This window comes from Variovorax gracilis (genome assembly GCF_030317115.1).
GTDB classification, from domain to species: Bacteria; Pseudomonadota; Gammaproteobacteria; order Burkholderiales; family Burkholderiaceae_C; genus Variovorax; species Variovorax gracilis.
On sequence record NZ_JASZYF010000001.1, the window covers coordinates 506,074 to 563,061 of the forward strand.

Sequence of the window (56,988 nt, forward strand, 5' to 3'; positions counted from 1 at the left end):
GCATGGACAACGCCGGACGCGCCGCCATCTACGACGAGATGAACCGCGTCATCGCGGCGCTGCACACGGTGAAGTTCGCCGAGCGCGGCCTCGCCGACTACGGCAAGCCCGGCAACTACTTCGAGCGTCAGATCGGCCGCTGGAGCAAGCAGTACGTCGCATCGATCACGCAGCCCATCCCCGAAATGGATCGCCTGATGGAGTGGCTGCCGGCCCACATCCCGGCCAGCGCACGCGACGAGAAGATGAGCTCGATCGTGCACGGCGACTTCCGCCTCGACAACCTGATGTTCCACGCCACGGAGCCGCGCGCGATCGCCGTGCTCGACTGGGAGCTGTCGACGCTGGGCCACCCGCTGGCGGACTTCAGCTATCACTGCATGGCCTGGCATATCCCGCACGCGATGTCGCGCGGCGTCGGCGGTCTTGACCTGAAGAGCCTCTCCATCCCGACGGAGAGCGAATACATCCAGCGCTACTGCGATCGCACCGGCCTCACGACGCCCGAGGCGCTGGCGCCGGACTGGAACTTCTACCTGGCCTACAACATGTTCCGCATCGCGGCGATCCTGCAAGGCATTGCCAAGCGGGTCGAGGCCGGCACCGCATCGAGCGAGCAAGCCGTGGCCTCTGGCCGCGGCGCGCGACCGATGGCCGAAATGGCCTGGCAATTCGCCAAGAAAGCATGAACGGCGCGGCAACGGCCGCCTGACATCCCACCCACCTGGAGACGACATGGACTTCGAATACTCGGCCAAAACCAAAGAGCTTCAAAAGCGCGTCAGCGCCTTCATGGAAGACCACATCTATCCCGCGGAGGCCGCGTACTCGGCCGAGCTGGCAGCGAACACTGCCGCCGGCAAGCGCTGGACAGCGCTCGATACGGTCGAGAAGCTCAAGGCCAAGGCCAAGGCCCAGGGTCTGTGGAACCTGTTCCTGCCGGTCGACAGCGCTGCCGCATCGGGCTACGAAGGCGCCGGCCTCACCAACCAGGAATACGCGCCGTTGGCCGAGATCATGGGGCGGGTGCCATGGGCCAGCGAGGCCTTCAACTGCTCGGCGCCCGACACCGGCAACATGGAAACCATCGCACGCTACGGCTCCGACGAGATCAAGGCGCGCTGGCTCAAGCCGCTCCTCGAAGGGGAAATCCGATCGGCCTTCGCGATGACCGAACCCGACGTGGCTTCCAGCGATGCGACCAACATCTCGACCCGCATCGAACGTCAGGGTGACGAGTACGTGATCAACGGCCGCAAGTGGTGGATCTCCGGCGCGGCCGACCCGCGCTGCAAGGTCTTCATCACCATGGGCAAGTCGGAACCCGACGCGCCCCGCCACTCCCAGCAGAGCATGGTCATCGTGCCGGCCGACGCCAAGGGCATCCGCATCGTGCGGCCGCTCAACGTGATGGGGTATGACGATGCGCCGCATGGCCACGTCGAGATGTACTTCGAGAACGTCCGCGTGCCGGTCGGCAACATCCTCCTGGGCGAAGGCCGCGGCTTCGAGATCGCCCAGGGCCGCCTCGGCCCGGGACGCATCCACCACTGCATGCGCCTGATCGGCCTGGCGGAACGCGCGCTCGAACTGATGTGCAAGCGCGCCTCCTCGCGCGTGGCCTTCGGGAAGACCGTCGCATCGCAGACCGTGACGCAGGAACGCATCGCCGAAGCGCGCTGCAAGATCGACATGGCGCGCCTGCTGACGCTCAAGGCCGCATGGCTGATGGACGTGGCCGGAAACAAGGTCGCCAAGACCGAGATCGCGATGATCAAGGTTGTCGCACCGAGCATGGCTTGCCAGGTGATCGACTGGGCCATGCAGGTGCACGGCGGCGGCGGCATGTGCGATGACTTCCCGCTGGCCTATGCCTACGCCGGCGCTCGCACGCTGCGTTTTGCGGATGGCCCGGACGAAGTGCATCGCAATGCGATCGCGAAGTGGGAGCTGGGCAAGTACGCGCCGAGCAAGGGCGACGAGCCGATGCCTGTCACCCGGTTCTGAAGCTCGCCCCCAGGTTGCCCGCACTTCGTGCCGGGCGCCCGCCCCCGGGGGCAACTCCGGCGGATCGGCCGAGACGGATTCGCGGTGTTTCGCCAACGGGCCAGCCTTCGCCGACCAATGGCACCGCGTCAGAGCTTCTTTTGCAGGAACATGGCTGAACCGAAGGCCGGGTCGAGCTGGTAGTTGGCGAAGCCTTCGCGCTCGTAAGCCCGCAGCGCACTCCGGTTGCCTGACAGCACTTCGAGCGTGAGCTTGCAAGCGCCTCTGGCGCGCGCCTCGGACTCCACGCGGGACAGCATGCGCTGCGTCAGCCGCTGGCCGCGATGACTGGCCAGGACGACGACGTCGTGGACGTTGACGAGCGGCTTGCAGGCGAAGGTCGAGAAGCCCTCGATGCAATTGACCAGCCCGACGGGCTGCTCGCCGTCGTACGCAAGGACGCTGAAGGCTTGCGGCCGCACGGCGAGCGCCTCGGGCAATCCCGCCATCGCCTCGGCTGAAAGCGGAGAGCCTCCGCCCGCGGGATCGCGCGCGTAGGCGTCCAGCAAGCCAACCAACGCGCGTGCATGTGCGGGATTGCGATAGTCCGCCATCACGATATCGACCATCGCGCTCAACCCTCCTGGACGGCCGCCACCAGACGCTGCGCGCAAGCTTCGGCTTGCGCCGCGTCGCGCGCCTCGACCATGACGCGCAGCAATGGCTCGGTGCCGCTTGCGCGAATCAACACGCGCCCACCATCACCCAGCTCAGCCTCTGCGCGCTGCGTCTCGGCAGCCAGCGAGGCGTTGGATTTCCAGTCCTGTCCGTCGGCGAGACGCACGTTAATGAGCGTTTGAGGAAACAGCGTCACCCCGTCCAGCAGTTCAGCCACGCTTCTGCCGCTTCGCACGCAAGCTTGCAGCACCTGCAACGCGCTCACGATGCCGTCCCCCGTCGTGTGGCGATCGAGAGCGAGCAGGTGGCCCGAGCCCTCTCCGCCCAGCAGCCAACGGCGCTTCTCGAGCTCTTCCAGCACGTAGCGATCGCCGACCTTGGCGCGCACGAAATCGATGCCCTGACCCTTCAGTGCCATCTCGACGGCCTTGTTGGTCATCAGAGTGCCGACGACACCCGCAGGCTTCTCGCCGCGAGCGATGCGCTCCATCGCCATCAGGTACAGAAGCTCGTCGCCATTGAACAGGCGCCCGCTGGCATCGACGAGTTGCAGCCGATCGGCGTCGCCGTCGAGTGCAATGCCGTACTCGGCACCCTGTGCCTTGACGGCATCGATCAGCGCCTGCGGATGGGTGGCGCCGAAACCCTTGTTGATGTTGAGGCCGTCGGGCGCACAACCGATGCTCGTTACCTCCGCGCCCAATTCATGGAACACGGACGGCGCCACCTGGTAGGCCGCACCGTGCGCCGCATCGATGACGAGCTTGTGCCCGCGCAGGGTCAGGTCGTTGGCGAAGGTACTCTTGCAGAACTCAATATAGCGTCCCGGTGCATCGTTGAGGCGCCGCGCCTTGCCCAGGGTCTTGGAGTCGACCCACACGGGCGGCTCCTTAAGGACGGCTTCGACGGCCAGCTCCCACTCATCGCTGAGCTTGGTGCCCTGGGCGCTGAAGAACTTGATCCCGTTGTCCGGATACGCGTTGTGGCTCGCACTGATCACGACGCCCAGGCTCGCACGCTGTGCGCGCGTGAGATAGGCCACGCCGGGTGTCGGCAACGGCCCGAGCAGCACGACGTCCACGCCAGCGGAGTTGAAGCCCGATTCCAGCGCCGATTCGAGCATGTAGCCGGAAATGCGTGTGTCCTTGCCGATCAGCACGGTCGGGCGCGACTCGGTCTTCTTGAGCACACGGCCCACGGCATGCGCGAGGCGCAGCACGAAATCGGGTGTGATCGGCGGCTGCCCGACCGTTCCGCGAATGCCGTCGGTGCCGAAATATTCTCTTGTCATTGAATTGATACCTTTCCCTGTTGTTGTCGTTTCATCGCGCGCCATACCGCCAACGCGGCAACGGTTTCGCGCACATCATGCACGCGCAGGATCGTCGCGCCCTGCTCGACGGCGAGTACAGCCGCAGCCACGCTCGGCACCATCCGTTGGCCAGCCGCCTCGATGCCGGTGACCGCGCCCAGCGAAGACTTGCGTGACCACCCGGCGAGCACAGGCCAGCCCGAGGCCAGCAACTCGCGCTGGCGCGCGAGCAAGTCGAAATTCTGTTCCACGGTCTTGCCGAAGCCAATGCCTGGGTCGAGCACGATGCGGGAAGCATCGACGCCAAGCGCCAGCAGCGCCCTTGCGTGCGCTTCGAGGAATGCGCGCACCGCCGGGACTACATCCCCCTGCATGGGGGCCGTCTGCATGGTCTGGGGATCGCGGTGCATGTGCATCAGGCAGACGCCGCACGCCGGATGGGCAGCGACCGCCTCCAAGGCACCCGGCTGGCGCAACGCCCAGACGTCGTTGACGATGTCCGCGCCGAGGTCCAGCACCGCGCGCATCACTTCGGGCTTGTAGGTGTCGACGGAGACGGGCACCTGAAGCTTCACCGCCTCGCGCACCACCGGCAGCACCCGCGCCAGCTCGGCTTCGAGCGGTACGGCCGGGCTGCCCGGTCGCGTCGACTCCCCGCCGATGTCCAGGATGTCCGCGCCCTCGTCGATCAACTGGGCGCAATGACGCACGGCGGCTTCGGTCGATGCGTGTTCTCCTCCATCAGAGAACGAATCGGGCGTGACGTTGACGATGCCCATCACCCGCGGCTCTGCCAGGTCGATGGCAAAGCGCGCGGTGCGCCAGACCGCCGTCATGGCTCACCCCCACGAAAAAACGGGGCCAGAGGCCCCGTTGATTGCCAAAGCGCCATGCTCAGGCCGCGGTCGGCGCCGGATCGGGATTCACCGCCGGCGTACCGCCACTGCCACCGCCGCTGCCCGATGGCGGAATGCGCGGCGTCCAATCCTTGGGCGGACGCGGTGCGCGACCGGCCATGATGTCGTCGAGCTGCTCGGTGTCGATGGTTTCCCATTCGAGCAAGGCCTTGGCCATCGCATGCATCTTGTCGCTGTTCTCCTCGATCAGGCGGCGCGCCAGGGCGTACTGCTCGTCGATGATGCGGCGCACCTCGGCATCGACCTTCTGCATGGTCGACTCGCTCATGTTGGTGGTCTTGGTGACCGAACGGCCCAGGAACACCTCGCCTTCGTTCTCGGCATACACCATCGGCCCCAGTGATTCGGTCATGCCGTAGCGCATCACCATGTCGCGGGCGATCTGCGTGGCACGTTCGAAGTCATTGCTGGCGCCGGTGGTCATCTGGTGCATGAACACCTCTTCGGCGATGCGGCCGCCGAACAGCATGCTGATCTGGTTCAGCATGTACTCGCGGTCGTAGCTGTAGCGGTCCTGCGCGGGGAGGCTCATGGTCACGCCAAGGGCGCGGCCGCGCGGAATGATCGTCACCTTGTGAACCGGATCGCACTTGGGCAGCAACTTGCCGATGAGCGCGTGGCCAGACTCGTGGTAGGCCGTGTTGCGGCGCTCTTCCTCGGGCATCACCATGCTCTTGCGCTCGGGGCCCATGAAGATCTTGTCCTTGGCCTTCTCGAAGTCCTGCATCTCGACGACGCGCGCATTGCGGCGCGCCGCCATCAGCGCAGCTTCGTTGCACAGGTTGGCCAGGTCGGCGCCCGACATGCCCGGCGTGCCGCGCGCGATGATGCTCGGATTCACGTCCTGGCCCAGCGGCACCTTGCGCATGTGGACGTTGAGGATCTGCTCGCGGCCGCGGATGTCCGGCAGCGTCACGTACACCTGGCGGTCGAAACGTCCCGGGCGCAGCAGTGCGGCGTCGAGGATGTCCGGACGGTTGGTCGCGGCCACCACGATCACGCCGAGGTTGGTTTCGAAACCGTCCATCTCGACCAGCATCTGGTTCAAGGTCTGCTCGCGCTCATCATTGCCGCCGCCGAGGCCAGCGCCACGCTGACGGCCGACCGCATCGATTTCATCGATGAAGATGATGCAGGGAGCGTTCTTCTTGGCGTTCTCGAACATGTCGCGCACACGGGCAGCACCCACGCCGACGAACATTTCGACGAAGTCGGAGCCGGAGATCGAGAAGAAAGGAACCTTGGCCTCGCCGGCGATGCTCTTGGCGAGCAAGGTCTTGCCGGTGCCGGGAGGGCCGACCAGCAGCAGGCCGCGCGGAATGCGGCCGCCGAGCTTCTGGAACTTGGCCGGGTCCTTCAGGAAGTCGACGACTTCCTTGACTTCTTCCTTGGCCTCGTCGCAGCCCGCGACGTCGGCGAACGTGACCTGGTTGTTGTTCTCGTCGAGCATGCGGGCCTTGCTCTTGCCGAAGCTGAAGGCGCCGCCCTTGCCGCCGCCCTGCATCTGCCGCATGAAGTAGACCCAGACTCCAATCAGGAGCAGCATCGGTCCCCAGCTCACGAGCAGCGTCATGAGGAGCGAGCCCTCTTCGCGCGGCTTGACATCGAACTTGACGTTGTTGGCGATCAGGTCGCCGACCAGGCCGCGGTCGAGGTAGGTGGCCGTCGTCCGGATCTTGCGGTCGTCATTGGTGATGGCGACGATCTCGCTGCCGCCCTGGCCTTCCTGGATCGTGGCGCTCTTGATGCGGTTGTTGCGAACTTCCTCGAGGAAGTCGGAATAGCCGATGTTGCCTGCGCCGGCGACGCCGCGGGTGTCGAACTGCTTGAACACAGTGAACAACACCATCGCAATGACGAGCCAGACGGCAACTTTGGAAAACCACTGATTGTTCAAACGAAGCTCCAGTCGAAAGCGCGTGGTACGAAAAACAAAAACGCGCTGTGGGCACGCAATTGGCGGCTATTTTAGGCTTTTCAACCCGCGAAACACCCTGATTTCCCTATAGCAGCCACAGGGTGCAAGCGGTTTTAGGCGCAATCGTGAGGGATGCATCCGGGTATCAATTCGTATCCGCTGCCTTGAGGCCGATGCCCACCATGAAGGTTTCGGACGATTTGTCGCGGGAAGCCTTGGGTTTGATTGGCTTCACGATGCGGAAATTGTCCTTGAAGAGCTTCGTCAGTTCGCTGTAGCCGCTGCCGTGGAACAGCTTGGCGACCAGCGCGCCTTCGGGCTTCATGTGGTGGTGCGCGAAGTCGATCGCAAGCTCGATCAGGTGCGAGACGCGGGCGGCATCCGCGGATGCGATGCCGGACAGGTTCGGCGCCATGTCCGACACGACCACATCGGCCAGACGGCCATCCATCACCTGGGTCAACCGCTCCAGCACGTCGGCTTCGCGGAAGTCGCCCTGGAGGAAGGTCACGCCTTCGATCGGCTCCATGGGCAGGATGTCGAGCGCGATGATGGTTCCGGCCAACTCTCCCGCGGCCGCACCGTCGGGCGACATGCGGCGACGGACGTACTGGCTCCAGGCACCGGGCGTGGAGCCGAGGTCGACGACCAGGTGGCCGGGCTTGATCAGCCCCAGCGTCTCGTCGATTTCCTTCAGTTTGTAGGCGGCCCGCGCCCGATAACCCTCCCGCGTGGCGAGTTTGACGTACGGGTCATTGATGTGATCGTGCAGCCACGCCTTGTTGACCTTCTTGCTTTTCGGTTTGGGATTCATTGACGCTCGATAATACGGGGATGCCCGCCATTCAACTTACCCCTGCGCAGCGCAAGGTGCACCGCTCCGAAGCGCACCATCTGGACCCGATCGTCATGATCGGCGGCGACGGGCTGACGCCGGCCGTCAAGAAGGAAGCCGACGCCGCGCTCAAGGCCCATGGCCTGATCAAGGTGCGCGTGTTTTCCGACGACCGGACTGCCCGCGAAGCCATGCTTCAGACACTGGCCGACGAACTGGACGCAGCGCCGATCCAGCACATCGGCAAGTTGCTCGTACTCTGGCGGCCCATTCCCGAAAAGGAACGGGAAATCGACGAAGACCGCATGCCCGGTCCACGTGATGTCAAGGTCATCAAGTACAGCAAGCGTGCCGGTCAACGCCCCGAAATCAAGACCTTGCGCGTTCTCGGCAACCAGCGCCTCACGCCTGGCGGCACGATCAAGCGCGCCAAGGCCCGCAAGCCGCTGTCGGTGAAGAAGCGGCGTCAGGCGGACTGAGGATGCCGAGCGAGACAGCGGCCCGACCGCAGCAGCGGCACATCCTGTGCATGAAGTGGGGCACGAAATACGGGCCCGACTATGTCAATCGCCTTTACGCCATGGTCCGCCGCCATCTGAGCGGCGACTTCAAGTTCGTGTGCCTGACCGATGACAGCAAGGGCATCCGCAGCGAAGTGGAATGCTTTCCGATCCCCCCGCTGAACCTGGAACTCGCTCCGGGACAGGTCGACCGGGCATGGAAGAAGCTGACCACCTTCGAGCAGGATCTTCATGGACTGCGAGGCACGGCGCTCTTCGTCGACCTCGATGTGGTGGTGGTCGGCAATCTGGACGAATTCTTCGAGTACCCGGGCGAATTCCTGATCATTCACGACTACGAGCGCCCCTGGCGTCGTCGGCGCATCACCGGCAACTCGTCGGTGTACCGTTTTGAACTGGGTGCACATCCTGACGTGCTTGCGCATTTCCGCCAGAACATGGACGCCGTTCAAGCCGAGTTCCGCAACGAGCAGACCTACCTCTCGGATTTCATGTTCCGCAAAGGCACGCTCGCCTACTGGCCCGAGGCATGGTGTCCAAGCTTCAAGTACCACGGGATTCCGACCTGGCCGACCAACTACTGGCGCGAGCCCTTTGTGCCGGAAGGCGCGAAGATCATGGTGTTCCACGGGGAATGCAACCCGCCCGACGCGCTGGCGGGGCGGCGCAACCGGCGCTTCCGGTTCATCCGCCCGGCGCGCTGGATCACGCAGTTCTGGAAGGCCTGATCAGGCCTGGCGGCGTCCCATTCGCCAGAGCAGGACACCGGCGCACACCCACTGGCCGAGGTACATCGCGCTCCCGAGCGAGTGCCATAGCCTGAGGTTCTCGCGCGCCAGGATGCGCGGCGAGACGGCATATTGCTGCAGCAGCGCCAGCAACAGCGCCGTGATGATCAGGAAGATCGCCGTCCGAGCCGGCCCTTCGACCCGGTCTCCTCCTTGTGCGCGGAAGTGAACCAGAAGCACCAGACCGCACCCAAGCGCCACCCAGGTCTGCGCCGCGAACAGTTGCCCGGCGAAGTTGCCGGCGACCGCCGGATTGCCCAGCCGGGCGAAAAGCATCGGCACCACGAGGAATCCGATCGTCGTCAGGCTGCCCCACCAGAGGGCAGCGAGAAGCAGAGCGATGCGGTTCTTCAATGCGCCTGCCGGATCAGAGATAGCTCACAGCGACGATCTCGAAGCGCTTGATGCCGCCCGGCGCCTGCACTTCGGCGGTATCGCCCTCTTCCTTGCCGATCAGCGCGCGCGCGATCGGGCTGGAGACGTTGATCAGCCCCAGCTTCAAGTCGGCTTCATCTTCGCCGACGATCTGGTATTTGACGGCTTCGCCCGTCTTCTCGTCCTCGAGTTCGACCGTGGATCCGAACACGACCTTGCCGCCCGCATCGAGCGCGGCCGGATCGATGATCTGCGCCGCCGAGAGCTTGCCCTCGATGTCCTGGATACGCCCTTCGATGAAGCCCTGGCGATCCTTGGCTGCTTCGTACTCTGCGTTTTCGCTCAAATCGCCCTGCGCGCGGGCTTCGGCGATCGAGTTGATGACCCACGGGCGGTCGACCGTCTTGAGTCGTTGAAGTTCTTCGCGCAGCTTTTCTGCGCCACGCTTGGTGATGGGAATGGTGGCCACGTTGTTGCTCCAGAAAGCGAAACCGCCGAACGCTGCCGTTCGGCGGTCGATGGGAGAGAAAGGATCAGACGAGATTGCGTCCGGTCAGCCGGCTCAGGATGGCGAGCGGGCTCGAATCGGGATTGTATTGCCTCGCAGCGGGCAGGTGCAGGGTCTGCTCGAGCATGTACTGGCCGGACATGACGGCGTGCGAAGTCTGGTCGGAAAAGCAGACCCACACCGACCCGGCCGGGAACGCCACGGTTTGCTGGTCCGCGTTCTTCTGGTAGTCCAGGTCCGATTTCATGCCATCGTGCAACTGCAGCATGAGATGGTCGTACTCGCTGCGCAGCGACTTGGTAACGCGGAGCGCCCGCAGCATGCGCGCCTGCCAGCGCGAATACGGCTTGGCGCGGGGCAAAAAGCGCCGCGCGACGGTCTCGAATGGCTCGCCGACGCGCCACACGCGCGGCGCCCCTTCGGGGTTGGCATTGGTGAAGACGCGCAGGATCCGCTCGCCGTAGTTGGGCCGCGAAGGAAAGGCGTCGACATGCAGGCGCCGGTCGTCGGCCCGCCAGGACTGGACGCGGGTCTCGACCTGCGCCGGCCGGTAGCTGGTCGGCGCCAGCCTCAGTGCCGGCGTGTAGTGCGGTAGCAGGCCATGGATCAACTCCTGAGCCTGCGCGCGGAAGCGCCCGACCATCGCCGCGACGGCGCGCTGCCGGTCGTCGTCCCCTGCCACACCCTTGATGCGCCCATTCGCGTCCAGGCTGATATTGCGGACGTCGGGCGACAACACCGCCGGTGTCAGCAAGGCCCTCTCCTCCGGCAGCAGTTCGAAGGCGAGGCGCGGAAAGTACAGCACCTTGCCGGCCTCCAGCGCGGCGATCCATGCCTCGTTCGGCACGGCGCCGCCCCAGTCGGCCAGGTCGAGTTCGACGAGCTGCGATTCCATGGGACCCTCGTGCCGTCAGGCCAGCGCGAGTTGCGCGTGCATTTCCTGGATCGAGATCACGTCGAGCTCGTTCATGTGACGCATGCCCTCGACGGCCGCTTCGGCGCCGAAGATCGTCGTGAAGGTCGTCACGCGGGCCAGCAGTGCCGAGGTTCGGATCTGGCGCGAATCGGCGATGGCGTTGCGACGTTCTTCCACCGTGTTGATGACCAGCGCAATCTCGTTGTTCTTGATCATGTCGACGATGTGCGGACGGCCTTCGGTGACCTTGTTGACCACGGCGCAGGCAATCCCGGCAGCCTGGATCGACGCCGCGGTGCCTTTGGTCGCGATCAACTCGAAGCCCAGGGCTGCCAGACCGCGCGCCACTTCTACCGCGCGCGGCTTGTCGTTGTTCTTCACCGAGATGAAGACGCGGCCGGACTTCGGCAAGTGCGTGCCCGCGCCCAACTGCGACTTCACGAAGGCTTCGCCGAAGGTCTTGCCCACACCCATCACTTCGCCGGTCGACTTCATTTCCGGGCCGAGGATGGTGTCCACGCCCGGGAACTTGACGAACGGGAACACCGCTTCCTTGACGCTGAAGTACGGTGGCGTGACTTCCTTCGTGACGCCCTGCGAGGTCAGCGACTGGCCGGCCATGCAGCGCGCAGCCACCTTGGCGAGCTGGATGCCCGTCGCCTTGCTCACGTAGGGCACCGTGCGCGATGCACGCGGGTTCACTTCGAGCACATAGATCACGTCCTGGCCGTCTTTCTCCTGGATCGCGAACTGGACGTTCATGAGACCGACCACGTTCAGCGCCTTGGCCATCGCGGCACTCTGGCGCTTGAGTTCGGCGATCGTCTCGGCCTTGAGGCTGTACGGCGGCAGCGAGCAGGCGGAGTCGCCCGAGTGCACGCCGGCCTGTTCGATGTGCTCCATCACGCCACCGATGAGCGTGTTGCCCTCGGCGTCGCGCAGGCAGTCGACATCGCACTCGACGGCGTCGTTCAGGAAGCGGTCCAACAGCACCGGGGAATCGTTGCTGACCTTGACCGCTTCGCGCATGTAGCGTTCCAGATCGCGCTGCTCGTGCACGATCTCCATCGCGCGACCGCCCAGCACGTAGCTCGGGCGCACCACCAGCGGATAGCCCAGCTCCGCCGCCTTTTCGAGCGCCTCGGACTCGGTGCGCGCGGTCGCGTTCGGCGGCTGGCGCAGCTTCAGTTCATGCAGCAGCTTCTGGAAGCGTTCGCGGTCCTCGGCGGCGTCGATCATGTCGGGGCTGGTGCCGATGATCGGCACGCCATTCGCCTCCAGATCGAGTGCGAGCTTGAGCGGCGTCTGGCCGCCGTACTGCACGATCACGCCGGTCGGCTTTTCCTTGTCGACGATCTCGAGCACGTCTTCGAGCGTGAGCGGCTCGAAATACAGGCGATCGCTGGTGTCGTAGTCGGTCGAGACCGTTTCGGGATTGCAGTTGACCATGATGGTCTCGTAGCCGTCCTCGCGCATCGCGAGCGCGGCATGCACGCAGCAATAGTCGAACTCGATGCCCTGCCCGATGCGGTTCGGACCGCCGCCGAGCACCATGATCTTCTTCTTGTTGGTCGGCTCGGCTTCGCACTCGTCTTCGTAGGTCGAGTACATGTAGGCGGTGTTCGTGGCGAACTCGGCCGCACAGGTGTCGACGCGCTTGTAGACCGGGCGCACGCCCAGCGCACGGCGCTTCTCGCGGATCGCGGTATCGGTGGTCTTCAACTGGCGCGCGAGGCGGCGGTCGGAGAAGCCCTTCTTCTTGAGCGCCAGCAGCGTGTCGCGGTCGATGTCGTCGAGGGACTTGGTCTCGAGTTCGAGTTCGATCTTCACGATCTCCTCGATCTGCACCAGGAACCACGGGTCGATCTTGGTCAGCGCGAAGACTTCTTCGACGCTCAGGCCCATGGCGAAGGCGTCGCCGACATACCAGATGCGGTCCGGGCCGGGCTCGCCGAGTTCCTTTTCGAGGACTTCGCGGTCCTGCGTCTTCTCGTTGAGGCCGTCCACGCCGACTTCCAGGCCGCGCAGCGCTTTCTGGAACGACTCCTGGAAGGTGCGCCCCATGGCCATGACCTCGCCGACCGACTTCATCTGCGTCGTCAGCCGCGAATCGGCCTGCGGGAATTTCTCGAAGGCGAAACGCGGGATCTTCGTGACCACGTAGTCGATGCTGGGCTCGAAGCTCGCCGGCGTTGCGCCGCCGGTGATCTCGTTGCGCAATTCGTCCAGCGTATAGCCGACGGCCAGCTTGGCCGCAACCTTCGCGATCGGGAAGCCGGTGGCCTTGGAGGCCAGTGCCGACGAACGCGAAACGCGTGGATTCATCTCGATGACGACCATGCGGCCATCCTTCGGATTGATGGAGAACTGGACGTTCGATCCGCCCGTGTCCACGCCGATCTCGCGCAGGACCGCCAGCGAGGCGTTCCGCAGGATCTGGTATTCCTTGTCCGACAGCGTCTGCGCGGGTGCGACGGTGATCGAGTCGCCGGTGTGCACGCCCATCGGGTCGAGGTTTTCGATGGAGCAGACGATGATGCAGTTGTCTGCCTTGTCGCGCACGACTTCCATCTCGTACTCTTTCCAGCCGAGCAGCGACTCTTCGATCAGCAGCTCGTTGGTCGGCGAGGCTTCCAGGCCGCGCTTGCAGATGGTCTCGAACTCTTCCGGGTTGTAGGCAATGCCGCCGCCGGTGCCGCCCAGCGTGAAGCTGGGGCGAATCACCACCGGGAAGCCCACGGTCTTCTGGACCGCCCAGGCCTCGTCGAGCGAATGGGCGATGCCTGAACGCGCGGAGCCCAGGCCGATCTTGGTCATGGCGTCCTTGAACTTCAGGCGGTCCTCGGCCTTGTCGATGGCTTCGGGCGTCGCACCGATGAGTTCGACCTTGTACTTGTCGAGCACGCCGTTGCGCCAGAGGTCGAGCGCGCAGTTGAGCGCGGTCTGTCCGCCCATGGTCGGCAGGATCGCGTCGGGACGTTCCTTGGCGATGATCTTCTCGACCGTCGGCCAGGTGATCGGCTCGATGTAGATGACGTCGGCCGTGGCCGGGTCGGTCATGATCGTCGCGGGATTGCTGTTGATCAGGATGACCTTGTAGCCCTCCTCGCGCAGCGCCTTGCAGGCTTGCACGCCGGAGTAGTCGAACTCGCACGCCTGGCCGATGATGATCGGGCCGGCGCCAATGATGAGGATGCTCTTGAGGTCTGTGCGCTTAGGCATTCTTCTGTCCTTCTTTGTGACTTTGCATGAGTGCCGTGAAGCGGTCGAACAGGTAGCCGATGTCGTGCGGGCCGGGCGATGCTTCCGGGTGGCCCTGGAAGCAGAAGGCCGGCTTGTCGGTGCGCGCCAGGCCCTGCAGCGTGTTGTCGAACAGGCTGATGTGCGTGGGCCGCAGGTTGGCGGGCAAGGTCTTTTCGTCGACGGCAAAGCCGTGGTTCTGGCTGGTAATGCTCACGCGGCCGTTGTCGAGATCCTTCACGGGATGGTTCGCGCCGTGGTGGCCGAACTTCATCTTGAAGGTCTTTGCGCCCGAGGCGAGCGCCATGATCTGATGGCCGAGGCAGATGCCGAAGACCGGGATACCCGTTTCGATCAGCTGGCGGGTGGCCTCGATCGCGTAGTCGCATGGCTCCGGGTCACCGGGGCCGTTGGCGAGGAAGATGCCATCGGGTCGCAGCTTGAGCACGTCGGCGGCCGGCGTCTGCGCCGGCACGACCGTGATGCGCGCGCCGCGCTGGGCGATCATGCGCAGGATGTTCTTCTTGACGCCGTAGTCGAAGGCCACGACGTGGAATTTCGGCGTGATCTGCACGCCGTAGCCAGAACCGAGCTTCCACTCGGTCTGCGTCCATTCGTAGGTTTCCTTGACCGACACGACCTTGGCGAGGTCCAGGCCCGCCATGCTGGGCGCTGCCTTGGCGGCGGCCACGGCCTTGTCGATGATGGCCTGGGTCACCTTTTCACCTTCGGCGAGCCCCAGGATGCAGCCGTTCTGGGCACCCTGGGTGCGCAGGTGACGGGTGAGCTTGCGGGTGTCGATGTTGGCAATGGCGACCGTCTTGCCGCGCACGAGGTATTCGTTCAGCGTGGCGGTCTTGCGGAAGTTGGACGCGACGAGGGGCAGGTCCTTGATGATCAGGCCCGCGGCATGGACCTTGTCGGCCTCGATGTCTTCCTCGTTGACGCCGTAGTTGCCGATGTGCGGGTACGTGAGCGTCACGATCTGCTGGCAATAGCTCGGGTCGGTCAGGATTTCCTGGTAACCGGTCATGGCGGTGTTGAACACCACTTCACCAGTTGTGACGCCGGTGGCGCCGATCGAGTTGCCGAGAAAGACCGTGCCGTCTGCAAGCGCCAGGATGGCGGGCGGGAATTTTCCCTTGAGAGACAAAAGCACTGGGATCTCCGGATGGATGACGCCCAAAGCGGACCCAAGATATGACTTTGGGCTGCGACTCTCGTCGAGGAGTTGGCTTGCGTGCGCTGAGGGCGGGGTGTGAGCGGGAAAGCCCTTGATTATAGCCGGCAGCAGCTCACGAGCCGACCCCTGCCGCGCTTGCATGCAAGCAAATCGCCGCCGCCGCCGCGACGTTGAGCGACTCCTCGCCGCCGGGCTGTGCAATGCGCACGTGCCGGGTCGCACGCGCCTCCAGGGCGGCGGAAACGCCCTGCCCTTCGTGCCCCATCAGCCAGGCGCAGGGATGAGGGAGGCTGGTTCGGTGCAGCCAGTCGCCGCGGTGCGAGCTGGTGGCGATCCAAGGTACGGACAGGGCATCCAGCGCATCGATTTCCACTCCCTCGATCAGCCGCAACCCGAAATGGGCGCCCATGCCTGCCCGCAGCACCTTGGGCGCCCAGAGCGCGGCCGTGCCCTTGATGGCGATGACCTGGGTGAAACCGAACGCCGCGGCGCTGCGAAGGATCGAGCCCACATTGCCTGCATCCTGCAGGCGATCGAGGACGACGGTCGGCGCCCCTGGTTCGACCGCGGGGCGCGGGGGCAGATCCAGCACGAAACCCATGGGCGCCGGCGATTCCAGGCCGCTGACACCGGCCAGCAAGGAATCCTGCAGCACGACCGTCTTGGCTGCCGCGTCGGCCCATTCATGGCGCGCCGAAGGCCAAAGCGATTCGGCAAAGACGGCGACGGCCGGCCGCACGCCCCGCTCGCGCGCAGCGCGGCAAAGGTGGTCGCCTTCGAGCCAGACGCGGCCCGCCTTCCGGTACGCGCCCGGGTCGTGGGCCAGCTTGCGCAGCTCCTTGAGGAGCGGATTGTCGCGGGATGTGACGTGGCTGACGTCGTCGGAAGTCACGGTGAAATCCGCATCTCGATGGAGGTCGTCTGGATCACCATGGATTCGGCCAGCATGGCGGATTCGGCCTCGCCCGCCATCCTTGAAAGAGCCGCCGCCACAGGACTGAAGGATTTGCGATGGTGCACGCAAGCGCCATGGCGCATCAGCGCTTCGAGGTGCTCGGGCGTGCCGTAGCCCTTGTGCCCGGCAAAGCCGTAGTGCGGAAACTCGGCGTGCAACTGCTCGCACAGCCTGTCTCGGTGCACTTTCGCGAGGATCGAGGCCGCGGAAATCGCCTTGACGCGGGCATCGCCTTTGACGATGGCCTCCGCCAGCACGTCGAGCGTCGGCAGCCGGTTGCCGTCGACAAGCACCTTGGCGGGCTTCAGGCGCAGGCCTTCGACCGCGCGCCGCATCGCCAGCAGCGTGGCCTGGAGAATGTTGTGGGTGTCGATTTCCTCGACGCTCGCCTGCGCCACCGAGCAGCACAGGGCCTTGGCCAGGATCTGGTCATTGAGACGCTCGCGCTGGCGCGCCGTCAGCGTCTTCGAGTCGGCAAGGCCCCGGATGGGCCGCTGGTCGTCCAGGATGACGGCCGCGGCGACGACTGGCCCGGCCAGCGGACCGCGACCGGCCTCATCGACTCCGGCCATCAGGCCGGGCGCGTCCCAAACGAGAGTGGCCTGTTCAGCCTTCAAGAACTTTCTGGATCGCATCAGCGCACAGTGTCGGCGTATCGCGCAGCAATTCGGCATGCAGCGCACAAAAACGTTGTTGCAAGGCGTGAACCTTGTCGGGAGCGTCAAGCCACTCCAGAGTGGCGTCGGCGAGCGCCTGGGGCGTCGCCGCGTCCTGGAGTACCTCGGGAACGACGAACTCGCCGGAGAGGATGTTTGGCAAACCTACCCAGGGCTGCAGCTGCTTGTGGCGCATCACCAGATTCCAGGTCAGCGAATTCATGTGATACGAAATGACCATAGGCCGCTTGAAGAGCGCAGCCTCCAGGGTGGCAGTGCCGCTGGCGATCAAGGTGACATCGCAGGCGGCCAGCGCGGCGTGCGAACGGCCATCGAGCAGCGTCACGCGCCCGGTCATTCCGGCAGCCTGCAGCGCCTGTTCCACGTCAGCGCGGAGGTTGGGCAGCACCGGCGCGATGAACTGGAGCAAGGGCTGCGCCTTCAACATCAGTGCGGCCGCTGCAAAGAACCTGGGAGCGATATGCCGCACCTCGGAGCGCCGGCTGCCGGGGAGCAATGCCACGACCTTGGCGTCGCCGCCAATGCCGAGCGATGCGCGGGCAGAGGCCTGGTCCGGTTCCATGGGGATCACGTTGGCCAGCGGATGGCCGACATAGCTGGCTGCAACGCCGTGTTTTGCCAGCAGTTCGGGTTCGAAGGGGAAGATGCACAGCACGTGATCGGCCGCTGCCCTCAACTTTTCGACGCGCTCCGGACGCCAAGCCCAGATCGAAGGACAGACAAAATGGGCAGTCTTGATGCCTCGGCTTCGCAGCCCGGCTTCGAGGTCGAGATTGAAATCAGGTGCGTCGACCCCGATGAAGATGTCCGGCGATTCGCGAACAAGCCGCGCCTTCAGTTGCCGCCGGATGCCTGCGATTTCCGCGTAGTGCCGCAGGACCTCGACGTAGCCACGCACGGCAAGCTTCTCCTGTGGCCACCAGCTTTCGAAGCCGCGCGAAAGCATCTGGGGCCCGCCGATGCCGACCGCTTTCATGCCGGGCCAGCGCGCCTGCAGCCCGTCCAGCATCAATCCCGCGAGGAGGTCGCCCGAAGCCTCGCCGGCGACCAGCGAGAACTGCCGCTGCGTTTCAGACATGGAACAACTCAGCGCGCGATGCCGCGCGTGGCACCCGCGAGAAACTCACTCATCATCGCGACATCCGGTGCCGATTCGGGCACCTCGGCAGCAAGGGCCTTGATCGCGGCACGAGCCTCGTCCAGCGTCTTGCCCTGCCGGTACAAGAGCCGGTGCATTTGCTTCACGGCCGCAATCCGTGCCGGCGAGAACTCGCGGCGGCGCAAGCCGACCAGGTTGAATCCGCGCACGGCGAGAGGATTGCCGTCCACCAGCATGAAGGGCGGCACGTCCTGCGTGACCGCGCTGGCAAAGCCGAGCATCGCATGGGCACCGACCGACACGAACTGGTGGATGCCAGTCAGTCCGCCCACTGTCACCCAGTCAGCCAGGTGCACGTGGCCGGCCAGCGTCGTGTTGTTGGCGAGCGTGGTGTGGTCATCGACACGGCAGTCGTGCGCGATGTGCGTGTAGGCCATGATCCAGTTGTCGTTGCCCACCCGCGTGACGCCACCCGCCCCGGGCACGCCGATGTTGAAGGTGCAGAACTCGCGGATCGTGTTGCGATCGCCGATCACCAGTTCAGTAGGCTCGCCGGCGTACTTCTTGTCCTGTGGCACTGCACCCAGCGATGCGAACTGGAAGATCCGGTTGTCGCGCCCGATGGTGGTCCTGCCCTCGATCACGCAGTGCGCGCCGATCGTGCTGCCCGCGCCAATCCGAACGTGCGGGCCGATCACGGCATAGGGACCGACACTCACCGTCGGGTCGAGTTCGGCCTGGGGGTCGACGATGGCCGTCGAATGAATCAGGGTCATGCCAACAGGTTCAGTTGATCTGGCGCATAGCGCACATCAACGTGGCTTCGCAGGCCAGCTCGGCGCCGACCAGCGCACGCCCCTTGAACTTGGAAATGCCAGCCTTCATGCGCTCGATCTCGACTTCGAGCGTCAATTGGTCGCCGGGCTCCACCGGGCGCTTGAAGCGCGCGCCGTCGATGGCTGCGAAGTAGTAGACGGTGTTGTCGTCGGGAACGATGTCGAGCGAATGGAAGGACAGCAGCGCAGCGGCCTGCGCCATCGCCTCCAGCATCAACACACCCGGCATGACCGGGCGGTGCGGAAAATGGCCGTTGAAGAACGGCTCATTCATGGTGACGTTCTTGAGCGCCGAGATGCGTTTGCCCTTTTCCATTTCGAGCACTCGATCCACCAGAAGGAACGGGTAACGGTGGGGCAGCAGCTTCAGGATTTGATGGATATCGAGCGTCGTCGTCATGATTTCTTGTCCTGCATCGTCATTTTTTCCAGCGCCTTCAGGCGCTCGCGAAGACCGTGCAGTTGCTTGAGCGTGGCTGCATTCTTTTCCCAGGAGGCATTGTCGTCGATGGGAAACACGCCAGTGTAGTGGCCAGGCTTGTGGATGGAACGGGTGACCAGGGATGTGGATGAAATGTGCACGTGGTCGACGATCGTCAGGTGTCCCAGGACCCCGGCGCGGCCGCCGATTGTGCAATACGCGCCTATCGTGGCGCTGCCCGCCACGGCGGCGCAGCCCGCCATCGCGGTGTGCTTGCCGATGCGCACGTTGTGCCCGATCTGGATCAGGTTGTCGAGTTTGACGCCGTCTTCGATCACGGTGTCTTCCAGGGCGCCGCGGTCGATGCACGTGTTGGAGCCGATTTCGACGTCGTCGCCGATGCGCACGGCGCCAAGTTGCTCGATCTTGACCCAAGCGCCCTCATGGGGCGCGAGGCCGAAGCCGTCGGCGCCGATCACGACGCCCGGATGCAGCAGGCAGCGCGCGCCGATGATGCAGTCCTCGCTGACCGTCACGCCGGATTTCAGGACGGTGTCGGCGCCGATCCGCACGCCGCGTTCGATGACGCACAGCGCACCGATTCGGGCGGTCGGATCGATCGAAGCGTCCGGATCGATCACTGCAGTGGGGTGGATCCGGGCCGGCTCGGGCTTGGCGTGCGCCTTCTTCCAGAGCTGGGTCAGCCGGGCGAAATACAGATACGGATCAGGCGCAACAATGAACGCCCCCCGTTCCGCAGCGGCGTCCCTCATGGCCGGCGACACGATGACGCACCCGGCCCGCGAATCCGCGAGTTCCTTGCGGTATTTCGGATTGCTCAGGAAGCTGATTGCATCAGGCTGCGCGGTCGCAAGCGGCGCAAGCCGCTCGATCGACAGCGCGGCATCGCCCTGAAGCTCGCCCCCGAGGGCTTCGATGATTGCGCCTAGCCGCAGTGCCACGCCGATTTGCGGCGCTACTTGCCGCCGGCAGAAGTCGACGCGTTCAGCGCCTTGATCACCTTCTCGGTGATGTCGTGCTTGGGGTTGATGTAGATCGCTTCCTGGAGGATCGCGTCGTACTTTTCAGCCTCAGCCACTTGCTTGACCACACGATTGGCGCGCTCGTAGACCTGCTGGAGCTCCTCGTTCTTGCGTGCGTTCAGGTCTTCCTGGAACTCCCGGCGACGGCGCTGGAAATCACGATCCTGATCGACCAAAGCGCGCTGGCGCGCGACGCGCTGGGTTTCCGACAGGGTCGGCGCCTCGCGCTCGAATCGCTCGGAAGCAGCCTTCAGCGCTTCCCCCTGCGCGGTCAGATCCTTCTCCCGCTTGAGGAACTCGGCCTCCAACTTGGCCTGCGCAGCCTTCGCGGGCTGGGCTTCACGCAGGACGCGGTCCGGATTGACGAAGCCGATGCGAAAGGTTTCCTGCGCACGCGCAGGAACGCCCGCAGCCATGAACGCGGGAATCAGCAACGCACCGGCGACGCGGAGCAATGGGGTCATTAGAAAGTGGTTCCGATCTGGAATTGCAGGCGTTGGATTCTATCCTTCGTGATCGGGCTGAGCGGATCGCTGAAGTCTTCCTTCTGGTACACGACCGGGAAGGCATAGGCCAGGCGCAGCGGCCCCAGCGGCGAAATCCAGCTGATACCGATGCCGACGGAAGCCCGCAGCTTCTTGACCGCGTCCCACTGCTTGTCTGTCGAGAAGGCATCGCGATCCCCGAACACATTGCCGGCGTCGAAGAAGCCGTAGAGCCGAAGCGTCCGGTCGTTGCCGGCACCCGGGAACGGGGTGCTCACCTCGGCGTTGAAGACGGCCTTCTTCGTGCCACCGATGGCAGCACCCTCGGTCTGCCCCAGCAGCGGAATGTCTCGCGGACCGAGCGAGTTCTGCTCGAAGCCGCGCACGGAACCCAGGCCACCGGCGTAGAAGTTCTTGAAGATCGGGTACGGCTTCCCGCCGTAGGCCTTGGCATAGCCCACTTCGCTGTTGATCGCGAACGTGTATTGCTTGTTGATGGGGAAGAACTGCTGGTACTGATAGCTACCCTTGTAGTACTTCATGTCCCCGCCCACCCCGACTTCCAGGTTGGCTCGTTGCAGCCGCCCACGCGTGGGGATCAGCGCGCTGTCGCGATCGTCGCGCGACCAGCCGATGGTGAGCGGCAGGCCCCACACCGAATCGTCCTGGCAGGCGACCAGACCCAGTTCATTGGTATTGCAATTGAAGTACCTGCGGTAGGACTCCGGCGTCAACCCGGAGATGTTGCTGCCCGGGCTGAAGCTGTAGCGCTCGAGACCGGCACCGAAGAAGACCGTGTCCACTTCGCTGAACGGAACGCCGAAACGAATGATGCCGCCTTCGTTCACGAGCTTGTAATCGCCGTCGACGGTGTAGTAAGGCCGCGTCGTCGTGCTGTACAGGCTGAAGCTGCGCGAAATGCCCTCTTTCGTGAAATAGGGATCCGTGGTGGTCAGCGAAAGCGTGCGGTTGTATTTGCTCGTATTGACCTGCACGCCCAGGTAGTTGCCCGAGCCGAACACGTTCTCCTGCGAAATGCCGAAGGTCAGGCTGACCTTGTCGGCGCTCGAGAAGCCGGCGCCCAGTTGCAGCGATCCGGTCGGCTTTTCCGCCACATTGACCGAGAGGTCGACCTGGTCGGGGGTGCCGGGCACTTCCTGAGTGTCGACATTCACTTCCGTGAAGAAGCCGAGCCGGTCGACGCGATCGCGGGACAACTTGATCTTGTCGCCGTCGTACCACGAGGCTTCGTACTGGCGGAACTCGCGCCGGATCACTTCGTCGCGCGTGCGGTTGTTTCCGCCGACCGCGATACGCCGCACATACACACGGCGGCCGGGGTCTCCGGTGATGGTCAGCGCGACGCGATTGTTGACTCGATCGACTTCCGTATCGGCCGCCACTCGCGCGAACGCAAAGCCGAAGGAGCCGAAATAGTCGTTGAACGCGCGGATCGTCTCCGTGACCTGCTCGCCGTTGTAGGGCTCGCCCGGCTGGATCGTCACGAGCGACTTGAACTCGTCTTCGCGCCCCAGGAAATTGCCATTGAGCTTGACGCCCGAGACCACGAACTTCTCGCCTTCGGTGATGTTCACGGTCACGGACAGGTCTTGCCGGTCCGGCGAGATCGCGACCTGCGTCGAATCGATGTGGAACTCGAGATAGCCGCGCGTGAGGTAGTACGAGCGCAGCGTCTCCAGGTCGGCATTGAGCTTGGCGCGCGAGTACTGGTTGGACTTGGTGTACCAGCTGAGCCAGCCGCCGCTGTCCTGGTCGAACAGGCTGAGCAGCGTGGACTCGCTGAAGTCCTTGTTGCCGACGATGTGGACCTCGCGAATTCGCGCGGGGTCGCCTTCGGTCACGGTAAACGTCAGGTTGACGCGGTTGCGCTCGATCGGCGTGACCGTGGTCACGACCTGCGCGTTGTAGAGGCTGCGACTCACGTACTGGCGCTTGAGCTCCTGCTCGGCGCGGTCGGCCAGCGCCTTGTCGTAAGGACGGCCGTCTGCGAGGCCGACTTCACGCAAGGCCTTCTGCAGCACCGCCTTGTCGAATTCCTTGGTGCCGACGAAGTCGACGTCGGCGATGGTCGGCCGTTCCTCGACGATCACCACCAGCACATTGCCGTTGACGTCGATGCGCACATCCTTGAAAAGCCCCAGATCGAACAGTGCCCGGATGGCCGCCGAACCGCGCTCGTCGCTGTAGGTATCGCCCACACGGAAGGGCAGCGAAGCGAAGATCGTTCCCGGCTCCACGCGCTGAAGGCCTTCGACACGAATGTCTCGCACCGTGAAAGGCTCGACGGCCCAGGCTGCCGTGGCTGCAAGTGCGCTTACCACCACCGCGGCGACGCTGCGCAGGCGAAAGCGACTGAATGTTGTGTTCATCTGTGAATTGAACCGGCGCGGAAGGGGCCGGCAGAAAGTTAACCAAAGAGCCGCGTGACGTCGTTGAAGAGTGCGATCGACATCATGACCAGCAGCAGCGCGACACCGCCGCGCTGAAGCCGTTCCATCCATGCATCGGAGACGCTCTTGCCGGTCAGGCCCTCCCAAAGATAATACATCAGGTGCCCTCCATCGAGGACCGGCAGCGGCATGAGGTTCAGCACGCCCAGGCTCACGCTGATCAGAGCCAGGAACACGAGGTATTGGGTAAACCCCATGCTTGCGGACTTGCCCGCGTAGTCGGCGATCGTCAGTGGTCCGCTCAGGTTCCTGAGCGAGGCCTCGCCAATCAGCATCTTGCCCATCATGCGCACGGTGAGCGCCGACACTTCCCAGGTCCTGACCACACCGCGCCAGACACCTTCGACGACACCCTGGCGGACCAGCACCATCTCGGGCGGCGTCCCGACATAGGCCCCGATGCGGCCGACCTTTCCGGCGCCTTCGTCGCGCACATCAGGCGTCACTTCGATGCGGACCGTCTGCCCGCCCCGCTCCACCTGCCATGGCTGCGTGAGTGGTTGCCCGCCATCGACCGACGCACGGATCGCTTCGCGCAGTTGCTGACCATCGACGATGGCCGTGCTGCCGACCGAACGCACGAGGTCGCCGGCGCGCAGGCCCGAACGCTCGGCCGCGCCCTCAGCCATCACCTCGCCGATTTCGGGGCGCGTCAGCGGCGTGACGAGCCCGATCTTCCGGAACATCTGCGCATCCGCATCCTTGGCTTCAATCTGGCTCAACGGCAGAATGACTTGTCGAGCGGGTCGGCCGCCCTCGCCCGCGATCTCCAACGTGAGGTCGCGCCCATCGAGCGCGCCGCGTGTCATGCGCCAGCGCAGGTCTTCGAAAGACTCCACCGGCTCCAGTTCTCCGCCGAAGCCCGCGCGCGTGATGTGCTCGCCACCGCTGAGCCCCGCACGTTCGGCCAGGGAGGCCGCCACCGGCCGGGCGAGCTTGGCAACAGGCTCCTGGACCCCGATCCAGTTGACGACGGTGTAGAGCACCACCGCCAGCAGCAGGTTCGCGATAGGACCGGCCGCGACGATGGCCGCGCGCGAACGCAGCGGCTGGGTATTGAATGCGCGATGGCGCTCTTCCTGCGCGACCGGGCCCTCTCGCTCATCAAGCATCTTCACGTAGCCGCCGAGCGGGAAAGCGCCGATGACGAACTCGGTGTCCTGCCCCGGATGCTGGTGCTTCGGCTGCCAGCGATAGAGCGTCTTGCCGAATCCGACCGAGAAGCGCAGGACCTTCACCCCGCACGCCACGGCAACCCGATAGTGGCCGTATTCATGCACGGCGATCAACAGGCCGAGCGCAACGACGAAGGCAACGACTGTGAGCATCGGATGGTCCGGAAGTTGAGGGCGTCAGGCTGCGAAGCGAAGCGCCGCCGCGTTGGCAGCCGCACGGGCGCTGGCGTCCAAGGCAAGCAGATCCGCGAGCGATGCCGGATTGGAGGGATGCACGAGCTCCAAAGTTTCCATGTTGACCGCATGAATGCGGTCGAAGCGCAGTCGGCGATCCAGGAAGGCCTCGACGGCGACTTCATTGGCAGCGTTCAGCACCGCGGTGGTTCCAGGCGCGGCGCGCAACGCGTGCCACGCCAGGCCGAGGCCGGGAAAGAGCGCGGCGTCCGGCGCATCGAAAGTCAATGCGGCCATCTGGCGGAAGTCGAGCCGGCCGGCGCCGCTGTCGATGCGCTCGGGCCATGCGAGCCCGACAGCGATGGGGACCCTCATGTCCGGCGTGCCCAACTGCGCGATCACGGAGGCGTCGGTGAACTGCACCATGGAATGCACCACGCTCTGCGGGTGAATCACGACCTCGATCTGATCCGGCCTTACGCCGAAGAGGTGGCGGGCCTCGATCACCTCGAGCGCCTTGTTCATCATCGTCGCGGAATCCACCGAGATCTTGCGGCCCATCACCCAGTTGGGGTGGGCACAGGCTTGCTCGGGTGTGACGGCCGCCAAGGTTTCCGGAGCGCGGTTGCGAAACGGGCCGCCGGAAGCAGTCAGGATGATCTTGTCGATGCGACGCGACCAGGTCGCCGGGTCTTCCGGCAATGACTGGAAGATGGCGGAGTGCTCGCTGTCGATTGGCAGCAGGGTCGCTCCGCCCTCGCGCACGGTTCGCATGAACAGATCGCCGCCGACGACCAGGGCTTCCTTGTTGGCAAGCAGCAAGCGCTTGCCGGCGCGGGCCGCCGCGAGGCAGGGACCCAGTCCGGCCGCACCGACGATGGCGGCCATGACCGCGTCGGTCTCTTCGTGCGAAGCGATGGATTCGAGGGCACCCTCGCCGCTCAGCGCTCGCGTGGACATGCCGCTCTGCTTCAGCTTGTCCGCCAGCAACGCGGCGTGCGGGGGACTGGCCATGACCGCGAACCTGGGGGAGAAACGGGCGCACTGGGCGAGCATGTCGTCGACCTTCGTCGCGGCCGACAAGGCGAAGACCTCGAAGCGCTCGGGATGTCGCGCGATCACGTCCAGCGTGCTGACACCGACGGATCCTGTCGAGCCGAGCACCGTGATGCGTTGTTTGGAAGCGTTCACAAAAATGCCAACATCATTGCAATAGGCAGGGTGGGAAGAAGCGCATCGATCCGGTCGAGCACGCCGCCATGGCCAGGCAACAGCCCGCTGCTGTCCTTGGCGCCGGCGCTGCGCTTGATCAGGGATTCGACCAGGTCGCCCACCACGCTCATGGCTGCGAGGAACACCACGCTGATCAACAACAGCCACCAACCACGCTCGGTCAGACGCGTATAGAGGCTCGGGTCGGAAGGCTGTGCTGCCGAATCGGCCCAGACCCACGCCAGTGCGAGGACGACCACGCCAGCCATGCCGCCCCAGACGCCTTCCCAACTCTTGCCGGGGCTGATGGAGGGAGCGAGCTTGTTTCGGGTGAACTTGAGGCCGAAGGCCCGGCCGGTGAAGTACGCAAAAACGTCGGCCACCCAGACGAGCACCAGTATCGACAGCAGGAAATTGACCCCCACCATGCGTGCTTGTACAGCCGCCAGCCAGGCCACCCACAGCGCCAGCAGGCCGCCGACCAGGCGCAGGCCCTTGGGCACCCGCGGCCAGCCGGGCACGGCGACGCGCAGCAGCGCAGCACCCCCCAGGACCCAGGCGGCGCTGGCAACGATCCAGACTGCCAGCAAGGGAACTTCGAGCAAGCCCAGCCACCAGGACAGCCCGCAAAGCAAGACCATCTCGACGCCGAGAAACAGCGACAGGCGCGGACCGTAGTCATTCAGGCGCCCCCATTCCCAGGCCGCGGCGCCGATCAGCGCCAGCATGACCCAGGCGAACGGCACGTGCGAAGGATAGAAGAGCGCGGGCAGCAGGATCGCCAGCAAGACGACCGCAGTGATGATTCGTTGTTTGAGCATGCGCTCAGGCTACTTGCTGATCGGGCTGCGCGCTGGCACCGATTTGCGCGGAAGTCTGTCCGAATCGGCGTTCACGGAGCTGGAAGGCGGCAATCGCGTCGTCCAGCGCGGCCTCGTCGAACTCGGGCCACAGGCGATCGCTGAAGAACAACTCGGCGTAGGCGCTCTGCCACAGGAGAAAATTCGAGAGCCGCTGCTCGCCACCGGTGCGGATGAACAGATCGGGATCGGGCACATGCGACAAGGCCATGGCCGCATCGAGATTGGCCTCGGTCAGCGGCTCGCCACGCTCGACGATCTGCGCTGCCGCCCTGGCGATGTCCCATCGGCCGCCATAGTTGAAGCAAACGTTCAGCACGAGCCGGTTGTTGTGGGCCGTCGCGGCCTCGGCCTGGAGGAGGCCCGCGATGATCTTTTCGGACAGTCCGCCGCGCTCGCCGACGAAGTGCAACCGCACGCCGTCCTGGCTCAACTTCGGCACTTCGCGGCCCAGCGCGCCGACCATCAGGTCCATCAATCCCGAGACTTCCTCGACAGGACGATTCCAATTCTCGGACGAGAAAGCAAAGACGGTCAGGACGCCGACGCCACGGGCCACGCAGGCCTTGACGCAACGTCGCAGGGACTCGACGCCCTGCTTGTGCCCCGCGACGCGAGGCAGGAAGCGGCGCGTGGCCCAGCGCCCATTGCCGTCCATGACGATGGCAATGTGATGGGGGACGGCACGCGCGGGCTTCACGTCAGACCGCCATGATCTCGGCTTCCTTGGCCGTCACGAGTCGATCGATCTCGGCGATGTGGCGATCGGTCACCTTCTGGATCTCGCCTTCGGCGCGCTTCTGATCGTCTTCGGAGGCGAGCTTGTCCTTGACCAGCTTCTTGATCGCGTCGTTGGCATCGCGGCGCAGGTTGCGGGTCGCGATCTTGGCGCTTTCGCCTTCATTGCGGACGAGCTTGGTCATTTCCTTGCGGCGCTCCTCGCTCATCGGCGGCAGCGGCACGCGGATCAGGTCGCCCATCGAGGCGGGGTTCAGGCCCAGGTCGCTCTCGCGAATCGCCTTCTCGATCTTCGCTCCCATGCCCTTTTCCCAGGGCTGGACACTGATGGTGCGCGAATCGAGCAGGGCGACATTGGCGACCTGCGACAGCGGCACCGACGAGCCGTAGTAGTCCACATGGATCGAATCCAGCAGCGCCGGATTGGCACGACCCGTGCGGATCTTGGTGAGGTTGTTCTGGAACGCGGCGAGCGACTGATTCATCTTCGCGTCGGTTGCGTTGCGGATTTCTGCAATGGTGGTCATCTCTACGATTCCTTGGATCCCTGACTTGTCAGGCATGCACCAGCGTGCCTTCGTCCTCGCCCATGACGACCCGCTTGAGCGCGCCGTTCTTGAAGATCGAGAACACCTTGATGGGCAGGTTCTGGTCGCGGCACAGCGCGAAGGCGGTGGCGTCCATGATGCCGAGATTCTGCGCAATGGCTTCATCGAAGCTCAGCCGGGCGTAACGGGTCGCGCTCAGATCCTTCTTGGGATCCGCGGTGTAGACGCCATCAACCTTCGTCGCCTTCAGCACCAGCTCGGCGCCGATCTCGGCGCCACGCAGCGCAGCCGCCGTATCCGTCGTGAAGAACGGGTTGCCGGTGCCGGCGGCAAAGATCACGACCTTGCCTTCCTCCAGGTACTGGAGCGCCTTGGGACGCACGTAGGGCTCCACCACCTGCTCGATGGCAATGGCCGACATGACGCGGGCAATCAGGCCCTGCTTGTTCATCGCGTCAGCCAGGGCGAGCGCGTTCATGACCGTCGCCAGCATGCCCATGTAGTCGGCCGTGGCGCGGTCCATGCCTACGGAGCCTCCCGCGACGCCGCGGAAGATGTTGCCGCCGCCGATCACGACAGCCACTTCGACGCCCATGTTCACAACCTCGGCCACCTCGCCGACCATGCGGACGATGGTTGCGCGGTTGATGCCGAAAGCGTCGTCACCCATCAATGCCTCACCCGACAGCTTCAACAAGATTCGCTTGTGGGCTGGGCGGGGTTCGTGCATGGATCGTTCCTTTGGAAGTTGGCGGGGCGAGTGTAAAACGTGACAGAAGGATTCGGCAGCGCACCATGCGCCACCGATCCGGACGGCGTGACTTACGCCGCGGCCTTGGCGGCAGCGACCTGCGCGGCCACTTCGGCCGCGAAGTCGTCGACCTTCTTTTCGATGCCTTCACCCACCACGTAGAGCGTGAAGCCCTTGATGGACGTGTTGGCCGCCTTGAGCATCTGCTCCACGGTCTGCTTGTCGTTCTTCACGAAAGCCTGGTTGTGCAGCGACACTTCCTTGAGGTACTTCTGCACACCGCCTTCGATGCGCTTGGCAACGATGTCGGCCGGCTGCGGCTTCTTGCCTTCGGCTTCGGCCGTCTTGCGGTCTTCCTCGGCCTTGCCGGCTGCAACCGCGCGTTCCTTCTCGATCAGGTCGGCGGGGACGTCGGCACTCGAGATCGCGACCGGCTTCATGGCGGCGATGTGCATGGCGACATCCTTGGCGGAGGTGTCGTCGCCTTCGAACTCGACCATCACGCCGATGCGCGTGCCGTGCAGGTACGAAGCCAGCTTGCCGTTGCCGGCGAAGCGCTTGAAGCGGCGGAAGCTCATGTTCTCGCCGATCTTGCCGACGAGGCCCTTGCGCACGTCTTCAAGCGTGGGGCCGAAGCCGTCCTGCTCGTACGGCAGCGCGCCCAGCGCGGCGAGGTCGGCGGGGTTGTGCTTGGCGACCAGCATGGCAGCGGCGTTGGCCATTGCGAGGAAGCTGTCGTTCTTCGTGACGAAGTCGGTTTCGCAGTTGATTTCGATCATCGCGCCGGCATCGCCTTCGACGAAGGCCGTGACCACGCCTTCTGCCGTGATGCGGCCGGAAGCCTTGCCAGCCTTGTTGCCCAGCTTGATGCGCAGGAGTTCTTCGGCCTTGTCCATGTTGCCGTCGGCCTCGGTCAGGGCCTTCTTGCATTCCATCATCGGCGCGTCGGTCTTTGCGCGCAGTTCGCCGACCATGCTTGCGGTGATTGTTGCCATGTGTGTTCTCCGTTCGGTTTGTCAGTTGCAGCGACCGGCACCGGGCGCCACGAAAATCAGATTAAAAAAAAGGGGCAACGAAGCCCCTTCTTCAGGCTCGTGCGAGCGCAAATCAGGCGGAAGCGCCCTCTTCGACCTCGACGAACTCGTCGGAATTGCCTTCGGACACAGCCTTCACCACATCGTTGACGGCACTCGAACGGCCTTCGATGATCGCGTCGGCGATACCGCGGGCATACAGCGTGACGGCCTTGGACGAGTCGTCGTTGCCGGGGATCACGTAGTCGATGCCTTCGGGCGAGTGGTTGGAATCCACCACGCCGATCAGCGGAATGCCCAGCTTCTTGGCTTCGGCAACGGCGATCTTGTGGAAGCCCACGTCGATCACGAAGATGGCGTCGGGCAGCGCGGTCATGTCCTGGATGCCGCCGATGTCCTTCTCGAGCTTCTCGATTTCGCGCGTGAAGGTGAGTTGCTCTTTCTTGCTCAGGCTGTCGAGGCCGGCTTCGAGCTGGGCCTTCATGTCCTTCAGGCGCTTGATCGAGGTCTTGACGGTCTTGAAGTTGGTCAGCATGCCGCCGAGCCAGCGGGTGTCGACGTAGGGAACGCCAGCACGACGAGCTTCAGCCGCGACGATTTCGCGGGCCTGGCGCTTGGTGCCGACCATCAGGATGGTGCCGCGGTTGGCGGTGAGCTGCTTGGCGTACTTCATCGCGTCCTGGAACATCGGAAGCGACTTTTCCAGGTTGATGATGTGAATCTTGTTGCGATGGCCGAAGATGAACGGGGCCATCTTGGGGTTCCAGAAGCGGGTTTGATGACCGAAATGGACACCGGCTTCCAGCATTTCGCGCATGGTGGTCGACATAGGAATAACTCCAAAGGTTGGGTCTAAAATCCAGCCCGTTTTGTGTGCCATTCATTCGAATTTCTTCGATGGAACGGAGCTCACAACACCTTGAATGGACTGGTTTGCGGATGCGTTTCGCAGCGGGAAAGTATCCGGGGCGAAACCCAAAGAGTATAGCACGCACCTCCCTCCCCACATTTCCCAGCCACCCAGACCATGCGCCCAGACCTGCACGCCACCCGCCTCGCCCTGCTGGCCGGCACCTCCGATGCGCGCACCAAAATGGAGCAGGCCATTGCCGCGGCCGAATCGGCTGCTTGCGATCACGTCTTCACGCGCAAGATGTTCGACGAAGCCCGCCAGGCCGCCGCGGCTGCCGCGCCCCGCCAGCCCCTTGCCGGCCTGGCCTTTTCGGTCAAGGACCTGTTTGATGTCGCCGGACAGCCGACGCCCGCCGGCTCGGTCGTGCTGAACCATGCGCCGGCGGCCAAGGCTGACGCGCCGGCAGTCGCCCGCCTCCGGGCCGCCGGAGGCGCCCTGCTGGGCCGCACCAACATGACCGAGTTCGCCTTTTCGGGCGTGGGCGTCAACCCGCACCACGGTACGCCGGCAAACCCGAACGACCCGGCCACGCCCCGTATCCCCGGCGGATCGTCCTCGGGAGCTGCCGTGTCCGTGGCGAGCGGCGCGGCCTTCATCGGGCTCGGGTCGGACACCGGCGGCTCGATCCGCATCCCTGCTGCACTGAACGGCATCGTAGGCTTCAAGAACACGGCGCGGCTGGTTCCGACGGAGGGCGCAGTGCCGCTGTCCACCACGCTCGACACTGTCTGCGCCATGACGCGCTCGGTGCGAGACGCGATCACCGCGCACGAAATCCTCGCCGCCCGCCGGGTCACGGCCGGCACCGCACCGCTGGCCGCCTACCGGCTCGCCGTGGTCAGGGACCTGTTCCTGGACGACCTGGACCCCGTGGTCGCGCAGGCCTTCGAACGCGCCCTCGAGACCCTGCGCAGCGCGGGCGCGCGCATCGAGGAAATCGGCCTCGCCGAGTTGGCCGACCTGCCCTCGATCAACTCGACCGGCGGTTTCTCGGCCGCCGAGGCCTATGCCTGGCACCGCCTGCTGATGGAGCGCAGCGGCGCTGGCTACGACCCGCGTGTCGCGCAGCGCATCCTCAAGGGTGCGACCATGAAGGCGCACGAGTACATCGAGCTCGGCCATGCCCGCCGCGGCTGGATCGCACGCATGGAGCGCTCGCTTGCCTCGTTCGACGCGGTGCTGTCGCCGACGGTGCCGATCACCGCGCCGACCATCGCGAGCGTTGCCCCCGGCGACGCGCGCGACCCCGAGTTCTTCCGCGTCAATGCATTGCTGCTGCGCAACCCCTCCGTCGTCAACATGCTCGACGGCTGCGCCATCTCGATCCCGTGCCACCTCGCGGGCGAGTTGCCCGTTGGCCTCATGCTCTGGCATGCTGCCCTGCACGACGACGCCGTGCTCGCCGTCGCGCTGCAGGCCGAGCGCGCACTTCAAGAACAAGAGCGATAACGCGATTGCCAGGCGCGCTCAGGCGCCGACGAACAAATTTCACCGCAAAGAACCGAATGAAAATCGCGATCGTGGGAGCCGGAATCATCGGCGTCACCACTGCATGGGAGTTGGCCTCCGACGGCCACGAGGTGGTCGTTTTCGAGCGCCGCGGCGCTGCCGCTGAAGAATCGAGCTTTGCCAACGCGGGCGTCGTCGCGCCCGGCTATGTGACGCCTTGGGCCGGCCCGGGAATGCGCGGCAAGGTGTTGCGCTCGCTGCTGTCCACGCACGGCGCGATCAAGCTGCGATGGCCCCTGTCCGTCCGTGACGTCGGCTGGATGGCGCGCTGGCAACGCGCCTGCAAGCTCGAGACCTATCTGGCCAATCGCGCGCGCATGCAGCGGCTGGCCTTTTACAGCCGCACCCGCCTGCACGCGATCACCGAGGCCTGCGACCTGGACTACGAACGCAGCGACGGCTACCTCGTGCTGCTGCGCTCCAAGCGCGAGAAAAAGCTGGTGCAGGCCGGGCTCGATGTCCTGCGTGAGGCCGGGAGCACCTTCCGCGAAGTCGATGCCGACCAAGCGCGAAAGATCGAGCCGGCACTCTCCACGGATACGAGCCTCGTCGGCGCCATTCACCTGCCGGACGATGAGGTGGCCAATTGCAGGCAGTTTGCCCTGCTGCTCAAGTGGGAGGCCGAGGCCCTCGGTGCGCAGTTCCATTTCAACTGCGACTTGGCGCCGCTGAGCCGCGCCGCGCCGACCGAACTGTCGCTGGCGAGCGGTTCCGAAGGTCATCGCTTCGATGCGGTCGTGGTGTGTGCAGGGGTCGCGTCCGCGCGATTGCTCAAACCGCTCGGCCTGCAAGTTCCCCTGGCGCCCGTCTACGGCCACTCGATCAGCGCGAGCATCCGCGAACCGCTGAATGCGCCGCGCAGCGCGGTGATGGACGAGCGATACAAGGTCGCGATTTCCCGGCTCGGCCTGCGGGTGCGGGTGGCAGGCAGCGCCGAACTGGGCGGCTCGCCCGGAACCTTGAATCCCGCCTCACTCAAGACGCTGTACAAGGTGCTGCAGGACTGGTTCCCGGGCGCGGTCACCTTGCAGGCCGGCGTGCAGCAATGGAAAGGTGCGCGTCCGATGCTGCCCGACGGCCCGCCGATCATCGGCCCGAGCGGCATTCCGGGTGTCTGGCTGAATCTGGGGCACGGCTCCAGCGGCTGGGCGCTGTCTTGCGGAAGCGCACGCGTCCTGGCTGATCTCATGGCCGGGCGTGATGCCGGCATCGATCTCGAGGGGCTCGGAATCGAGCGATTGCTGCAACACTGACGGCCGAGCCGTCAACTTCCATGCAACGCATCACATCCGCCGCCGCCCTGCCCCTGTTCGACATTGCGGCCGCGCGCCGGATGGAGCAAGCGGCCGCGGCTGGGCTGGCGCCTCACACGCTGATGCAGCGTGCGGGCCTTGCGGTGGCACGCCTGGCGATGGCGACGGCGCCCCAGGCGCGCACGATCTGGGTGGCCTGCGGGCCCGGCAACAACGGCGGCGACGGGTTCGAAGCGGCGGCGCAACTGCAGCGAAGGGGCTTCGCGACGGTCGTCACCCGAATCGGCGATGAGAGCCGCCTGCCTTCGGATGCGCGCGCGTCGCTGCAGAACGCGCGAGATTCGGGTGTGCAGTTCTCGAATGCACCTCCGGAACACCCTGATCTCGCCATCGACGCGCTGCTGGGGATTGGCACGACCCGGCCGCCCGACGGACTGATGATGGACTGGCTGCGACGAATGCACGCGGCTCGCTCGCCCGTGCTGAGCGTGGATACGCCATCCGGGCTGAATGCGGATACCGGCACTCTCTCGGCGGACTTCCTTGCCACGCCTGCGTCTGGCATCCCCGGCTTTCGCCGCTTGTGTCTCAGCCTGCTGACCCTCAAGCCCGGCCTGTTCACAGCGCAGGGGCGCGATGCGGCCGGTGACGTGTGGTTTGACGACCTCGGCGTTGCCCCGGGCAACGAAGCGCCCGTGGCTCGGCTGCAAGGCACGTCGCCGGCGCCCGTCCGCTGGCAGTCATCGCACAAGGGAAGCTATGGCGACGTCGCCGTGATCGGCGGCGCGCGCGGCATGGCGGGCGCCGGCTTGCTGGCGGCTTCGGCCGCGCTCAACGCCGGTGCCGGTCGAGTTTTCGCTGCCCTTCTGGACACGGACATTGCGCCGCTCGACTTCGTGCAACCAGAGCTGATGTTCCGTGGCCACGAAAGCCTGGATCTCGGCGCGATGACGGTCGTTTGCGGCTGCGGCGGTGGTTCGGCGGTGCTCGAAGCGCTACCGCTGGTGGTGGAAACTGCGCGTGCGCTGGTGCTCGATGCGGACGCGCTCAACGCCATTGCCGGCGACAGCGCCCTGCAGGGCTTGCTGATATCCCGATGCCGAACGGGGCTGCCTACCGTTCTGACGCCGCATCCACTGGAAGCGGCCCGGTTGTTGGGCGCGGCCACCCGGGACGTACAGAACGATCGGATTGGCTCGGCGAACCGCCTCGCTGAGCGCTACGGCGCTGTCGTGGTGCTCAAAGGTTCGGGCACGGTCATCGCCCATGGCGGTGAAACACCGGTCATCAACACCAGCGGCAATGCGCGCCTGGCAACAGCGGGCACCGGCGACGTCCTCGCCGGCATGGTGGGCGCTGCGCTGGCCGCAGGCCGCCCGGCGATGGCGGCCGCGTGCGAAGCAGTCTGGCGACACGGCGATCTGGCCGATCGCTGGCCAGAACACATCCCCCTCAGCGCGAGCGCGCTCGCGCGCGGCCTTCCTGCCAGGCCCTGATCCGGTCGAGCGCCCGCTACCCGCGCCCGACGAAGGGCATCTTGGTGGCCATCACCGTGTGGAAGAGCACGTTCGCCTCCAGCGGCAGGTTGGCCATGTAGAGCACCGACTGCCCGACGATGGACACATCCATCACCGGCTCGATCGCGATCTCGCCATTGGCCTGCGGCACGCCCTTTGCCATGCGCGCGGCGAGTTCCGTCAGCGCATTGCCGACATCGATCTGGCCCACCGCGATGTCGTGCTTGCGCCCATCCAATGACGCCGTCTTGGTGAGCCCTTCGACGGCGTGCTTGGTCGCCGTGTAGGCGATCGAGTTCGGTCGCGGCGCGGTGGCGGAAATCGATCCGTTATTGATGATCCGGCCGCCCTGCGGCGTTTGCGCCTTCATCGTGCGGAACGCCTGCTGGATGCAAAAGAACATGCCGCTGAGGTTGATGTCGACCACGCCGCGCCACTGCTCGGGAGTCCAATCCTCGAACGGCCCGGGCGGGTTGCCCACGCCCGCGTTGTTGAAGAGCAGGTCCACGCGACCAAAGCGCTCGACCGCCGCAGCGAACAAAGCCTGCACCGATTCCGGATTGGCGACATCGGTCGGAACCGCGAAGGCCCGCGCGCCGGCGCCCGATTCCTCGGCCACCTGTTCCAGCGGCTCCAGGCGACGGCCCGCCAGCACAACGCTCCAACCATCGCCGAGCAACGCCAATGCTGCAGAACGGCCAATGCCGGTACCCGCGCCCGTGACGATCGCGATGCGGCTCTTCTTCTCAACGCTCATTCGTATCTCCTTGGATCAACGGCGCGGCTTGCGCCCTTTCATCTTGTTGGCAGCCTTCTTGACGGCAGTCCTGAAGGCTTGCATCGCCGATTGTGGCGCTGCCGCAGCGGCGCGGTCGGACCGCTCGGCTTCGGGCTTGTTTCGCGCGCTGCGTTTGGCCGATGCCTTGGCGGGAACGCCGGTCGGAGCGGCGCCCTTGTCCTTCATGGCCCGGGCGCTCAACTCTTCGCCTTCGCGCACCAGGCGGAAATCGATCTTTCGGCCGTCCAGGTCGACGCGGCTCACCTGAACTCGCACGCGCGTACCGATGGCATAGCGGATGCCGGTGCGCTCGCCACGCAGTTCCTGGCGCTGTTCGTCGAACTTGAAGTACTCGCCCCCAAGTTCGGTGATGTGAACGAGGCCCTCGACGTACATCGCGTCCAGCGTGACGAAGATGCCGAAGGTGGTGGCCGCCGTGACCACGCCGCCATATTCCTCGCCGAGATGCTCGCGCATGTACTTGCACTTGAGCCATGCCTCGACGTCGCGACTGGCCTCGTCGGCGCGTCGCTCGTTGGCGCTGCAATGCAGGCCAGCGGCTTCCCACGCCAGGACTTCCCTGCTTGGCGCAACAGTGGCCTTCTGCGGCTTGGACGTCGGCGACTTCACGCGCGACGCGAGCCGCTTCGCCAGCTTGGCGTGCGCTTCGCCAGGTGTCGGCAACATCGGCAATTGGTACTTGGTCTTGCCCAGGATGGCCTTGATCACGCGATGCACGAGCAGGTCGGGATAGCGCCTGATCGGGCTCGTGAAGTGCGTGTAGGCCTCGTAGGCGAGTCCGAAGTGGCCGCTGTTGATGGGCGTGTAGATCGCCTGCTGCATCGAGCGCAGCAGCATGGTGTGGATTTGCTGGGCGTCCGGACGCTCCTTCGTGGCGTCGGCGATGGCCTGGAATTCCCCGGGCTTGGGGTCGTCCGTGATCGACAGGCCCACGCCCATGGCCTTGAGGTAGCCACGAAGGATTTCCTTCTTCTCGGGGGTCGGGCCTTCATGCACGCGGTACAGGCCGGGATGCTTGCCCTCGGCGATGAAATCGGCGCTGCAGACGTTGGCTGCCAGCATCGCTTCCTCGATCAGGCGGTGCGCTTCATTGCGCGTACGCGGCACGATCTTCTCGATGCGCCCGGCGTCATCGCAGATGATCTGCGTCTCGGTGGTCTCGAAGTCGACCGCACCGCGCTTCGAACGCTGCTTGAGCAGTGCGCGGTAGACGTCGGCCAGGTTCAGCAAGTCCTTGACGCGTTCCTTGCGCTTCAGCGCTTCCGGTCCGCGTGTGTTGCCGAGGATGGCCGCCACTTCGGTGTACGTGAAGCGCGCGTGGCTCCACATCACCGCGGGATAGAACTGATAGGCGTAGATCTCGCCGTCGGCAGCCACCAGCATGTCGCACACCATGCACAGTCGCTCGACCTCGGGATTGAGCGAGCACAACCCGTTGGACAGCTTTTCCGGCAGCATCGGAATCACGCGGCGTGGGAAGTACACGCTGGTCGCGCGGTCGTAGGCATCGATGTCGATCGCCGACCCGGTCTGCACATAGGCGCTGACATCGGCGATCGCGACCAGCAGGCGCCAGCCCTTGCCGCGGCCGACCTTCGCAGGCTCGCAGTACACGGCATCGTCGAAGTCGCGTGCATCCTCGCCGTCGATGGTCACCAGCGGGATGTCGGTCAGATCGATGCGGCCCTTCTTGTCGGAGGGGCGCACCTTGTCGGGCAATGCTTTCGCTTCGGCGAGGCACGCCTCGGAGAACTCGTGCGGCACGCCGTACTTGCGCACCGCGATCTCGATCTCCATGCCCGGATCGTCGATCTCGCCGAGCACTTCCGTCACGCGACCGACCGGCTGGCCAAACAGCGCGGGGGGCTCGGTCAACTGCACGACCACGACCTGCCCGACCTTCGCCGTACCGGTCGCGCCCTTGGGAATCAGCACGTCCTGGCCGTAGCGCTTGTCCTCGGGCGCCACGAGCCAGACGCCGCCTTCGTGGAGCAGCCGGCCGATGATGGGCTGCTCGGGACGCTCGACGATCTCAACCACGCGGCCCTCGGGACGTCCGCGTCGGTCCTGGCGCACGACGCGCGCCTTGACGCGGTCCTTGTGCAGCACCGCGCGCATCTCGTTGGGGGGCAGATAGATATCGGCTTCACCGTCGTCCCGCTGCACGAAACCGTGTCCGTCGCGATGTCCCTGGACCGTGCCTTCAACTTCATCCAGCAAGCCGCTGGTATGGCCTATGTTTTTGATGATATGATCTCTTTCTTTCCTGAAATTCAAAACATAACTGCTTCGGCAGTTATGTGGGCCCAGATGGCGGAATTGGTAGACGCACTAGTTTCAGGTACTAGCGAGTAACATCGTGGAGGTTCGAGTCCTCTTCTGGGCACCACAGTAAACACAACGAAACCCCGGTAAGTCATTGATTTGCCGGGGTTTTTTGTTGTCCGCGGGGACAGAAAGCGGGGGACGCATCCCCCGACAATCACCGGAAGACTCCCAATGAGCCCTGCTTGACGCGGTCCCACGGTGTTCCCAACACTGTCCCCATGTTTTCCACTCCGATCTTGGCCAATGGCTTCCTTTGAGCCTCGTGGCAATTCCGTTCGCGCTATTGTGCGCCTCCCGGGTGGCGGCAAGAAGACCGCGACCTTCGACACCATGAGAGAGGCCCAGGCCTGCGCTGCACGCGCAGAGAAAAAGAAGGCCTTGGCCACGCTCCCCCCGACCAAGGCTGGCGGCGTCACCAACGGTGAACTCTTCGAGGCGTACCTCGACGCAGTTGCCAGCAAGACGGATTCGGAGAGGTGGAACAGGTTGCGTTTGATGAAGTGGTGCAAAGACCCTCTTGCACAGAAGCGCGTGGTCGACACGTTGACACACGACATCAACCAGTGGATCGAGCGCAGTCTATCCCAGGACAGCGAGCGCACGAAGGAGCCGCTCTCGCCCGCGACGGTGCACACACTGGGCCATGGCGCCCAAGCCGCAGCAGCTTGAGAGCGATGCTCTCTGTATGAGCGCCGGCTCTATCGCTCGTCGACCTCGTTCATCCTCGTCGACTCGGCGAGGATGAGAGCCGCCAAGGTCACGACATCGGCAGGCGAAGCGCCCGGCAGTTGCGATTCCACAATGGACCGCGCCGTGCGGACGGACTCGTACACCTCGAGGCCTGCCGTGGCGGCCGCCTTCTTGCCCTTGCGCTGGAGTACCTGCAACCGGGCGTTGACAACGCCTCGACCTTCATTGATCCCTGTCATTGGATTGTTCCTTTTTGGTTTTGGTAGCCGGGGATCTTAAACAAGACAGGAGCGATGGCCGCGGCTGAACCCTGGGCCTTCGACCACGCGCTTCAGTGCCAGCGGGTGTTTTGCACCACCTCGAATTCACCGAACTGCCAACGCCCGAGAAGGAGCGGGTGCTTCGTCTTCTCAATGCGCCGATCTGCCTCTGGCGGATCTCCACAAGACTGCCATCGTGGCGACTTTGGGGACGCCGCCGTCCCCAATCCTGCGCAAACCCAGACGGATCGCCGCCTTTGGGTCCTCACCAAGTTCTCATTGACCCTTCGAGAGTCACTCGATTCAAGCCACTGGTCTGCGGTGGCTTTTTTCCTGGCCGCCTGATGGGCCGACGGCATCAGATCGGCAAGGCGATCAGGTCGTGTCCCTCACTACCGACGATACGAGCGCGTGTGAACTCGCCGACTTTCAGCGTCTTGCTGATTTTTTCCGGCGGCAGCAGACGGACGATGCCGTCGATCTCCGGCGCGTCGGCGTACGTGCGCCCCACGCCTCCCTTGCGCCCCATGCCGGGCGCCGAATCCACCAGCACCTGCATCGTCGCGCCGATCCGCTTGCGCAGCTTGGCGATCGACACCGCTTCAGCCACTTCCATGAAGCGCGCGCGCCGGGCCTCTCTCTCGGCCTCGGGCAGCATGCCGGGAATGTCGTTCGCGGCGGCGCCCTGAACCGGGCTGTAGGCGAAGCAGCCTGCGCGATCGATTTCCGCCTCGCGAATGAAGGCCAGCAGATGTTCGAACTCTTCCTCGGTCTCACCGGGAAAGCCGGCAATGAAGGTGCTGCGGATCACGAGTTCCGGGCACACCTCGCGCCAGCGCGCGATGCGCTCCAGGTTCCTCTCGCCGCTGGCAGGCCGCTTCATCCGCCGGAGCACGTCGGGATGGCTGTGTTGCAGCGGCACATCGAGATAGGGGAGCACCTGGCCGCTCGCCATCAGCGGAATGACTTCGTCGACGCTCGGATAGGGATACACATAGTGCAACCGCACCCACGCCCCGTAGGGCTCGGCGATCTCGCCCAGCGTGCGCACGAGTTCAAGCATGCGCGTCTTGACCGGCTTGCCGTCCCAGAAACCGGTGCGGTACTTCACGTCCACACCGTAGGCGGAGGTGTCCTGGCTGATCACCAGCAGTTCCTTCACGCCGCCCTCGAAGAGCGCCTTGGCTTCCGACAGCACATCGCCGACCGGGCGCGACACCAGGTCGCCGCGCATCGAAGGGATGATGCAGAAGGTGCAACGGTGATTGCAGCCCTCGCTGATCTTCAGATAGGCGTAGTGACGTGGAGTGAGCTTCAGGCCGGCAATACCGAAAGCCTGTGGTACCAGGTCGATGAAGGGATCGTGCGGCTTCGGCAGATTCGCGTGGACCGCATCCATCACTTCCTGCGTCGCATGCGGCCCGGTGACGGCGAGCACGCTGGGATGCATCTGGCGAACCAGGTTGCCGCCCTCCTCGCCCGTCTTGGCGCCGAGGCAACCGGTCACGATCACGCGGCCGTTGCCCGCGAGGGCTTCGCCGATCGTGTCGAGGCTTTCCTTGACGGCGTCGTCAATGAAGCCACAGGTGTTCACGATGACCAGATCGGCACCTTCGAACGTCTTGGACGTTTCGTAGCCCTCGGCGCTCAGTTGGGTCAGGATCAGTTCGGAATCGGTCAATGCCTTGGGGCAGCCCAGGCTCACAAAGCCGACTTTAGGGGCTGCCGGCGCGGCAATTCGTTCGGGGGAGGCAACTTCGCTCATATCCCCCTATTGTCCCAGCTATCGGCCTCCTACCCCATTTCAGGGTCGCTTGATGCCAAACGCACCCAGAACCTGTTCCGTGTTCTTCTGCATCTGCTCCTGCATCTGGAGGAAGACGTTCTTGGACTGCTCCACATAATTGCCCATCAACCCCTGCAGCATCGGGGACTGCATGGTCATGAATTTCGACCACATTTCCGGCGTGATGCCCTCGGCCTTTTCGGCCAGTTGAGCCTGGACCTCGGCCATCGCCTGGATGTTCTTCTCCAGATAAGGGCCCATGTAGCTTTGCATGGTCTGGCCGTAGAACCGGATGATGCTGGCCAGAACCTGTTCGGTGAACATCGGTGCACCGCCGGCCTCTTCCTCGAGGATGACCTGCAGCAGGATGCTGCGCGTCAGGTCATCGCCAGTCTTGGCGTCCCGGACCACGAACGACGCCTTGTTCATGACGAGCTGTTTCACCTCGGCAAGGGTGATGTAGCTGGAGGTTTCCGTGTCGTAGAGCCTTCGATTGGGATACTTCTTGATCACCCGCTGGACCGGCTTGGCACCGGACTTCTTGCTCTGCACTAGGGACTCCTTCAGATTTCGCACCAGGACGCGCGAGCAATTCTAGGGAGCGGTTTTGTTACACCGCGCCAAGGTTTACCCTGACCGGCGGAGAGCTTCAGTCCAGAGAGGTCGCGTACTCGGCGCCGCAAACCTTGCAAGAGCCCGATTCGGGGCGCTCGCCGGTCGCTTCGCGGTACTGCAATGGGCTCTTGGTACCGTTGAAAACCCAGCAACGGGGACAGTGCTCCTGCCCCGCGAGCGGCAGGTAGGCCCGGGCTCGCTGCTCGGCACGCTCGCGCGTGACCGGAACACCTTGGCGCTCCGTACGCGCGACGTCTTCCGCCGCCATGGTGCCCGCCCGGCCATTCGCGCGATCGTTCAGCCCGTAGACCACGCGCGCGAATTCCAGCGGCGCCTGTCGCACCAGCGCTGCAATACGAAGCTCTTCCAGCGAAGGATCGATCTCGGCTGCCGGAGTATTCATCGGTTCCCTGAGTCAGATGCTTGAACGTGACGAATTGTCAAGTTACCACAACTGAAGGTCGAACCGCCAGCGGCCGAAGGCCATAGTTCCGAGGATGGACCTATGGCAGGGCACTGAGGTTCGGGTGGTTTTGATCCGCTGCGCGTCCGGTGGTTAAGCGGACGCTGGATCAAGAAAATTGGTAGGCGCGATTGGACTCGAACCAACGACCCCCACCATGTCAAGGTGGTGCTCTAACCAGCTGAGCTACGCGCCTAAGGATGTGTCCGAGAAGCCGTAATTGTAGCAGGATGCGAGACCACTTTTCAGCGACGTCGTGCAGAACGCACGCCGGTGACTGCCGCGACCACTGCGAGCACCTGCTTCAGACGCGTCGCGTCCGCGATCTCGATGGTGAAAGTCATCCACGCGGTGCCCTTTACCGACTGCGTCTGAACACCGATCACATTCATCTTCTCGCGTGCGAACACATCGGAGATATCGCGCAGCAAACCTTGCCTGTCGGCCGCTTCGACAGCGACATCGACTGCATAGACAGAGCCTGCATCGCCCTTCTGCGCGCCCCACTCCACGTCGATGACGCGCTCGCCATCGCGGCTCGCCATCATGCGGAAGTTGCTGCAGTCCGAACGATGGATGCTCACCCCGTGGCCCTTGGTCACGAAGCCGCGAATCGCATCGGGCGGCGCAGGCTTGCAGCACTTGGCGAGTTGCGTCATGAGCGACGAAACGCCGACCACCAGCACACCGCCGCGTCCCGACTGCTCGCTGCCGCGCGCCTTCTTGATGATGAGGCCGTCGTCCGGGCCCGGCGCAGGTTCGGGCGGGCGCAACAACATCTCGATGTTGCGCAGCGAGAACTCGTCCTTGCCCACCACTTCGAACAAGTTGTCCGCCGACTTGAAGCCGAGTTGCGAAGCAAGGTCCTCGAGCTTCAGCGCTGTCTTGCCTTCACGCTGAAGAAGCTTCTCGACCGCCTCGCGACCGCGTGCCACGGTCTCGTGCGTGATCTGGGCGTTGAACCAGGCACGCACCTTCGCACGCGCCCGATGGCTTGCGAGATAACCCAGCTCCGCATTGAGCCAGTCGCGCGAGGGGCCGCCTTCCTTGGCCGCGATGATCTCGACGGTCTGCCCGTTCTGCAGCGGCGTGTTCAACGGCACCATCGCGCCGTCGACACGGGCGCCGCGGCAGCGGTGGCCGAGACTCGTGTGCACCGTGTAGGCAAAGTCCACAGCAGTCGCGCCCTGCGGCAACTCGACGATCGCGGCGTCGGGCGTCAGCACATAGATGCGGTCGTCGAAAAGCCCCTGCCCCTGCTGGTCGCCGGAGAGGTCGCGCTCCCACGCCAGCAGTTGCCGGAGCACTGCGATCTTGGCGTCGTATTCCCCGGTCGCCCAGACACCCGCATAGCCCTTGTGGCCCGCCTCCTTGTACGCCCAGTGCGCAGCAACGCCATGCTCGGCATGGTCGTGCATTTCCTCGGTACGGATCTGGATCTCGATCGGCTTGCCAACATGACCGCCAACGACTTCGCGCACCACGGTGTGGAGCGACTGGTAGCCATTGGGCTTCGGCCTGGCGATGTAGTCGTCGAACTCTTCGTCGATCGGCTGGAAATGCGAATGCACCCACGCGAGTGCCGCATAGCAGTCCTTGACATCCGCGACCACCACACGCAGCGCCATGATGTCGAAGACCTGCGCGAAGTCGAGCGACTTCCCGCGCATCTTCTTGACGATGCTGTAGATGTTCTTCGGCCGTCCCTGCACCGCGGCCTTGATGCCCTCAGCCGCCAGTTCGCGCTCGAGACGCGCACGAAGTTGCTCGACATAGCCTTCACGCTCGATGCGCTTCTCGTCGAGAAGGCGTGCGATGAGCTTGTAGGTCTCCGGCTCGAGAAAGCGGAACGAAAGATCCTCGATCTCCCACTTGACCTGCCAGATGCCGAGCCGGTTCGCCAGGGGCGCGAACACCTGCAGCGACTCGCGCGCGACGTTCTCGGGCGGAGGCCGCTTGCTGGCCGCCGCATGGCGCAGCGTCTGAAGTCGCGAAGCGAGCCGAAGCATCACGACGCGCAAGTCGCGCGAGAACGCGAGCAGCATCTTGCGCACGTTCTCGGTCTGCGTGCCAGCGCCGTCCGCCAGATGCGCGTGCGCGGTGGCAGAGCGTGCCTGCTTCTGCACGTGCACCAGCTTGGTGGTCTCGACCGCAAGCGCGGCGAAGTTGTCGCCGAACACCTTGGCGATCACCTCCTGCGGCCGATTCAGGTGCTGGCACGAATAGACCAGATAGCTGGCGGCCTGCATCGCCTCCGACCCGCCCATGGACGCGACGATGGTGGCAACCGCGTCGGCATGCGCGAGCGTGTTCTCGCCCGTATCCAGCGTTTCGTCGGCAATGAGCGGCTCGGCGAAAGCACGCGCACGCGCCAGCATGTTCTCCATGACGGGCGTGCGCTCGGCCGTGGCTGCCGACAACGGATAGTCGACCACGAGCTGTTCCGACGCGGAAGGCACGTGCAGGTTGGTCTGTTCGCGCTTCACTGGAACGGATGCCGGATGGATGACTGCCGCCCTGCCTGCTTGCGAGCCTCGCGAGGGGCGAATGAAAAGGCAAGCTCGGTCATGGAAAAGGCGGGGTCGCGATGAAGATAATTCTCTCGTTGCATCCTAATTCATTCGGAGATAGTCATCATGCTCAAAGGCAAAACCGCGCTTGTCACGGGGTCCACCAGTGGAATCGGACTGGGTATCGCACAGGCGCTCGCACAACAAGGCGCGAACATCATCCTCAACGGCTTCGGCGACGTGGAAGGAGCGAAGGCTGAAATTTCCGCGCTCGACGTCCAGGTCGACTACCACGGCGCCGACATGAGCAAGCCTGCGCAGATCGAGGACATGATGAAGTTTGCGGCCGCTCGCTTCGGACGGGTCGACGTGCTCGTGAACAACGCCGGCATCCAGCATGTCGCGAACGTCGAGGACTTCCCGGCCGAGCGTTGGGACGCGGTGATCGCGATCAATCTCAGCAGCGCCTTCCATACGACCCGCCTTGCCATCCCCGCGATGCGCGAAGCCAACTGGGGCCGCATCATCAACATCGCATCGGCGCACGGCCTGGTGGCCTCGGCGCAGAAGTCCGCCTACGTTGCGGCCAAGCACGGCATCGTCGGGTTCACCAAGTCGGTGGCGCTCGAAACCGCAACCACCGGCATCACGAGCAACGCGATCTGCCCGGGCTGGGTGCTGACGCCGCTGGTGCAGAAGCAGATCAACGACCGCTCCGAGCGCGGAGGCATCTCCCTCGCGCAGGCCCAGAAGGATCTGCTGGGCGAGAAACAGCCCTCGCTCCAGTTCACGACGGTGGAACAGCTCGGAGGCCTCGCCGTTTTCCTGTGCTCGCCCGCCGCGGAACAGGTCCGCGGCGTCGCATGGCAGGTGGACGGTGGCTGGACTGCGCAGTAGCGCTCGCTTACTTGAGCTGTACCGAGCCGGACACGTTGACCATCACGGTCGCCTTGCCGGCTTCGACCGGCACCGGGGCGTCGGACGAGGCCGCTTTTGCTTCCATCGCCATGATCCGGGGCTGGAAAGGCGCGCCCAGGTTGGCGTTGACTGACACCTCGCGCAGCGTGTAGCCGCTGAAGCCGAAGCGCTTGGCGAGCTCATCCGCGCGCTGCTTGAAGTTGTCGATCGCCACGCCTTGCGCCTCGGCCTCGGCCTTGGCCTGCTGCTCGCGGCTCAGGCTGAAGCCGATGTTCCTGATGGTCAGTGTCGAGATGCGGCCGGCCGTCTGCGCGATGCGCGGGAAATCCCGGCCTTCGAGCACGAGCTCGGCCGTGCCTTGCCACCCGGTCAGCGTGCCATCGCGGTTGCGGCGAGGCGACAGGTGGAAGTTGCCCGTGCGCACGTCCATCTGGCCGGGTTGGGCATTCTTGCGCGCCTCTGCCAAGGCGGCATCGAGCGCCGTCTTGAGCTGCGTCTGCACGGTGGCTGCGTCGGCGGCGTCACGCGAGGTGGAGAGCGTCATGCTCAATTGGTCCTGCTGCACTTCCACGGTCGAATTGGCCGACAGTTGCAGCACGTTCTGAGGCTGAGGCAGGGCCAGGGTCTGGGCCGATACGGCCCCGGCAGTCATCAATACGGCACAGGCCGCAATCCATTTGGCATTGTTCAAGACAGCAAATCCTCAGGTGGACAAAGAAAAAGGGGAAAGCAGGCGCCCGGAGGGCGCGACCCAAAGGCGTTGGCCGGCGCGGCGCCCCTCACCGCGGACGCGGCATCACGCGCTCCGCCGGCTGCGGTTCTACCGACGACTGCAGGACATCGTGCGGCGGCGACCATTGCTGACGCACCTGCTGCCGCAATTCGGCCAGCTCCGCAGGTGTCAGGCGGCGGCCGGCGGCCGCCTCTTCGCGGCGCACTTCGTCCCGGTTGGTGGCCCGGTGGGCTTCCACCGCACCGCGCAATTCGGTGCGCCGCTGGTCGGTCACCAACACGAAACCGGGAGACCCGGCCAGGACCGGCAGGCAGCTGCTGGCGAGCAACAGGGAAAGTATCGGAGCGTTGAATTTCATAGATTGCGTAAGACGGCAAGATCACTGTGCCATCCCTTGGCAAGCCACAAGCGTCCCGACGGCTAGCGCCCGCAAGTTTTGTAACTTTGTGTCAATCCGACGTGTAAAGCACCTCAATGGGGCTTCAACACCCTCAGAATTGGCGTTGTTACAAATTCAGCGTTGTAGAAATGAATCAAACCCCCGCTCGCACAGACAAGATCGTGATCGTCGATGACGACGCGCGCATCCGCGACCTGCTGCGCCGCTACCTGACCCAGGAAGGATTCGAGGTCATCGTGGCGGAAGACGGCAAGGCCCTGAACCGCATCCTGCTTCGTGACACGGTGGACCTGATCGTGCTCGACCTGATGATGCCCGGCGAGGACGGCCTGTCCGTCTGCCGCCGCCTGCGCGCCGCCAACGACCGCACGCCCATCATCATGCTGACCGCCAAGGGCGAGGACGTGGACCGCATCGTCGGCCTCGAAGTCGGCGCCGACGACTATCTGGGAAAGCCGTTCAACCCGCGCGAGTTGCTGGCCCGCGTGCATGCGGTGCTTCGCCGCCGTCCGCCGCTGGAGGCTCCAGGCGCCCCGTCGACCGACAACGAAACTGTGAACTTCGGCCCGTTCAGCTTCGACCTCGGCTCCCGCACGCTCAAGAAGGATGGCGAGGAACTCTCGCTGACCACTGGCGAGTTTGCGATGCTCAAGGCGCTGGTACGCCATCCCAGACAGCCGCTGTCGCGCGAAAAACTGGCGCAGCTGGCGCGCGGCCGCGAGTTCGAACCCTTCGACCGCAGCCTGGACGTTCAGATCTCGCGCCTGCGCAAGCTGGTCGAGTCCGACGCCGCGGCGCCGCGTTATATCCAGACCGTCTGGGGCGTCGGGTACGTGTTCGTGCCGGACGGCACCACCTGAAGCGCTGACCGTGGCCGCATCGATCGGCCCCAAGACGACTCAGCCGAGCCCCCTCGCCGAGGACAGCACCCAGGCCACCTTGCCCAGCCCGCTGGAGGGCATCGGTTCCCGGCGGCGCCGCTCCCGGATCCAGTTGGGCCTGAGTCTCTTCTGGCGCACCTTCTTCCTGCTTGTGCTGTTGCTGGTCGGCTGTACGGTCGCCTGGCTGCAGACCTTCCGCGCGCTCGAATACGAGCCACGCGCGATCCAGACCGCACACCAGATCGCCTCCCTGGTGAACCTCACGCGCGCAGCGCTGGTGTACTCGGACGCCATCACACGCGTCTCGCTGATCAAGACGCTCGCCGACCAGGAGGGCGTGCGCATCCTGCCGCGCGAGCCGGGCGACCGCTTCCTGCCCTACACCAGCGGCGCGCTCGACCAGCGGGTGACGGAAGAGTTGATCGCCCGTCTCGGCGAGGGCACGACGGTGGCCAGCCGGGTCAACGACGAGCCCGGCTTGTGGATCGGCTTCACCATCGAGAGCGACACCTACTGGCTGCTGGTCGACCCCACGCGCTTCAGCCGCCTCGACCGGCGCACGTGGATGATCTGGCTGGCGACGACCATGGCGCTCTCCCTGGCCGGCGCGGCTCTGATCACGCGCCTGATCAACCGCCCGCTCAAGCAGCTCTCACAAGCCACGTTGCAGGTGCGCGAGGGTGAGTACGAGGCGCACCGGCTCGACGAGCGTGCCCGCACCAACGAAATCCGGGCGGTGAACGTCGGCTTCAACCGCATGGCCGACCAGCTTGCCAAGATCGAGCAGGACCGCGCCGTGATGCTGGCCGGCATCTCGCACGACCTGCGGACGCCGCTGGCGCGGCTGCGCCTCGAAACCGAGATGAGCGTCGCCGACGAAGATGCGCGCGACCACATGGCGGCCGATATCGCCCAGCTCGACGCGATCATCGACAAGTTCCTCGACTACGCCCGGCCCGACCATGTCGACTTCAAGCCGGTGCTGCTGCGCGACGTGATCGATGCGTGCACCTACGCGGTGCAGGACCATGAGGACATCAAGATCAGGGTCGACGTACCGAACGACCTGAGGGTCATGGCGGACGACGTGGAACTTCAGCGCGTGATATCCAACCTGGTCGAAAACGCACGCCGGTATGGCAAGACGCCCTCCACCGGCGTCGCCGACATCACCATCCAGGCGCAGGCGCACAACGACGCGGTCCTGATCAAGGTGCGCGACCACGGCGCCGGCGTCGCGCCCGCGCTGCTGTCCCAGCTGAGCAAGCCCTTTTTCCGCGGCGACGTCGCGCGCACATCGGCGGCCGGCGCGGGCCTCGGCCTGTCCATCGTGACGAAGAACATCGAACGCATGGGCGGCACCTTCGCCCTCACGAGCACACCCGGCCGCGGGCTGGCAGCGCACATCCGCATGCCGCGCGCCGCGTCAGCCAAGCCCGACGCCTCGCCGGCGAAGGACAAGGACAAGGAAAAATAGGCGGAGGCGTCCCTCTCAACGCCACGGGAAACCTGCGGAACAGGCTTCGCCTGGCCGAAAGGGTTGCGCCCTGCAAGGGAGTCGGCGAAGCGGGACGGCGTGCGCAAAGCCCTGGGGGCTATTTGAATACCATGGCGATGGCGCGAGCTTCCATCGCCCGCCCCTCGCCAACCGGCCCCAGCTTCTCCGCCGTCTTCGCCTTTACATTGACCTGATCGACACCGAGCCCCAGCGTTGCTGCGACGCGCTCGCACATCGCCGGAATATGCGGGGCAAGCTTCGGCGCCTGCGCGATCACCGTGCTGTCGATGTTGCCGATCTGCCAGCCCGCGGCGCGTACGCGGCGCGCAGCCTCCGCCAGCAGTGCGGACGAGTCCGCACCGCGGAACTGCGGGTCGGTATCCGGGAAATGCCGGCCGATGTCGCCCAGCCCGGCCGCACCGAGCAGAGCGTCGGTGATCGCATGCAAGAGGACGTCGGCATCCGAATGGCCGAGCAAGCCCGTGGTGTGGGGCACTTCGACGCCGCCCAGGACGAGCTTTCGGCCCGCCACCAGTTGGTGAACGTCCCAGCCCTCGCCGACACGCAGATTGAAAGCAGTCATGGTGCGGTGCGCCGGCTGCGCAGGAGCGCTTCCGCCAACGCGAAATCCTCTGAATACGTAAGCTTGAAATTCTGCGCGCTGCCCGGTACCAGCAGCGGGCCGAGGCCGATCGCCTCGATGGCGCTGGCTTCGTCGGTCACTGCGTCGCCGACACGCTCGAGGGCGTCGAGCAGCATGCCGATGCGAAACATCTGCGGCGTCTGGGCCAGCCACTTGTCGGCGCGGGTCGGCGTGCGGACCACGCGGCCTTCGGGGGATGCGACCTTGAGCGTGTCAGCCAACCGATGCGCCAGCAATCCACCGACGGGATCGTGCTCGCAGGCGGCGATCAGGGCCTCGACCTGCGTCGGCGTGACCAGGCAGCGCGCCGCATCGTGCACCAGCACCCAGTCATGCGGGCCGGCACCGGCGTTGCGCAAGGCACGCAGCCCGTTGCGCACCGTCGCAGCGCGCGTCGGGCCGCCCACGCGCAGCAGGTGCTCGCCCGGGCCCGGAAAGCGCGGCAGCACGATTCCCACATCCGCGTCGTCCGGCGAGACCACGAGCGCAATACCCTCGAAGCGGCCGACGAGCGAGCGGAACGCTTCCAGCGTGTGCTCGACCATGGGCCGACCGGCGATCCGCTGGTACTGCTTGGGCCCGACGCTGCCGGCGCGACTGCCCGAACCGGCACAGGGGATCAACACGAAAAGGCGGGAAGCGGACATGGGTGCAACGGCGGCCAGCGACAAAGGGGCAGCCATTCTAGAATCGCCCTTCACACCCCTCGCCGGCTGGCGCGGGGTGTTCTGCATTTCCCAGGCACTCCATGGACCTCCCCCATCTCACGGCGGGCAAGCGCTTCACGCTGCCGCGTCCTCCCTTGTCCGCCGATGCGCTGCTGCTGGCGCAATTGGCTGATCGCGAAAAAGCGGCCGGCCGTGCGACGGCCGTGTTCACTGCCGACGCGAACGACGCCCAGCGGCTGATCGACGAGATTGCCTTCTTCGCGCCCGAACTGCGCTGCGCGCTGTTCCCGGACTGGGAGACTCTGCCCTACGACAGCTTCTCGCCGCACCAGGACCTGATCAGCGAACGCCTCGCCACTCTCTGGCGCATCAGCCAGAAGGAGGCCGACATCGTGCTGGTGCCGGCCACCACCGCGCTCTACCGGCTGGCGCCACCGGGCTTCCTGGCCGGCTACACCTTCCAGTTCAAGAGCGGGCAGAAGCTGCAGGAGTCGAAGCTCAAGGCCCAACTCACGCTGGCGGGCTACAGCCACGTGACGCAGGTCGTCAGCCCGGGCGAGTACGCGGTGCGCGGCAGCCTGATCGACCTGTTTCCGATGGGTTCGCCCGTGCCCTTCCGCGTCGACCTGTTCGACGACGAGATCGATTCGATCCGCACCTTCGACCCCGATACGCAGCGCAGCCTCTACCCGGTGCCCGAAGTCCGCCTGCTGCCGGGCCGCGAGTTTCCGATGGACGACGACGCCCGTGCACGCTTTCGCAGTCGCTGGCGCGAACTGCTCGAAGGCGACCCGACGCGCAGCCGCATCTACAAGGACATGGGCAACGGCGTCGCCACGGCCGGGATCGAGTACTACCTGCCGCTGTTCTTCGAGGAGACGGCGACCGTGTTCGACTATCTGGGCGCCGACACCACCGTGGTGCTGCACGGCGAACTCGAACCCGCCTTCCAGCACTTCTGGCAGGACACGGCCGAACGCTATCGGCTGGTGCGCGACGACCCCGAGCGGCCGGCGCTGCCGCCCGAGGCGCTGTTCCTCAACGCGGAACAGTTCTATCAGCGCGCCAAGCCGCACGCCCAGTTGGCGATCCGGGGCGACGCGGCCGCCGATGCGCCCTACGCGGAATTCGACGTCCTGCCCCCCTTCGCCGTCGTTCGCGGCGCCGACGATCCTCTGGTCAAGCTCAAGGAGCACATCCGCACCACGCCCCACCGCGTGCTGGTGATCGCTGAAAGCGACGGCCGGCGCGAAAGCCTGCTCGACTTCCTGCGCGCCAGCGGCGTGGGCCCGCCCGCCTTCGATTCGCTCGCTGAATTCGAGGCCTCGCCGGACGAGAAGATCGGCATCGCGACCGCCGCGCTGGTCGCCGGCTTCGCTTGGCGCGAGCAAGGCATCGACTTCGTCACCGAAACCGAACTCTTCGCGACCGCGCCAGCCACCCGCCGGCGCAACAGGAAGCAGGAACAGGTCAGCGACGTCGAAGCGCTGATCAAGGACCTCAGCGAACTCGCCATCGGCGATCCGGTCGTGCATTCCGCGCACGGCATCGGCCGGTACCGCGGGCTGGTCAACATGGATCTCGGCCAGGGCGTGGGCGCGGACGGCAAGCCCCTGATGCAGGAAATGCTCCACCTGGAATACGCCGACAAGGCCACGCTGTACGTACCGGTCTCGCAGCTGCACCTGATCAGCCGCTACACCGGCGTGAGCGCCGACGAGGCGCCGCTGCACAAGCTGGGCTCCGGCCAGTGGGAAAAGGCCAAGCGCAAAGCCGCCGAGCAGGTGCGCGACTCCGCCGCCGAGCTGCTCAACATCTACGCCCGCCGCGCGGCGCGCGAAGGCCACGCCTTCCGCTTCTCGGCTGCGGACTACGAGGTGTTCGCCAACGACTTCGGCTTCGACGAAACGGCCGACCAGAAAGCCGCGATCCACGCTGTCATCCAGGACATGATCTCGCCGCAGCCCATGGACCGCCTGGTCTGCGGCGACGTCGGCTTCGGCAAGACCGAGGTGGCCTTGCGCGCAGCGTTCATCGCCGTGACCGGCGGCAAGCAGGTCGCCTTCCTGGCGCCGACGACGCTGCTGGCCGAGCAGCACTACCAGACGCTGGTCGACCGCTTCGCGAAATGGCCGGTCAAGGTGGCCGAGATGAGCCGCTTCCGATCGACCAAGGAAATCACCACCGCGGCCAAGGGACTCGCCGACGGCACCGTGGACATCGTGGTGGGCACGCACAAGCTGCTTTCGCAGTCGGTCAAGTTCAAGAACCTGGGCCTGCTCATCATCGACGAGGAGCACCGCTTCGGCGTGCGCCACAAGGAGGCGATGAAGGCGCTGCGCGCCGAGGTGGACGTGCTCACGCTCACCGCGACGCCGATCCCGCGCACGCTGGGCATGGCGCTCGAAGGCCTGCGCGATCTGAGCGTGATCGCCACCGCGCCGCAGCGACGGCTCGCCATCAAGACCTTCGTGCGCAACGAAGGCACCGGCGTGATCCGCGAAGCGGTGCTGCGCGAACTGAAGCGGGGCGGGCAGGTCTATTTCCTGCACAACGAGGTCGAGACCATCGAGAACCGCCGCCAGAAGCTCGAGGAGATCCTGCCCGAAGCACGCATTGCCGTGGCGCACGGCCAGATGCCCGAGCGCGAGCTGGAGCGCGTGATGCGCGATTTCGTCGCCCAGCGCTACAACATGCTCCTGTGCTCGACCATCATCGAGACCGGCATCGACGTGCCGACCGCCAACACCATCGTGATGAGCCGCGCCGACAAGTTCGGCCTCGCGCAGCTGCACCAGTTGCGCGGTCGCGTCGGCCGCAGCCACCACCAGGCCTATGCCTACCTCATGGTCCCGGATATCGAGGGACTGACCAAGCAGGCCGCGCAACGCCTCGACGCCATCCAGCAGATGGAAGAGCTCGGCTCCGGCTTCTACCTCGCGATGCACGACCTCGAGATTCGCGGCGCGGGCGAGGTGCTGGGCGAAAACCAGAGCGGCAACATGATGGAGATCGGCTTCCAGCTCTACAACGAGATGCTGGCCGAGGCCGTGCGCTCGCTGAAGGCGGGCCAGGAACCCGACCTTCTCGCGCCGCTGAGCGTGACGACCGAGATCAACCTGCACGCCCCTGCCCTGCTGCCCGACGACTACTGCGGCGACGTGCATCTGCGCCTCTCGTTCTACAAGAAGCTCGCGACAGCCAAGACACCCGACCAGATCGACACCTTGCTCGAGGAAATCGTCGACCGTTTCGGCAAGCTGCCGCCACAGGCACAGACGCTGATCGACGTGCACCGGCTGCGCGTGCTGGCGCGGCCTTACGGCGTGGTCAAGGTCGACGCGGCCCCGGGCGTCATCCACATCACGTTCAAGAAGGACCCGCCGGTCGATTCGATGAACATCATCCACCTGATCCAGAAGAACAAGCACATCAAGCTCGCGGGCAACGAAAAGCTGCGTATCGAGCGCGAGCTGAAAGAGCCCAAGGATCGCGCACAGATGGTGCGCGACATTCTTCGCAGCCTGGGCCAACCCAAAGTACAGGAAGCCACACCGGTATGACCGCCAAGGAAATCTCTCCCGGCCTGATCGTCCAGCGGTTCACGCCGCCGCTCGCGCTTGCCGATTTCAAGCTGATCGCGTTCGACATGGACTCGACGCTGATCAACATCGAATGCATCGACGAGATCGCCGACGCGGTAGGCAAGAAGGCCGAGGTGGCCGCCATCACCGAAGCCACGATGCGCGGCGAGATCAAGGACTTCAAGGAAAGCCTGCGGCGCCGCGTGGCGCTGCTGAAGGGCGTACCGGTCGCCGCGTTGCAGAGCGTCTACGACAAGCGTCTCCGGCTCAATCCGGGCGCCGAGCAACTGGTCGCGGCATGCAAGGCTGCCGGGCTCAAGGTGCTGCTGGTCTCCGGCGGATTCACCTTCTTCGCAAACCGGGTCAAGGACCGGCTCGGCATCGACTTTGCGCGCTCCAACCTGCTGGACGAAGCCGACGGACAGCTCACGGGCAGCGTCGTGCAGCAGTCCTGGGGCGACATCTGCGACGGTGCGGAAAAGCGCCGCACCCTGCTGGAAGTGGCTTCGCTGCTCGGCATCTCGCCGGGCGAAACCATCGCCGTCGGTGACGGCGCGAACGACCTGCCGATGATGGGCGAGGCGGGTCTCTCCGTCGCCTACCACGCCAAGCCGAAGGTGCGTGAGCAGGCCATGGTCGCGATCAACGAAGGCGGCCTCGACCGCCTGCTCGAAGTCATGAGGTGAACACCATGAGCGACGCCGACAAGGGCCAAGGCCTGCCAGTCACATCGGACACGGTGCATGGCGACCGGCGCTTCGGCGCCGAGCACGGCAGCATCCACAAGCCGATCCACACCTCGGTGCAATACGGCTACGAGCGGGTCGAAGACCTGATCGGCGTGTTCCAGGGCACCCTCAAGAACAGCTTCAGCTACGCGCGCCAGGGCACCCCGACGACGGCAGCGCTCGAGGCCAAGATCAGCCAGCTCGAACAGGGCATTGGCACCGTCTGCTTTTCTACCGGCATGGCCGCGCTCAGCGCGATCTTCCTGACGCTGTTGCGCTCGGGCGACCACGTCGTGTCGAGCCAGTTCGTCTTCGGCAACACCAACAGCCTGTTCGGCACGCTCAACGATCTCGGGATTGCGGTCAGCAAAGTCGACGCGGGCTCGGTGGATACGATCCGAGCAGCGCTGCTCCCGAACACGCGCATGGTCTTCGTTGAGACGATCGCCAATCCCGGCACGCAGATTCCCGACATCGAAGCCATCGGCGCACTGTGCCGCGAGCGCGGGCTGCTCTATGTCGTGGACAACACCATCACCTCGCCCGCCCTGTTCCGGCCGAGGACGGTCGGCGCGGGCCTGGTCATCAACTCGCTCACCAAGACCATCGCCGGGCACGGCGCGGCTCTCGGCGGGGCAGTGACCAATACCGGCCTGTTCGATTGGGCCGGCTACCCGAACATCTCGCAGAGCTACCGCGGCCTCGATGCCCGCCAGCAAGGCCTGCAGCAATTGCGGAAGAAGGGTTTGCGCGACATGGGCGCGACCCTCTCGCCGGAGCAGGCGCACCGCATCAGCCTGGGCGCCGAGACACTCGGACTGCGCGTGGCGCAGACCAGCGCCACAGCCTTGTCACTGGCGCGCTTTCTGCAGGGCCACACGGCGATTGCGACGGTTCACTACCCGATGCTCGAAAGCCACCCGCAGCACGCGCTGGCCGTGCGGCACTTCAAGGCGGGCTCGTGGCTGCTGGCTTTCGAGCTGCGCGACGGCGCCAATGTCCCGGCTGTGCTCAACCGGCTTCAACTGCCGATCAAGGCCACCGGGCTTGGGGACAACCGAACGCTGGTCATCCCGGTGGCGCCCACGATCTACTGGGAAGCAGGAGCGGCGGTGCGTGCCCAGATGGGCATTGCGGACGGGCTGGTGCGGGTCTCCGTCGGGCTGGAAGCCGCGGACGAGCTGATCGAGGACTTCGGGCGCGCACTGAGCTAGCGGCAGGACGAGGCTGGGGGCAACCCTTATCGCGTGAAACGATGAGGCCGGGACAATGCGGCACACGATCGAGTCCCCGGAGGCCCCCATGTACCCAGGCAAGCATGCGCAGCAATACGCCAACCGCCCTGCTTTCATCATGGCTGGCAGCGGCGAGTCCATGACCTACGCGGAGCTGGAGGCTCGCAGCAACCGTCTCGCGCACCTGCTGCGCGCGCAGGGCCTGAACCGGCTGGACCACTATGCCGTGTTCATGGAGAACAACCGCTATTTCTTGGAATCGTGCGTGGCGGGCGAGCGCTCGGGGCTCTACTACACCTGCATCAACGCCTACCTCGCGCCCGAGGAAATGGCGTACGTCGTCAACAACAGCGAATCGACAGTGCTGATCACGTCGGCCGAGAAACTCGCCGTCGCGCGGCAGGCGCTGGCCGACTGTCCCAAGGTCCAGCTGTGCCTCGTCGCGGGCGGAGGCGCCGGCGTCGCAGGGCGGGTCGGCACGGCGCGGCTGGTGGACTTCGATGAAGCCGTTGCCGGCATGCCCGACACTCCGATCGAAGACGAGTGGCTGGGCACCGCCATGCTCTATTCGTCAGGCACCACCGGCCGGCCCAAGGGCGTGCTGCGGCCGCTGCCCGACAACCCGCCGAGCCAGCCGTTGCCGCTCTTCGGCTTCCTGAACAAGCTCTGGCAGTGCGAGGAAGGAATGATGTATCTCTCGCCTGCCCCGCTGTATCACTCGGCGCCGCTGGCCAACGTCTCGCTGGCGATCCGCAACGGCGGCACCGTGATCATCATGGAGCACTTCGATCCGCAGCAGTACCTCGCGCTCATCGCGAAGTATCGGATCACGCACACCCAACTCGTCCCGACGATGTTCTCGCGCATGCTCAAGCTGCCGCCCGAAGAGCGGGCAAGAGCCGACCTGTCCACGCTGAAGATCGCCATTCACGCCGCCGCGCCCTGCCCGGCGCAGGTGAAGGAACAGATGATCGAATGGTGGGGGCCCATCATCCACGAGTACTACGGCGCCACGGAGGGCCTCGGGTTCACCGCATGCGACAGCCACGAATGGCTGGCCCACCGCGGCACGGTGGGCAAGGTGCTGCTGGGCGACATCCACATCTTCGACGAGCAGATGCAGCCGGTCCCCAAGGGCCAGTCGGGCGAGATCTGGTTCAAGACCGCAACTCCCTTCGTCTATTTCAACGACCCGGAGCGCACGGCGCTCACCCGCTCGCGCGACGGCACCATGAGCACGGTGGGCGACATGGGCTACCTCGACGACGACGACTTTCTTCACCTCACTGACCGCTCGACCTTCATGATCATCTCGGGCGGCGTCAACATCTATCCGCAGGAATGCGAGAACCTGCTGATCACCCATCCCAAGGTCGGCGATGCGGCAGTGTTCGGCGTGCC

52 protein-coding genes and 2 tRNA genes (2 of these 54 cut by a window edge) are annotated in these 56,988 nt (G+C 65.0%); 16 read left to right on the top strand and 38 right to left on the bottom strand.

From position 1 onward, the window contains the following. Both QTH97_RS02440 and QTH97_RS02445 read left to right on the top strand, forming a co-directional pair. Positions 1 to 689, top strand: the 3' portion of a protein-coding gene (locus QTH97_RS02440) for a phosphotransferase (RefSeq protein ID WP_286566418.1). Its footprint begins 400 nt before the window's first position; 689 of the gene's 1,089 nt are visible here — the last part of the coding sequence; its start codon lies off the left edge, out of view; its stop codon occupies positions 687 to 689. 46 nt (positions 690 to 735) lie between these two features. After that, a complete protein-coding gene (locus QTH97_RS02445) occupies positions 736 to 2,007 on the top strand; it encodes an acyl-CoA dehydrogenase family protein (RefSeq protein ID WP_286566419.1) in 1,272 nt (423 codons plus the stop codon). Between the two features lie 128 nt (positions 2,008 to 2,135). On the opposite strand, the gene QTH97_RS02450 is transcribed toward QTH97_RS02445, so the two are convergent. From QTH97_RS02450 to QTH97_RS02470, 5 genes are all read right to left on the bottom strand, one after another. Beyond that, positions 2,136 to 2,615: a GNAT family N-acetyltransferase gene (locus QTH97_RS02450; protein ID WP_286566421.1), complete on the bottom strand. Its 480-nt coding sequence runs from the start codon at positions 2,613 to 2,615 to the stop codon at positions 2,136 to 2,138. Positions 2,616 to 2,620: 5 nt separating this feature from the next. Then, positions 2,621 to 3,955 carry a phosphoglucosamine mutase gene (gene glmM, locus QTH97_RS02455; RefSeq protein WP_286566422.1) on the bottom strand — a complete coding sequence of 445 codons (1,335 nt, stop codon included), beginning with the start codon at positions 3,953 to 3,955 and terminating at the stop codon, positions 2,621 to 2,623. Then, on the bottom strand, positions 3,952 to 4,812 hold the full coding sequence (folP, locus tag QTH97_RS02460) for a dihydropteroate synthase (RefSeq protein WP_286566423.1): 861 nt from the start codon (positions 4,810 to 4,812) through the stop codon (positions 3,952 to 3,954). Before folP ends, glmM begins: the two co-directional genes overlap by 4 nt. A 58-nt stretch (positions 4,813 to 4,870) precedes the next feature. After that, positions 4,871 to 6,790, bottom strand: coding sequence for an ATP-dependent zinc metalloprotease FtsH (gene ftsH, locus QTH97_RS02465; protein WP_286566424.1), 1,920 nt, complete (start codon positions 6,788 to 6,790; stop codon positions 4,871 to 4,873). A gap of 166 nt (positions 6,791 to 6,956) precedes the next feature. After that, positions 6,957 to 7,625 (bottom strand): RlmE family RNA methyltransferase, encoded by a 669-nt coding sequence (locus QTH97_RS02470; protein WP_286566425.1) that lies wholly within the window; start codon positions 7,623 to 7,625, stop codon positions 6,957 to 6,959. Positions 7,626 to 7,645: 20 nt separating this feature from the next. Between QTH97_RS02470 and QTH97_RS02475 the strand changes: the two genes are divergently transcribed. Beyond that, entirely contained in the window at positions 7,646 to 8,125 is a 480-nt protein-coding gene (locus tag QTH97_RS02475; RefSeq protein ID WP_286566427.1) for a YhbY family RNA-binding protein, read from the top strand. 2 nt (positions 8,126 to 8,127) lie between these two features. Next, entirely contained in the window at positions 8,128 to 8,895 is a 768-nt protein-coding gene (locus QTH97_RS02480; protein WP_286566429.1) for a glycosyltransferase, read from the top strand. Here QTH97_RS02480 and QTH97_RS02485 read toward each other — a convergent pair whose 3' ends face one another. The 21 genes from QTH97_RS02485 to rpsB form a co-directional block, all read right to left on the bottom strand. Next, on the bottom strand, positions 8,896 to 9,309 hold the full coding sequence (locus QTH97_RS02485; protein ID WP_286566430.1) for a DUF4149 domain-containing protein: 414 nt from the start codon (positions 9,307 to 9,309) through the stop codon (positions 8,896 to 8,898). Between the two features lie 13 nt (positions 9,310 to 9,322). Continuing rightward, positions 9,323 to 9,799: a transcription elongation factor GreA gene (gene greA / locus QTH97_RS02490; RefSeq protein WP_286566431.1), complete on the bottom strand. Its 477-nt coding sequence runs from the start codon at positions 9,797 to 9,799 to the stop codon at positions 9,323 to 9,325. Positions 9,800 to 9,863: 64 nt separating this feature from the next. Next, complete coding sequence (gene kdoO / locus QTH97_RS02495) at positions 9,864 to 10,733, bottom strand: Kdo hydroxylase KdoO (protein WP_286566432.1); 870 nt, start codon at positions 10,731 to 10,733, stop codon at positions 9,864 to 9,866. 15 nt (positions 10,734 to 10,748) lie between these two features. Then, positions 10,749 to 13,976 carry a carbamoyl-phosphate synthase large subunit gene (gene carB / locus QTH97_RS02500; RefSeq protein ID WP_286566433.1) on the bottom strand — a complete coding sequence of 1,076 codons (3,228 nt, stop codon included), beginning with the start codon at positions 13,974 to 13,976 and terminating at the stop codon, positions 10,749 to 10,751. Continuing rightward, the gene (gene carA / locus QTH97_RS02505) at positions 13,969 to 15,153 is read right to left on the bottom strand and encodes a glutamine-hydrolyzing carbamoyl-phosphate synthase small subunit (protein WP_286566435.1); all 1,185 of its coding nucleotides are present in this window, start codon (positions 15,151 to 15,153) and stop codon (positions 13,969 to 13,971) included. The genes carB and carA overlap by 8 nt, the downstream gene beginning before the upstream one ends. Positions 15,154 to 15,289: 136 nt before the next feature. Continuing rightward, positions 15,290 to 16,069, bottom strand: a complete 780-nt coding sequence (locus tag QTH97_RS02510) for a TrmH family RNA methyltransferase (RefSeq protein ID WP_286566437.1) — start codon at positions 16,067 to 16,069, stop codon at positions 15,290 to 15,292. Further along, positions 16,066 to 16,767, bottom strand: coding sequence for a ribonuclease HII (gene rnhB, locus QTH97_RS02515; protein WP_286566439.1), 702 nt, complete (start codon positions 16,765 to 16,767; stop codon positions 16,066 to 16,068). The genes QTH97_RS02510 and rnhB overlap by 4 nt, the downstream gene beginning before the upstream one ends. Continuing rightward, a complete protein-coding gene (gene lpxB, locus QTH97_RS02520) occupies positions 16,739 to 17,887 on the bottom strand; it encodes a lipid-A-disaccharide synthase (protein WP_286566440.1) in 1,149 nt (382 codons plus the stop codon). Before lpxB ends, rnhB begins: the two co-directional genes overlap by 29 nt. A gap of 8 nt (positions 17,888 to 17,895) precedes the next feature. Then, positions 17,896 to 18,684: an acyl-ACP--UDP-N-acetylglucosamine O-acyltransferase gene (gene lpxA / locus QTH97_RS02525; protein WP_286566441.1), complete on the bottom strand. Its 789-nt coding sequence runs from the start codon at positions 18,682 to 18,684 to the stop codon at positions 17,896 to 17,898. A gap of 10 nt (positions 18,685 to 18,694) precedes the next feature. Further along, positions 18,695 to 19,144 (bottom strand): 3-hydroxyacyl-ACP dehydratase FabZ, encoded by a 450-nt coding sequence (gene fabZ / locus QTH97_RS02530; RefSeq protein ID WP_286566442.1) that lies wholly within the window; start codon positions 19,142 to 19,144, stop codon positions 18,695 to 18,697. After that, complete coding sequence (lpxD, locus tag QTH97_RS02535) at positions 19,141 to 20,127, bottom strand: UDP-3-O-(3-hydroxymyristoyl)glucosamine N-acyltransferase (RefSeq protein WP_286566443.1); 987 nt, start codon at positions 20,125 to 20,127, stop codon at positions 19,141 to 19,143. The genes fabZ and lpxD overlap by 4 nt, the downstream gene beginning before the upstream one ends. Positions 20,128 to 20,141: 14 nt before the next feature. Next, complete coding sequence (locus QTH97_RS02540) at positions 20,142 to 20,672, bottom strand: OmpH/Skp family outer membrane protein (protein ID WP_286566444.1); 531 nt, start codon at positions 20,670 to 20,672, stop codon at positions 20,142 to 20,144. Further along, positions 20,672 to 23,083 carry an outer membrane protein assembly factor BamA gene (gene bamA / locus QTH97_RS02545; RefSeq protein ID WP_286566445.1) on the bottom strand — a complete coding sequence of 804 codons (2,412 nt, stop codon included), beginning with the start codon at positions 23,081 to 23,083 and terminating at the stop codon, positions 20,672 to 20,674. Before bamA ends, QTH97_RS02540 begins: the two co-directional genes overlap by 1 nt. Before the next feature lie 38 nt (positions 23,084 to 23,121). Further along, positions 23,122 to 24,492, bottom strand: coding sequence for an RIP metalloprotease RseP (gene rseP / locus QTH97_RS02550; RefSeq protein WP_286566446.1), 1,371 nt, complete (start codon positions 24,490 to 24,492; stop codon positions 23,122 to 23,124). Positions 24,493 to 24,516: 24 nt separating this feature from the next. After that, on the bottom strand, positions 24,517 to 25,704 hold the full coding sequence (gene ispC / locus QTH97_RS02555; RefSeq protein WP_286566447.1) for a 1-deoxy-D-xylulose-5-phosphate reductoisomerase: 1,188 nt from the start codon (positions 25,702 to 25,704) through the stop codon (positions 24,517 to 24,519). Then, complete coding sequence (locus tag QTH97_RS02560) at positions 25,701 to 26,546, bottom strand: phosphatidate cytidylyltransferase (protein ID WP_286566448.1); 846 nt, start codon at positions 26,544 to 26,546, stop codon at positions 25,701 to 25,703. Before QTH97_RS02560 ends, ispC begins: the two co-directional genes overlap by 4 nt. 4 nt (positions 26,547 to 26,550) lie before the next feature. After that, on the bottom strand, positions 26,551 to 27,285 hold the full coding sequence (uppS, locus tag QTH97_RS02565; protein ID WP_286566449.1) for a polyprenyl diphosphate synthase: 735 nt from the start codon (positions 27,283 to 27,285) through the stop codon (positions 26,551 to 26,553). A 1-nt stretch (position 27,286) separates the two neighbouring features. Next, positions 27,287 to 27,850: a ribosome recycling factor gene (gene frr, locus QTH97_RS02570; RefSeq protein ID WP_286566450.1), complete on the bottom strand. Its 564-nt coding sequence runs from the start codon at positions 27,848 to 27,850 to the stop codon at positions 27,287 to 27,289. 28 nt (positions 27,851 to 27,878) lie between these two features. Beyond that, entirely contained in the window at positions 27,879 to 28,601 is a 723-nt protein-coding gene (pyrH, locus tag QTH97_RS02575; RefSeq protein ID WP_286566451.1) for a UMP kinase, read from the bottom strand. Positions 28,602 to 28,693: 92 nt separating this feature from the next. Next, a complete protein-coding gene (gene tsf / locus QTH97_RS02580; protein ID WP_286566452.1) occupies positions 28,694 to 29,617 on the bottom strand; it encodes a translation elongation factor Ts in 924 nt (307 codons plus the stop codon). 112 nt (positions 29,618 to 29,729) lie between these two features. Beyond that, the gene (rpsB, locus tag QTH97_RS02585; RefSeq protein ID WP_286566454.1) at positions 29,730 to 30,485 is read right to left on the bottom strand and encodes a 30S ribosomal protein S2; all 756 of its coding nucleotides are present in this window, start codon (positions 30,483 to 30,485) and stop codon (positions 29,730 to 29,732) included. A 198-nt stretch (positions 30,486 to 30,683) separates the two neighbouring features. On the opposite strand from rpsB, the gene QTH97_RS02590 reads away from it, so the two are divergent. Genes QTH97_RS02590 through QTH97_RS02600 form a run of 3 tightly spaced genes read left to right on the top strand, consistent with a single transcriptional unit; the run spans position 30,684 to position 34,827 of the window. Further along, positions 30,684 to 32,018 carry an amidase gene (locus tag QTH97_RS02590; RefSeq protein ID WP_286566455.1) on the top strand — a complete coding sequence of 445 codons (1,335 nt, stop codon included), beginning with the start codon at positions 30,684 to 30,686 and terminating at the stop codon, positions 32,016 to 32,018. A gap of 56 nt (positions 32,019 to 32,074) precedes the next feature. Next, complete coding sequence (locus QTH97_RS02595) at positions 32,075 to 33,331, top strand: D-amino acid dehydrogenase (protein ID WP_286566456.1); 1,257 nt, start codon at positions 32,075 to 32,077, stop codon at positions 33,329 to 33,331. A gap of 20 nt (positions 33,332 to 33,351) precedes the next feature. Beyond that, positions 33,352 to 34,827, top strand: a complete 1,476-nt coding sequence (locus tag QTH97_RS02600; RefSeq protein WP_286566457.1) for an NAD(P)H-hydrate dehydratase — start codon at positions 33,352 to 33,354, stop codon at positions 34,825 to 34,827. A 16-nt stretch (positions 34,828 to 34,843) separates the two neighbouring features. Here QTH97_RS02600 and QTH97_RS02605 read toward each other — a convergent pair whose 3' ends face one another. Continuing rightward, positions 34,844 to 35,605 carry an SDR family oxidoreductase gene (locus tag QTH97_RS02605; protein ID WP_286566459.1) on the bottom strand — a complete coding sequence of 254 codons (762 nt, stop codon included), beginning with the start codon at positions 35,603 to 35,605 and terminating at the stop codon, positions 34,844 to 34,846. Positions 35,606 to 35,620: 15 nt separating this feature from the next. Further along, a complete protein-coding gene (gene rnr, locus QTH97_RS02610; RefSeq protein WP_286566460.1) occupies positions 35,621 to 37,867 on the bottom strand; it encodes a ribonuclease R in 2,247 nt (748 codons plus the stop codon). A gap of 84 nt (positions 37,868 to 37,951) precedes the next feature. Between rnr and QTH97_RS02615 the strand changes: the two genes are divergently transcribed. Together QTH97_RS02615 and QTH97_RS02620 are read left to right on the top strand one after the other, a co-directional pair. Continuing rightward, positions 37,952 to 38,036: transfer RNA gene (locus tag QTH97_RS02615), tRNA-Leu, on the top strand. Positions 38,037 to 38,353: 317 nt separating this feature from the next. Beyond that, positions 38,354 to 38,644: a hypothetical protein gene (locus QTH97_RS02620; RefSeq protein WP_286566461.1), complete on the top strand. Its 291-nt coding sequence runs from the start codon at positions 38,354 to 38,356 to the stop codon at positions 38,642 to 38,644. A gap of 29 nt (positions 38,645 to 38,673) precedes the next feature. Here the strand turns inward: QTH97_RS02620 and QTH97_RS02625 are convergent, their stop codons facing one another. The 6 genes from QTH97_RS02625 to QTH97_RS02650 form a co-directional block, all read right to left on the bottom strand. Then, positions 38,674 to 38,904, bottom strand: a complete 231-nt coding sequence (locus tag QTH97_RS02625) for a hypothetical protein (RefSeq protein WP_286566462.1) — start codon at positions 38,902 to 38,904, stop codon at positions 38,674 to 38,676. Between the two features lie 379 nt (positions 38,905 to 39,283). Then, a complete protein-coding gene (gene rimO / locus QTH97_RS02630) occupies positions 39,284 to 40,690 on the bottom strand; it encodes a 30S ribosomal protein S12 methylthiotransferase RimO (RefSeq protein WP_286566463.1) in 1,407 nt (468 codons plus the stop codon). A gap of 39 nt (positions 40,691 to 40,729) precedes the next feature. Next, complete coding sequence (gene phaR / locus QTH97_RS02635; RefSeq protein WP_444813357.1) at positions 40,730 to 41,263, bottom strand: polyhydroxyalkanoate synthesis repressor PhaR; 534 nt, start codon at positions 41,261 to 41,263, stop codon at positions 40,730 to 40,732. Positions 41,264 to 41,360: 97 nt separating this feature from the next. Continuing rightward, positions 41,361 to 41,729, bottom strand: a complete 369-nt coding sequence (locus QTH97_RS02640) for a hypothetical protein (protein WP_286566465.1) — start codon at positions 41,727 to 41,729, stop codon at positions 41,361 to 41,363. Between the two features lie 179 nt (positions 41,730 to 41,908). Then, a tRNA-Val gene (locus QTH97_RS02645) sits at positions 41,909 to 41,985 on the bottom strand. 49 nt (positions 41,986 to 42,034) lie between these two features. Then, positions 42,035 to 44,176: a RelA/SpoT family protein gene (locus QTH97_RS02650; RefSeq protein WP_286567073.1), complete on the bottom strand. Its 2,142-nt coding sequence runs from the start codon at positions 44,174 to 44,176 to the stop codon at positions 42,035 to 42,037. A gap of 249 nt (positions 44,177 to 44,425) precedes the next feature. Between QTH97_RS02650 and QTH97_RS02655 the strand changes: the two genes are divergently transcribed. Then, a complete protein-coding gene (locus tag QTH97_RS02655) occupies positions 44,426 to 45,196 on the top strand; it encodes a 3-hydroxybutyrate dehydrogenase (RefSeq protein ID WP_286566466.1) in 771 nt (256 codons plus the stop codon). Between the two features lie 7 nt (positions 45,197 to 45,203). On the opposite strand, the gene QTH97_RS02660 is transcribed toward QTH97_RS02655, so the two are convergent. Both QTH97_RS02660 and QTH97_RS02665 read right to left on the bottom strand, forming a co-directional pair. Then, a complete protein-coding gene (locus tag QTH97_RS02660; RefSeq protein WP_286567074.1) occupies positions 45,204 to 45,869 on the bottom strand; it encodes an SIMPL domain-containing protein in 666 nt (221 codons plus the stop codon). A 127-nt stretch (positions 45,870 to 45,996) separates the two neighbouring features. Further along, positions 45,997 to 46,308, bottom strand: a complete 312-nt coding sequence (locus QTH97_RS02665) for a hypothetical protein (protein WP_286566467.1) — start codon at positions 46,306 to 46,308, stop codon at positions 45,997 to 45,999. Between the two features lie 170 nt (positions 46,309 to 46,478). Here QTH97_RS02665 and ompR point away from each other — a divergent pair, with 170 nt between their 5' ends. Beyond that, entirely contained in the window at positions 46,479 to 47,210 is a 732-nt protein-coding gene (ompR, locus tag QTH97_RS02670) for an osmolarity response regulator transcription factor OmpR (protein WP_088956805.1), read from the top strand. A 79-nt stretch (positions 47,211 to 47,289) separates the two neighbouring features. After that, complete coding sequence (locus tag QTH97_RS02675; protein ID WP_286567075.1) at positions 47,290 to 48,708, top strand: sensor histidine kinase family protein; 1,419 nt, start codon at positions 47,290 to 47,292, stop codon at positions 48,706 to 48,708. A 118-nt stretch (positions 48,709 to 48,826) separates the two neighbouring features. Here the strand turns inward: QTH97_RS02675 and ispF are convergent, their stop codons facing one another. Beyond that, complete coding sequence (gene ispF, locus QTH97_RS02680) at positions 48,827 to 49,312, bottom strand: 2-C-methyl-D-erythritol 2,4-cyclodiphosphate synthase (RefSeq protein ID WP_286566470.1); 486 nt, start codon at positions 49,310 to 49,312, stop codon at positions 48,827 to 48,829. Next, a complete protein-coding gene (gene ispD / locus QTH97_RS02685; protein WP_286567076.1) occupies positions 49,309 to 50,019 on the bottom strand; it encodes a 2-C-methyl-D-erythritol 4-phosphate cytidylyltransferase in 711 nt (236 codons plus the stop codon). Before ispD ends, ispF begins: the two co-directional genes overlap by 4 nt. Before the next feature lie 101 nt (positions 50,020 to 50,120). On the opposite strand from ispD, the gene mfd reads away from it, so the two are divergent. From mfd to QTH97_RS02705, 4 genes are all read left to right on the top strand, one after another. Then, entirely contained in the window at positions 50,121 to 53,603 is a 3,483-nt protein-coding gene (mfd, locus tag QTH97_RS02690) for a transcription-repair coupling factor (protein WP_286566471.1), read from the top strand. After that, the gene (gene serB / locus QTH97_RS02695; protein ID WP_286566472.1) at positions 53,600 to 54,310 is read left to right on the top strand and encodes a phosphoserine phosphatase SerB; all 711 of its coding nucleotides are present in this window, start codon (positions 53,600 to 53,602) and stop codon (positions 54,308 to 54,310) included. The genes mfd and serB overlap by 4 nt, the downstream gene beginning before the upstream one ends. Positions 54,311 to 54,315: 5 nt before the next feature. Further along, a complete protein-coding gene (locus tag QTH97_RS02700) occupies positions 54,316 to 55,566 on the top strand; it encodes a cystathionine gamma-synthase family protein (protein ID WP_286566473.1) in 1,251 nt (416 codons plus the stop codon). 88 nt (positions 55,567 to 55,654) lie between these two features. Further along, a protein-coding gene (locus tag QTH97_RS02705; RefSeq protein ID WP_286566474.1) for an AMP-binding protein crosses the window boundary here: on the top strand, positions 55,655 to 56,988 show its 5' portion. It continues 235 nt past the right edge of the window; the window shows 1,334 of its 1,569 coding nt (coding positions 1–1,334); the start codon lies at positions 55,655 to 55,657; its stop codon lies off the right edge, out of view.

Bases quoted from the DNA above. Each gene is read 5' to 3' on its own strand.
- QTH97_RS02445 (WP_286566419.1), top strand. From the start codon at position 736: ATGGACTTCGAATACTCGGCCAAAACCAAAGAGCTTCAAAAGCGCGTC.
- QTH97_RS02450 (WP_286566421.1), bottom strand. From the start codon at position 2,615: ATGGTCGATATCGTGATGGCGGACTATCGCAATCCCGCACATGCACGC.
- glmM (WP_286566422.1), bottom strand. From the start codon at position 3,955: ATGACAAGAGAATATTTCGGCACCGACGGCATTCGCGGAACGGTCGGG.
- folP (WP_286566423.1), bottom strand. From the start codon at position 4,812: ATGACGGCGGTCTGGCGCACCGCGCGCTTTGCCATCGACCTGGCAGAG.
- QTH97_RS02470 (WP_286566425.1), bottom strand. From the start codon at position 7,625: ATGAATCCCAAACCGAAAAGCAAGAAGGTCAACAAGGCGTGGCTGCAC.
- QTH97_RS02475 (WP_286566427.1), top strand. From the start codon at position 7,646: ATGCCCGCCATTCAACTTACCCCTGCGCAGCGCAAGGTGCACCGCTCC.
- QTH97_RS02480 (WP_286566429.1), top strand. From the start codon at position 8,128: ATGCCGAGCGAGACAGCGGCCCGACCGCAGCAGCGGCACATCCTGTGC.
- kdoO (WP_286566432.1), bottom strand. From the start codon at position 10,733: ATGGAATCGCAGCTCGTCGAACTCGACCTGGCCGACTGGGGCGGCGCC.
- carB (WP_286566433.1), bottom strand. From the start codon at position 13,976: ATGCCTAAGCGCACAGACCTCAAGAGCATCCTCATCATTGGCGCCGGC.
- rnhB (WP_286566439.1), bottom strand. From the start codon at position 16,767: ATGCGATCCAGAAAGTTCTTGAAGGCTGAACAGGCCACTCTCGTTTGG.
- lpxB (WP_286566440.1), bottom strand. From the start codon at position 17,887: ATGTCTGAAACGCAGCGGCAGTTCTCGCTGGTCGCCGGCGAGGCTTCG.
- lpxA (WP_286566441.1), bottom strand. From the start codon at position 18,684: ATGACCCTGATTCATTCGACGGCCATCGTCGACCCCCAGGCCGAACTC.
- fabZ (WP_286566442.1), bottom strand. From the start codon at position 19,144: ATGACGACGACGCTCGATATCCATCAAATCCTGAAGCTGCTGCCCCAC.
- QTH97_RS02540 (WP_286566444.1), bottom strand. From the start codon at position 20,672: ATGACCCCATTGCTCCGCGTCGCCGGTGCGTTGCTGATTCCCGCGTTC.
- bamA (WP_286566445.1), bottom strand. From the start codon at position 23,083: ATGAACACAACATTCAGTCGCTTTCGCCTGCGCAGCGTCGCCGCGGTG.
- rseP (WP_286566446.1), bottom strand. From the start codon at position 24,492: ATGCTCACAGTCGTTGCCTTCGTCGTTGCGCTCGGCCTGTTGATCGCC.
- QTH97_RS02560 (WP_286566448.1), bottom strand. From the start codon at position 26,546: ATGCTCAAACAACGAATCATCACTGCGGTCGTCTTGCTGGCGATCCTG.
- frr (WP_286566450.1), bottom strand. From the start codon at position 27,850: ATGACCACCATTGCAGAAATCCGCAACGCAACCGACGCGAAGATGAAT.
- pyrH (WP_286566451.1), bottom strand. From the start codon at position 28,601: ATGCACGAACCCCGCCCAGCCCACAAGCGAATCTTGTTGAAGCTGTCG.
- tsf (WP_286566452.1), bottom strand. From the start codon at position 29,617: ATGGCAACAATCACCGCAAGCATGGTCGGCGAACTGCGCGCAAAGACC.
- rpsB (WP_286566454.1), bottom strand. From the start codon at position 30,485: ATGTCGACCACCATGCGCGAAATGCTGGAAGCCGGTGTCCATTTCGGT.
- QTH97_RS02590 (WP_286566455.1), top strand. From the start codon at position 30,684: ATGCGCCCAGACCTGCACGCCACCCGCCTCGCCCTGCTGGCCGGCACC.
- QTH97_RS02595 (WP_286566456.1), top strand. From the start codon at position 32,075: ATGAAAATCGCGATCGTGGGAGCCGGAATCATCGGCGTCACCACTGCA.
- QTH97_RS02600 (WP_286566457.1), top strand. From the start codon at position 33,352: ATGCAACGCATCACATCCGCCGCCGCCCTGCCCCTGTTCGACATTGCG.
- QTH97_RS02605 (WP_286566459.1), bottom strand. From the start codon at position 35,605: ATGAGCGTTGAGAAGAAGAGCCGCATCGCGATCGTCACGGGCGCGGGT.
- QTH97_RS02625 (WP_286566462.1), bottom strand. From the start codon at position 38,904: ATGACAGGGATCAATGAAGGTCGAGGCGTTGTCAACGCCCGGTTGCAG.
- rimO (WP_286566463.1), bottom strand. From the start codon at position 40,690: ATGAGCGAAGTTGCCTCCCCCGAACGAATTGCCGCGCCGGCAGCCCCT.
- QTH97_RS02640 (WP_286566465.1), bottom strand. From the start codon at position 41,729: ATGAATACTCCGGCAGCCGAGATCGATCCTTCGCTGGAAGAGCTTCGT.
- QTH97_RS02650 (WP_286567073.1), bottom strand. From the start codon at position 44,176: ATGGAGAACATGCTGGCGCGTGCGCGTGCTTTCGCCGAGCCGCTCATT.
- QTH97_RS02655 (WP_286566466.1), top strand. From the start codon at position 44,426: ATGCTCAAAGGCAAAACCGCGCTTGTCACGGGGTCCACCAGTGGAATC.
- QTH97_RS02660 (WP_286567074.1), bottom strand. From the start codon at position 45,869: ATGACTGCCGGGGCCGTATCGGCCCAGACCCTGGCCCTGCCTCAGCCT.
- QTH97_RS02665 (WP_286566467.1), bottom strand. From the start codon at position 46,308: ATGAAATTCAACGCTCCGATACTTTCCCTGTTGCTCGCCAGCAGCTGC.
- ompR (WP_088956805.1), top strand. From the start codon at position 46,479: ATGAATCAAACCCCCGCTCGCACAGACAAGATCGTGATCGTCGATGAC.
- ispF (WP_286566470.1), bottom strand. From the start codon at position 49,312: ATGACTGCTTTCAATCTGCGTGTCGGCGAGGGCTGGGACGTTCACCAA.
- ispD (WP_286567076.1), bottom strand. From the start codon at position 50,019: ATGTCCGCTTCCCGCCTTTTCGTGTTGATCCCCTGTGCCGGTTCGGGC.
- mfd (WP_286566471.1), top strand. From the start codon at position 50,121: ATGGACCTCCCCCATCTCACGGCGGGCAAGCGCTTCACGCTGCCGCGT.
- serB (WP_286566472.1), top strand. From the start codon at position 53,600: ATGACCGCCAAGGAAATCTCTCCCGGCCTGATCGTCCAGCGGTTCACG.
- QTH97_RS02700 (WP_286566473.1), top strand. From the start codon at position 54,316: ATGAGCGACGCCGACAAGGGCCAAGGCCTGCCAGTCACATCGGACACG.